Below are 55,756 nucleotides of genomic sequence, written 5' to 3' on the forward strand. Positions count from 1 at the left end.
CGATCCAAGCGGCCATCGGCAGCCGGGTCATCGCCCGGGAGACCATCCGGGCGATCCGCAAGGACGTGCTCGCCAAGTGCTACGGCGGCGACATCAGCCGTAAGCGCAAGCTGCTGGAGAAGCAGAAGGAAGGCAAGAAGCGGATGAAGATGGTCGGCCGGGTCGAGGTGCCGCAGGAGGCCTTCATCGCCGCCCTCTCCTCCGACTCCGGCGACGGCAAGGCCGCCGGCAAGAAGTAGTTCACGCCGCCGTACGCGCCCGGGTGCCACTCGCACCCGGGCGCGTACGCGTTTCCTGGCGCCTCACATTTTTCTTGCATGCCCGGGTGTCTTGCTGGCCCGGGTGTCTTGCTCGTCCGGTTGGCTTGCTCGTCCTGGTGCCTCCGGTCATCAGCGTGCGCGAACGTCTTGTGCAGCGAAGATTGGCGCGGGCTCGCCTGGCGCGACTCGGGCGCTCTGCCTCGCCCACCCTGCCCCGCCGGGTCTGTTGGGCCGAGATTGCCGGCTGAGTGCGCCGGCGCGAGGAGTGTGGCCGTTGGGTGCGGAAAACTTTTCTGTCGCTGTGGTGGGGCCGGCTGGTCGACGAGATGGGCTCCTACCTGTGTGGACGTACTCACGCGTCAACCGACGCACCTCCTAAACATCGACGAATGGCGTTGTCGATTGAGGTGAGTCGGTTTGGGCTTTCGGTGGGTCGGGCACTTAGCCGTCACGACAGGAAGCACACGCCTCGTGTGTCAGACATTCTTTTAAGGAGGGCGACCGTGGAGTTCACCGTGTGGGGCATCATCACTGCGATCGTTGTTGGTCTCATCGTCGGCGCGCTCGGCCGTCTGGTCGTCCCGGGCCGGCAGAACATGCCGATCTGGCTGCACATGCTGATCGGCATCGGCGCGGCCCTGCTGGGCACCGTCCTGGCGCGGGCCATCGGCATCGCGACCGAGACGAGCGGCATCGACTGGGGCGAGCTGCTGGTGCAGGTCGTCGTGGCTGCGATCGCCGTCGCGCTGGTGGCCGGTGTGGGTGGCCGCCGCCGGGTAACCCGGTAACACCACGGCACCAACCCTTACTACTGCGACACCTCAGATGGGCGCCCGGCCGACAGGTCGGGCGCCCATCGGCGTTCCGCCCGTCGTGGCGGGCGTCGCCGGGTTCTGTCCGTCGTGGCGGGCGTCGCTGTTGTTCCGCTCGTCGTGGCGGGCGGCGCCGCTTCCGTGCGCTGCGGCGGCGTTGCTGTGCTCCGTCCGTCGGGTGGGCCTCGCGTCCGACCTCGCTGGCATGGGACTCGAGGTTTGCCAGTCATGCGGTCGGCGCTGTGCCGTGGTGCGGTCGGCGGTTTGGCGTAGTGCGGTCTGTGGTTTGCCGTGGTGCGGTCCGAGGCCTGCCGATTGGAGCCTGAGGTCTGCGGTGGCGCCCGTCCGAGGTCTGCGGCCCCTGTTGGAGATCCCCGGCGGACTGGACCACAGTGATCGTCTCTGTTTGGTGAAGCCGAGGTGTCCTGGGTGTTGTATCGCCGCACAGCCACCGCCACTAACCCCACAAAATCCATCTCGCCTCCGCGCCTCGAGAGATCTTGGACAGTTTCCGTTGGCACGGAACGGAAACTGTCCAAGATCTCTTGTCAGCTCCGGTTGAACGACGCCATCCGCCTCCGTCGGATACGGCGCGGCGCGCAACCCGCACGGACCGACATGATCCACTCGGATTTCATGAAGTCGGGGTATCCCCGCACCTGGACACCGCAGTTTCAAGGAACCCGAGTTGATCATGGCCCGGCTGCCCGGCTGCCCGGCTGCCCGGCTGCCCGACTGCCGGCTGGCCGGGTGGGCGGGGTGGTTGGTTGGGCTGCGGTGGAACGTGTCGTTGTTGGCCAAGTCGTGATCGTTTGGTGAGTGGAGTCGGTTTGGATTTTGGGTGGGTAGGGCAATTAACGGTCACGACAGGAAGCACACGCACCGTGTGTCAGACATTCTTGAAGGAGGGTGGCCGTGGAGCTCACCGTGTGGGGCATCATCACTGCGATCGTTGTTGGTCTCATCGTCGGCGCGCTCGGCCGCCTGGTCGTTCCGGGTCGGCAGAACATGCCGATCTGGCTGCACCTACTGATCGGCATCGGCGCCGCGCTGCTGGGCACCGTCCTGGCGCGGGCCATCGGCATCGCGACCGAGACGAGCGGCATCGACTGGGGCGAGCTGCTGGTGCAGGTCGTCGTGGCGGCGATCGCTGTCGCGCTGGTGGCCGGTGTGGGTCGCCGCCGCAGCGTCACCCGATAACGACCCGGCATCATCTGACGAGACAGCACCACTGGTAGGACAGCACTACTGGAAAGAGCGCCCGGCCGAGAGCCGGGCGCTCTTTCGTGCTGGAAGGCCCGACTTTGGCCGGATGTTGGAGTGCCGGTCGTCGGGCTGCTGCGGTACGGTCGCCTCGCTTCGGCCAGCCCCGCCCACTGTCGTAAAGGAATTCTCCGTACTAGGGTGCGGCGGAGAAGGTTAGTTCCAGGCGGCGCGAGGGGAGAAGTGGCGTGAACAGGTGGAAGCGGCTGGCCCCGGTCACCGCCATGGTGGCCTCGGCCGCGATGGTGCTGACCGGCTGTGGAGGCTCCGGCGACGACGCGGCTGACGACAGCAAGCTCACGGTCTGGATGATGGGCGAGGGCGGAGACGCGCAGAACTCCTTCCTCGACGGGGTCGAGGCCGAGTTCCGCCAGAAGCACCCCGACACCGACGTGGTGGTGCAGTACATCCCCTGGCTGGAGGCGCCCAAGAAGTTCCAGGCGGCGCTCGCCGGCGGCGAGGGACCGGACATCACCGAGCTGGGCAACACCGAGACTCAGGGTTGGGCCGCCCAGGAGGCGCTCGCCGACGTGAGTGGTCGGATGGGCGGCTGGGCCGACGGCAAGGATCTGCTGCCCGACCTGGTGCGCAACGCTCAGCTCGACGGCAAGCAGTACGGCGTGCCCTGGTACGCGGGTGTGCGCGCCATCTACTACCGCACCGACTGGTTCGCCGAGGCCGGCGTGCAGCCCCCGAAGACCTGGGACGACCTGGTCACGGTGGCCAAGGCCGTGCAGGCGAAGAAGAAGGGCACCTACGGCATCGCGCTGCCCGGCAACTCCGAGCTGCCTTTCTACTCCTTCCTCTGGGGCGCGGGCGGCGAGATCGCCAGCAACCAGGGCGGCACCTGGAAGTCCGGCTACACCACGCCCGAGGCGCAGCGGGCCGTCAAGTTCTGGACCGACCTGGTGACCGTGCACAAGGTCGCCCCGCCGGCGGCGGCGGGTTGGAACGAGATCGACGCGCGTACCCAGTTCGCCACCGGCAAGGCCGCGATGGCCTTCGCCGGTAGCTGGCAGCAGGGCGCCATCAAGAAGGACAACCCCGAGATCGAGAAGGTCTGGGGCACGTTCCCGATCCCCGGCCCGGACGGCAAGGCGGCGCCCGGTTTCGCGGGCGGCTCGGACGTGGCGATCTGGAAGGACAGTGAGCGGCAGGACCTGGCCTGGGACTACCTGACAGTGCTGCTGAACAAGAAGAACGCGCAGAGCTTCGCGAGCAGCCTCGGCTTCTTCCCGGTCTACAAGGACCTGGTCTCCGGTGACGCGTACGCGAACGACAAGGTGATGGCGTCGTTCGCCACCACGATGCAGAACACCAAGCTCACGCCGCTCACCCCGAAGTGGGTGGAGGTCAGCCGGACGAAGACGGTGACCCAGGCGATGAACAGCTCGGTCATGAAGGGGCAGAAGACGGTCGAGAAGGCTACCGCCGACGCGGCCGCTGAGATGGAAAGCATCCTCAACGCCAAGTGACCACGCTGACCGAGGTGCCGGAGACGTCCGCCGCGCGGGAGACCCCCGCGCGGCGGCGTCGCCGGGTGGACCGCCTGCCCTACCTGCTGCTCCTGCCCGCCCTGCTGATCATCGGGGTGCTGCTGCTCTGGCCGCTCGGCCAGGTGGTGGTGATGTCCTTCTACCGGCTGAACAGCGTCCGGCAACTGCGCGGCGATCGGGAGTGGCCGTGGGTGGGGTTCGGCAACTACGTCGACATCCTCTCCGACCCGTTCTTCCTGACAGTGCTGCGCAACACGGTTCTGTTCGCCGCCGCCAACGTGCTGCTCACCATGGTGCTCGGCACCCTGGTGGGGCTGCTGCTCAACCGGCTCGGTCGCAAGATGGCGACGTTCGTGGCCAGCTGCGTGATGCTCGCCTGGGCCACGCCGGCGCTGACCGGCACCATCGTCTGGAAATGGATCTTCGACGACACGAGTGGCCTGGTCACGTGGCTGTTCAACGCCCTGCCGGATGGGCTGTCGAACAGCCTGTTCGGGCGCAGCGACTGGACCGGCTACGGCTGGTTCAACTCGCCACTGCTCTTCTTCGCCATCCTCACCCTGGTGGTGGTCTGGCATTCGTTCCCGTTCATCGCGGTGAGTGTGCTGGCCGGTCTCAAGAGCGTGCCGAGTGAGCTGCACGAGGCGGCCCGGGTGGACGGGGCCAGCCCGTGGCGGGTCTTCTGGAAGATCACCTTCCCGTTGCTGCGCCCGGTCTTCGGAATCCTGATCGTGCTCTCCACGATCTGGGACTTCAAGGTCTTCACCCAGCAGTTCGTGCTGGCCGGCGGCACCCAGGACCGGCCGACGTTCATGCTCGCCATCTACTCGTACGCCGAAGCCTTCTCCCCGCCGCCCAAGTACGGGCTCGGCGCGGCCATCGCGGTGATCCTCACGCTGATCCTGCTCGTGGTCACCGGCTTCTACGTACGGATGGTGCTCAGGCAGGAGGACGAGTCGTGAAGAAAATCGCCCTCAACGGCGCCGGGCTGCTGGTCGCGCTCTTCGCGGCGTTCCCGGTCTACTGGATGATCTCCACCTCGCTCAAGCCGAGCAGGGAGATCTTCTCGGCCACCCCGCAGCCGGTGCCGACCCATCCGACGTTGGCGCACTACCGGGAGATCCTGACCGGCAACCTGATCCCCGGCGTCAGCTTCCTCGACTTCTTCCTCAACAGCGCGCTGGTTGCCGTCTCCACTGTGGTGCTCAGCGGTCTGGTGGCGTTGCTCGCCGCGACGGCGGTGGCCCGGTTCCGTTTCAAGCTGCGGACCAGCTTCCTGATCATGCTGCTGGTGGTGCAGATGATCCCGCTGGAGGCGTTGGTCATCCCGCTGTTCCTGATGATCCAGCGGCTCGGGCTCTACAACACCCTGCCCAGCCTGATCCTCACGTACCTCGGTTTTTCGCTGCCGTTCGCGGTGTGGATGCTGCGCGGCTTCGTCGCCGCGGTGCCCAAGGAGCTGGAGGAGGCGGCGGCGATCGACGGGGCCAGCCGGGCCCAGATCTTCCGCCGGGTGCTCTTCCCGCTGGTAGCGCCCGGCCTGGTGGCAACCAGCATCTTCTCCTTCATCACCGCGTGGAACGAGCTGATCTTCGCGTTGACGTTCATAAACGACCAGGGCAGCTACACGCTTCCGGTGGCGATGACCTTCTTCTTCGGCCGGGACGACACCAACTGGGGGCCGGTGATGGCCGCGTCCACCCTGTTCACCCTGCCGGTCATCATCTTCTTCCTGCTGGTGCAGCGTCGAATGGTCTCCGGCCTGGTGGCCGGCGCCGTCAAGGGCTGACCCCCGCGCCCGACAGTCCGAGGCCGACGTCGGCCCACGTGCGGAATGCTGACGCCGGTGCCGATCCCCGTGCCGGGCAGCTTGGTCGGCGGTGGACCGCCACTAGGCTGGCGGTCATGACGGGCAGGGTGGCAGCGGTGAACCTCGGCATCGTGACCGAGGCTGGGTGGGCCGGCGACGCGAGCGGTCGCAGCGGCATCGACAAGCGACCGGTCGACGGCCCGGTGTCGCTGCTCACCGGCGGTGTGGCGGGCGACTTCATCGGCGAGCGGCCCCAGCACGGCGGCCCCGACCAGGCGGTCTACGCGTACGCGGAGGAGGACGCCGCCTGGTGGGTGGCCGAACTGGGCCGTGCCATACCGCCTGGCGGCTTCGGTGAGAACCTGACCACCTACGCGGTCGACGTGACAGGTGCGGTGATCGGCGAGCAGTGGCAGGTCGGCTCCGCCCTGCTCCAGGTCACCAAGCCGCGCACCCCGTGCACCACGTTCGCCGGGTTCTGGGGCGTACCGGATCTGATCAAGCGGTTCACCGTCCGGGCATCGCCCGGGGCCTACCTGCGGGTGCTGCGCGAGGGGGAGGTCGGCGCGGGCGACCCGGTCGAGGTGGTGGACCGGCCGGCGCACGGTGTCACCATCGGCGAGGTGTTCCGGGCGACCAGCCTGGAGCCGGAGTTGTTGCCTCGGCTGCTCGACGCCGAGGATCTGCCCGCGCCGATCCGGGAGAAGGTCCGACGACGCCTCGCCGCCCAGGGCTGACCGGCCGCGACGGCATCCGGCGCGACGTCGCGGCGAGCACCGACGGCATCCGGCGCGACGTCGCGGCGAGCACCGACAGGCTCGGCGGATCCGACCCGGAAGAAACTCCGATGACGGGCCCAGCGGCGGACTTGCCCGTATTGTCCCCACGGAGGGCGTGCGGCGGGGACCGGGTGGAGCGCGATGTCGATGGCGACGGACGGCGGTGCCGCGGCCGCATCACACCCCGATCCGGGCGTGGAGCGTCCGGCGTTCCTGGAACTCTTCTTCGACCTCGTCTACGTCTTCGCCCTGGTCACCCTGGCGACGGTGCTGGCCGACAACCTGACCTGGACCGGCATCGTCGAGACGCTGGTGTTGCTGCTCGCGTTCACGATGATCTGGGCGCTGACCGTCTGGACGGCGGACAGCGTCGACCTGACCCGCCCGGTCGGGCAGGGGCAGTTCATCTGGGTGGCGGCTGCCAGCCTGCTGTTGGCCGCGCTCGCCGCCGATGCGTACGGCGACCGCCGGTTGCTGTTCGCCGCCACGTACGTGGTCATCCATCTCAGTACCGCGGCCTACTACATCGTTGTCGTCTCGCACCGGAGACCGCCGCGCCGCAGCGTCCGGATCATGATCTGGGAGGCTGCCGCGGGCATCGGCTGGATCGGTGGGGCGCTCGTCGGCGGTTCGGGGCAGTTGGCGATCTGGGTGCTCGCCGTCGTCGTCGAGTACGGCGCGGCGGCGTTGGGCTGGCCGGTACCCGGGATCGGCCGCTCACGACCGCGCGACTGGCGGTTGGTCGGCGCGCGGGTGGCCGAGCGTTACCGGCAGTTCGTCATCGTCGCGCTCGGCGTCTCGATCTTCGTGACCGGTACGACCTTCAGCATGAGCGAGTACACGCTTGAGCGAGGCTGGGCTCTACTCGTGGTGTTCACCACCGTCGTGTTGATGTGGCGGATCTACATCTACCGCGCCGGTGAGCTGCTGACCGACGCGATCTCCCGGTCGTCCAACCCGGCGCTGCTCACCCAGTCCGCCGCGGTCACCCATCTGATCATGGTGGCCGGGATCGTCGGTGCGGCGGTCACCAGCCGGCTCGTGGTGGGTCGCCCGATGGGCGAGACTCCGCCCTCGTGGGCCGCGGTGATCCTCGGCGGACCCGCGGTGTACCTGGTCGGCCGGGGCGTCCTCGACTTCACGGTGTTCGGGCGGATCTCGCGGTCCCGGCTGGCCGGGTTGGTGCTGCTGGTGGGAGTGGCGCCGAGCACGCCCCTGCTGCCGCCGGTGCTGGTCGCCCTGCTCGCCATGACGGTGCTGCTCCTGATCGCCGTGGCGAACCTGGTGAGCACCCGGCGGCACGCGCGTACGCCGGCACCGCCGATGCTGGGGTGACTCCGCCCGGCGGCCGGACGGCCCTTCATCGCGATGGTGCGGCGGCCCCGACCAGCCGTCGGCGCGCGGCCAGCCCTTCCCCGACCAGGGTGACCAGCAGGACCAGGTTCGCCAGCACCAGGGCGGCCAGGGGCGGGATCAGGAGGGTGGCGGGTGCCAGCAGGGCACACAACGCGCCGATCGCCAGGACCCGGGACCAGAGGGTCCGGCCGGTCACCACGGCATCGAACAGCACGGTGCCGAGCAGGAACAGGGCCGGCCCGCCGAGGGTGGCGACCATCAGCTCGACCGGGGCGCGGCCGAACGGCCGTTCGATGACCAGCGAGGTGCTGGTCGAGACCAGCACCACCCCGGCCACCATGACCAGGTGGCCGTACGAGGTGGAGGTGCCGGAGCGGACCCGTTCCACGGTTGCGACGCTCGGTGGTGCCAGGATCCGCTGGACCCGCTGGAAGTAGAGCTGGAACAGCAGGACCGCGCTGACGAACGCGACAGCGCCGGTGGCCACCGCGCCGATGGTGAATCCGCTGCCGGCCAGCCCCGTGCCGGTGCTCAGGATCAACTCGCCGAGCGCGACGATGAAGATCGCCCGGTGCCGTTCGGAGAGGTGCACCCCGGTGAAGATCTGGCTGGCCAGCTCGGTACGTCCGAGCTTCGGCGTCGGCCAGCCGACCCGGGCCGAGCCGAGGTCGACCGCCACCGCGAGCGACCAGAGCACCAGTCGGGCGGTCTCGTCCACGAACACCCCGGCCACCCAGGGCGTCACTGTGACGCCGAACCAGAAGAACACCCTGATGCTCCTGGCCTGGATCGGCCGGTTCACCCGGGTGCCGGGGATCAGGACGGCGTCGCGGACCAGGTGGATGCCGAAGTAGGCCGCGACGAAGAGCCACCCGTACCGACCGAAGGCGTACGGGGTCGCGATCGCCATCAGCAGGGTGCCGAGCATGACCAGCAGGGTGGTCGCCTGGATGATCGGCAGTTGGGGGTTGAACAGGTCGGTGAGCCATGCGGTCAGCACCCAGACCCACCAGGCGGCCAGCAGCAGGACGGCGGTCTGCGCCGCGCCCTGGAAGGTGAGGTTCTCGGCCAGGCTGGCAGCGAGCCGGGAGAACATGAAGATGTAGACGAGATCGAAGAAGAGTTCCAGGAAGGTCGGGTATTGCGGCTCGCCGCGGCGGCGGAGGATCCGGGGGAGCGGAGCGGATGTCACTGCGCTGCCTCCTGTGCCACCCACGCCCTGGGCGGGGGCGCCGCGCCCCGACCTGCGCACCCGCCACGCTACCGACAGTGCGGTCTCCGGTGGCCGGAACGGGCTCGGCCCGAACGGTCGGGTCCGCAGACGTGGAAACGGCCCCCCGCCAACGCTGGGCGTCGGTGGGGGGCCGTCCTACGAGCAGTGGGTCAGCGGAGCCAGGGGATGTTGCGGTCGAGCAGACCGCGCTCCTTGAGCTCCTTGCGGAGCGGGATCTCGTCGTCGACGTACCCGTCCCAGTTGATGCCCCAGTAGTTGGCGGTGTGGGTGCCCTCACCGATCAGCTGGCGCTGCACGGGGGTGCGGTTGCGGTACCACTCGCCGTTCACGTCGGGGTGCAGCTCGTCCAGCGGACGGATCCACCGGTAGGTGTAGCCGACGAAGAGCATCTTGCGGGTGATGGTCGACAGGTTCGTCGACCGCGAGTGCCACTGCCGGCGGTCGAAGATGAAGGCGTCGCCCGGGTTGGCGGTGATCTCCACCGTGCCCTCCGGGTCGGGGTTCTGCACAGTGAGGTCCGCCGGCCGGGGCAGCGAGTTCTTCAGGTGGCTGCCCGGGATGACCTTGGTGGCGCCACGGCCGGTCTCGGAGAGGTCCGACAGCACGTACGCGACCTTCAGCGAGAACATCGGCCGAGGCAGGTTCGGGTCCATCGTCTCCGGGTCGGAGTTCTGCCGGTACCCGTCCTGGTGCCAACCCCAGTACGGCTTCTCCGGCTCGGCGGCCGGCGGGGTGACGTCCAGGTGGTTGTGGTGGGTGTAGATGTTCCAGCCGGCCAGCCCCCACATGTACGGGAAGGCGATCGGGTGGGTCAGCAGCTCTCCGAAGAGCTCGTCGCGCTCCAGGAAGCCCAGCAGGTGCAGGGTGCCGTCCTTCTTGGTGGTGCCCTTGGCCTGCTCCTCCGCGTAGACGCGGTCGACCGCCGCCTCCAGCGCCGCCCGGTGGTCCTCCGTCAGGACGTTGCGCAGCAGGAGGAAGCCCTGCTCGTGGAACTCCTTGCGGTCAATGTCGCTGATCGGTTCGTAACCGGTCCGGTCGCCGTAATCGAACACCGCGTCGTACCCCTCCCCATGAGGTGAAACCTTTTCTGGCACAGGCCGCCGATCGTAACGCGGTCGTCCAGGCATCGGGGAGGGTGTGGTGCGGGATTGGGCCACGGCGGGACCCCACGCAGTGAGATAAACGCACAGAGTGAGATCTGCGTGATCAATAGTGCTATTCGGTGCGCATTGCCCGATTGTGCGGTGACTGCCGGTTAAGAGATCCGGGTCGGTCAGCCCTCGTTGAACACCTCGGCGACCACCTGGCCGGCGGGGTTCTGTCGACCGTCCACCCGGCCCCACGAGCCGTCGCGGGCGGTCCACTCCAGGTCGCCGAAGCGGACCCGCTTAACGCCGTGGTCCTGGGCGTGCGAGACCAGCCAGTGCGCGTACCGCCAGCCGTCGCGCTGGTCGCCCGGAGTCACCGCCAACCCGGTCGGGTCGGTCGGATCGGTGCCCTTCAACCCCCAGTCCAGCACCAGGTTGCGGGTCAGTTGCGCGGCCGCCGCCGCGCCGTGCATCGCCGGGGTGCGCCCCACCGAGCAGGAGACCGCGCCGCTGGCGTCGCCGAGCAGGGCCCGGCTGAGCACCTCGGAGTCGTCGGCCCACTTCTGGTACGCCTCGGGGAACGCCGAGCGCTGCACCCGCTGGGCGGCGTCGGTGACCCGCATCTTCTCCCAGCCGCGCACCTTCTTGAGGGCCGCGTAGAACCGGTTGGCCGCGTAACGCGGGTCGCGGATCTGCGCCGGAGTGCCCCAACCCTGGCTTGGTCGCTGCTGGAACAGGCCGACCGAGTCGCGGTCGCCGTCGGCGAGGTTGCGCAGCCCGGACTCCTGGTACGCGGTGGCGAGCGCGACCACGACGGCCCGCTCCGGCATTCCGCGCTTCGCGCCGATCGCCGCGATGGTCGCCGCGTTGGCCATCTGGTCGGCGTCCAGCGCGACACGTCCGTCGGCCTGCACTGTGCACTTCCGTGCCACCAGCGGCAACCTGAGGTTGTCGCCCACCTGCCGTACGACGAGCCAGATCGCGATCACGGCGACGAGGATGAGCACCACTCCACCCGCCACGGTTGCCCGAGTTCGCACCCACACCCCCAGATCGACAGTTCGCCAAGCGTACGTCCCCGCAGGCCCTCTCCGGGTCGTCCGAGCGGTTCGGGCCCAGCCTGGCCGACTCCGACCAGTTCGGGGCGGCTCCGCTGTGGCGTGCCGGTTGGCGACGTTCCCGCTCCGGTCGCGATCTCACCTGCTGCGCCGTGCTGTCGCCGGCCGGGGCTGTCGTGAGCGTCACCGGGTAACCGACAACGGGAAGCGATTGATCGGTCAAGGACTTAACCGAGTTGACACATCAATCCGACCTACCACCCCAAGCCGGGCGCGTTGGTCAGCAAATGAGGAGGAGTTCCATGGGAACGCTCGATGGCAAGGTCGTCCTGATCACCGGCACCGGCGGTGGTCTGGGCCGCGTCGCGGCGCTGACCTTCGCCCGCGAGGGCGCGAAGGTCGTCGGGGCCGACCTCCAGGTCGCCGGCAACGACGAGACGGTCGAACTCGTCCGCCGCGCCGGCGGCGAGATGACCGGCGTCGCGCCGGTCGACCTCACCGACCCCGAGCAGGTACGCAAGCTCGTCGACGACGCCGCTGCCGCCTACGGCGGGCTCGACATCGTCTACAACAACGCAGCCGCTCTCCGCTTCGGCCCGATACCCGACTTCTCCGTGCAGGACTGGCGCTACACCATCACCGGCGAACTCGACATTCCGTACTTCGTGTCGAAGTTCGCCTGGCCGCACCTCATCCGCCGCGGTGGCGGTGTCATCATCAGCGCCGCCTCCATGGCCGGGTCGATCGGCGGCCACGTCCCGCCGATGGTCGGTCACACCGCCGCGAACGCCGGCATCATCGGCATGACGCGACAGCTCGCGCTCGAAGGCGCGCCCCACGGCATTCGTGCGGTGGCGGTCAGTCCCGGGCCCACCCTCACCCCGGCCAGCGAACGCGACCTCGGTGACAACCAGGAGGCCCGGGACGCCATCACCGCCAAGACGCTCCTCAAGCGCTTCGCGCGCCCCGAGGAGGTCGTCGAGCTGGTGGTCTTCCTCGCGTCCGACCGGGCGTCGTACATCACCGGGGCGAACTACCCGGTCGACGGCGGCGCGACCGCCTGGTGACCCGACAGTGGGGTGCCGCCGCTCCCGGTGGCGCCCCGGCCGTCAGCCGTCGAGAGCGGGCACCCAGCGCGCCGGTCGACGTTCGCGGAACGCCATGACTCCCTCACGTCCCTCGTCGGAGAGGAAGTAGCCGGTCGAGACGGCGGAGAGGCGAGCCAGGTCGGCGCGCAACTCGGCGGTACCCGGTCGGCGCAGCAACTCCTTCGCGCCGGCCAGCGCCCCTGGCGCGCCGCGCACCAGCGAGTCGCAGTAGGCCCGTACCGCGTCGTCCAACCCGTCCGCCGGGACCGAGGCCGTCACCAGGCCGATCTCGGCGGCCCGGCGGCCGTCGAAGGTGTCGCCGGTCAGGTACAGCGCGGCGGCGGCGCGGGGGTGCAGTCGGGGCAGCACGGTCGCCGAGATGACCGCCGGGATCACCCCGATGCGCACCTCGGTGAACGCGAAGGTCGCCTCGTCGGTGCAGACCGCCAGGTCGGCGGCGGCGATCAGGCCCAGCCCACCGGCCCGCGCCGGCCCGCCGACCCGGGCCAGCACCGGCTTCGGGCACTCCCAGAGCGCCGCGAGCACGTCACCCAGCATGCCGGCCGGCACCGTCCCGCTGGCGTACGCCGCCGCGGTCTCCTTCAGGTCCGCGCCCGAGCAGAAGACCGGGCCGGTGTGGTCGAGCACGATCACTCGAACCGCCTCGTCGGCGACCGCGTCCGCCAGCCCGGCCAGCAGTTGAGTCATCAGGCCGGTGGAGAGCGCGTTGCGGTTGTGCGGGCTGTCCAGGGTGAGGGTGGTCACCCCACGGGCCGTGGCGACCCGCACGAGGACGTCGGGAGAGGTCATGCCGGGCACACTAGTGGCCATGCCCGGCGTCCTTCCAGATGGTGAGACCGTCCCCGTCGACGGATCGTTGCCCGCCACCGCCACCACTGCGGTCGGCGCGCGCGGCTTCGGCGTGTACGTGCACGTGCCGTTCTGCGCCAGCCGCTGCGGATACTGCGACTTCAACACCTACACCGCCGCCGAACTGGGTGGCGGTGCCAGCCGTGAGGGGTACGCCGACACGGTGCTGGCCGAGCTGACGCTCGCCGCCCGGGTGCTCGGCGACAACCCGCCGCCCCGGGTCGACACCGTCTTCGTCGGCGGCGGCACGCCCACCCTGCTCCCCGCCGACGACCTGGCCCGCATCCTCGACGGCATCGACCGCACCTGGGGGCTGGCCGCCGACGCCGAGGTGACCACCGAGGCCAACCCCGAGTCGGTCACCCCGGAATCGTTGAAGCTGCTGCGGGCGGCCGGCTACACCCGGATCTCGCTGGGCATGCAGTCCGCCTCCCCGGGGGTGCTGGCGATCCTGGACCGCAAACACAGCGCCGGCCGGGCCACCGCCGCCGCTCTGGAGGCGCGCGACGCCGGGTTCGAGCACGTCAACCTGGACCTGATCTACGGCACCCCGGGGGAGCGGGCCGAGGACTTCGCCGCCTCGCTGGAGCAGGTCGTCGCCGCCGGGGTGGACCACGTCAGCGCGTACGCCCTGATCGTCGAGGACGGCACCCGGCTCGCCGCCCGGATGCGGCGCGGCGAGCTGGCGTACCCCAGTGACGACGTGGCAGCGGACCGCTACCTGGCCGCGGAGGCCGCCCTCGACGCGGCCGGGCTCTCCTGGTACGAGGTCTCCAACTGGGCCCGCACCGAACAGGCCCGCTGCCGGCATAACCTGCTCTACTGGACCGGCGCGGACTGGTGGGGGCTGGGGCCGGGGGCGCACAGCCACGTCGGCGGGGTGCGCTGGTGGAACGTCAAGCACCCCTCGGCGTACGCGAAGCGGTTGGCCGCCGGCGAGTCTCCCGGCCTGGCCCGGGAGGTGCTCACCGTCGACGAGGCGCACATGGAGGACGTGATGCTGCGGCTGCGGCTGGCCAGCGGCCTCCCGCTGGCGGTGCTCGACGCCACCGGCCGGGCCGGCGCCGAGCGGGCCCTGGCCGGTGGCCTGCTGGCCGCCGACGAGTACGCCGCCGGCCGGGCGGTGCTCACACTGCGCGGGCGGCTGCTCGCCGACGCTGTCGTCCGCGACCTGCTGCCCTGAGTGGCGACCGCTCGGCCGGACCGGAACAGCGGTGAACCGGGCCGGCCGGGGGAGCGGCCGGACCGGTTCACTTGATGAAGTTGGCAGTCATCGGGTAGCGGTACGGGGTGCCCTCGTTGGCCTTCATGCCGGCGATGATCCCGAACAGGATCTGGATCACCACGACGGCGATGCTGGGCAGGAAGAGCAGGCACCAGCTCACGAAGAGCAGCACGAACGCGATGATCGACCAGAGGATCTGGAAGTTCAGGGCGGCGAGGGCGTGCGCCCGGACGGTCGGCGACTGCTGACCCCGGGCCAGGTAGGCGATGAGCGGGGCGACGAAGCCCAGCGGACCGAAGCTGACCAGTGCGCCGAGGGCGCCGCCGAAGTGAGCGACCAGCGCCCAGGTCTTGTCCTCGTTGTTGGCGTAGCCGCCGCCGGGGCCGCCGTAGGCCCCACCGGCCGGATAGCCGCCGGGTGGTGGGTAGCCCCCGGGTGGGGGGTAGCCGCCTGCCGGAGGGTAGCCGCCTGACGGCGGTTGGTCACCGGTGGGCGGCGGATAGCCACCGGCCGGGGGATAGCCGGCCGGGCCGGGTGCCCCGGACAGTGGTGCGGTGGGTGGCTCGGCCGACGGAGACGGGCCTGGGGAGGTGGGCTCCGGCGGGAAGTTGCCGGGGTCGCCCGACCCGGGAGGGCGAGGAGGTTCAGTCATGGATGTCACGGTAGGTGCCCGTGGCAACGCCGCACCAGAGCGACATCGCCCGGCAGTGCGGGCCGATCGGCTCAACGCCGGTGGCGTGGGCCGCACCGACGGGTGGCCGTTGATCATCGCGTCGGCGGGCCCGCCGACGTAGACTGGCACTCGTTACAGTCGAGTGCCAGGACGGCCCGGCCGGCCCAGAGCGTCGGCGGCCGACGTGCGACAGGAGGTGCGGAGGATGGGTCTCGACGACCGCAAACTCGCAGTGCTCCGCGCCATCGTCGAAGACTACGTCTCCACCCAGGAGCCGGTCGGCAGCAAGGCGCTGGTCGAGCGGCACCAGCTCGGGGTCTCCCCGGCCACGGTCCGCAACGACATGGCCGTGCTGGAGGAGGAGGGCTACATCCGGCAGCCGCACACCAGTGCCGGCCGGGTGCCCACCGACCGCGGCTACCGCCTCTTCGTCGACAGGCTCTCCCGGGTCAAGCCGCTCAGCCCGGCCGAGCGCCGGGCCATCGAGCGGTTCCTGGTCGGCGCTGTCGACCTCGACGACGTGGTGCACCGCACGGTGCGGCTGCTCGCCCAACTGACCCGGCAGGTCGCCGTCGTTCAGTACCCGAGCCTGGCCCGCTCCTCGGTGCGTCACCTGGAGCTGGTGCCGATCTCCACCACCCGGCTGATGCTCGTCATGATCGCCGACACCGGGCGGGTGGAACAGCGACTCGTGGAACTGCCCGGGCCGGTGCCCGCCGACGACGTCACCGACCTGCGTCGACTGATCAACGAGAAGCTCGCCAACGCCCGGCTGTCCGAGACGCCGCCGCTGGTGCAGGCGCTTGTCGAGGAAGCGCCGACCGGGCTGCGTCCGACCATGACCACGCTCGCCACCGTCCTGCTGGAGACGCTCGTCGAACGGCACGAGGAACGGATCGCGCTCGCCGGCACCGCGAACCTCACCCGCGGCGGCCTGCTCGACTTCCAGGGCTCCCTGCGGCCGATCCTCGAAGCTCTGGAGGAGGAGGTCGTGCTACTCAAGCTCATCGGTGAGACCGAGCCGAGCACGACCCGGGTGCTGATCGGCGACGAGAACGAGTTCGACAACCTGCGCGCCGCCTCGGTGGTCAGCACCGGGTACGGCCCGGGCACCACCATCGTGGGTGGCCTGGGGGTGCTGGGGCCCACCCGGATGGACTACCCCGGCAACATCGCCACGGTGCGCGCCGTGGCACGCTACGTGGGCGAGTTGCTGGCCCAGAACTGATTGGTCAGGGCCGATGCGGCCGGCTGCGGCCGCCGACCGGCGCAACGCGAGACGAACATGAGGACACGGAACGCAGTGGCCAGGGACTACTACGGCATTCTCGGTGTGAGCCGGGAAGCCTCCGATGACGAGATCAAGCGCGCCTACCGCAAGCTGGCACGCCAGTTCCACCCGGACGTCAATCCGGACCCGGAGGCTCAGGAGAAGTTCAAGGACATCAACGCCGCGTACGAGGTGCTCTCGGACGACCGGAAGCGGCAGATCGTCGACCTGGGTGGCGACCCACTCGCCCCGGGTGGCGGCGGCGCTGGCGGCCCGGGTGGCCCCGGAGGCGCCGGCCCGTTCGTCGGTTTCCAGGACATCATGGACGCGTTCTTCGGCGGTGCCGGAGGTGGCGCCCGTGGCCCACGGCCGCGTACCCGCCCGGGGGCCGACGCGATCCTGCGGCTCGAACTCGACCTGCACGAGACGGCCTTCGGTGTGGAGGCCCCGATCACCGTCGACACCGCTGTGCTCTGCACCACCTGCTCCGGTGCCGGCACGGCCGCCGGCACGCACCTGGCGACCTGCGAGGCGTGTGCCGGCCGGGGCGAGGTGCAGTCGGTGCAGCGCACCTTCCTCGGCCAGGTGGTCTCCGCCCGGCCGTGCACCGTGTGCCAGGGCTACGGCACCACCATCCCGCACCCCTGCCCCACCTGCGCCGGCGACGGCCGGGTGCGGACCCGCCGTTCGCTGACCGTCAAGATCCCGGCCGGCGTCGAGGACGGCATGCGGATCCGGCTGGCCCAGCAGGGCGAGGTGGGCCCCGGCGGCGGCACCGCCGGCGACCTCTACGTGGAGATCCACGAGCGGCCGCACGATGTGTACTCCCGCAAGGGCGACGACCTGCACTGCCGGGTCACAGTGCCGATGACGGCGGCGGCGTTGGGCACCCGGCTGACCATCAAGACGCTGGACAGCGAGGAGACCGTCGACGTCAAGGCCGGCACCCAGCCGGCCAGCACGCTGCGACTGCGCGCCCGGGGCGTGCCGCACCTGCGCGGCACCGGCCGAGGCGACCTCTACGTCCACCTGGACGTGCGGACGCCGACCAAGCTCGACCCGGACCAGGAGAAGATGCTGCGCGACTTCGCCAAGACCCGTGGCGAGGAGGTCGCTGAGCTGTCCAAGCAGGGCGGCTTCTTCTCCCGGATGCGCGACGCGTTCAACGGGCACGCCTGAGGTGTCCGCACCGCTGTTCCTGGTGGAGGCGCTGCCCACCGGCGACGCGTTCACCCTGGACGGCCCGGAGGGGCACCACGCCGCGACAGTGCAGCGGCTGCGCGTCGGCGAGGAGCTGCTGCTCGCCGACGGCCGGGGTGGCACGGCCGCCGCCGTGGTCACTGCCGTCGGCCGGGGCAGCCTGGAGGTCACCATCACCTCCCGGGGGTACGCGGACGCGCCGGTACCCCGGCTGGTGACAGTGCAGGGCATCGCCAAGGGCGACCGGGGTGAGCTGGCCGTGCAGGCGATGACCGAGGTCGGGGTGGACGAGATCGTGCCCTGGGCGGCGTCGCGCTCGGTGACGCAGTGGCGCGGCGACCGGGGCGTACGCGCCCGGGAGAAGTGGGTGGCCACCGCCCGGGAGGCGGCCAAGCAGGCCCGCCGGCCGTGGCTGCCGGTGGTGGCCGGCGCGCCGGACGAGTCCACCGCCACTGTGGCCCGTCGGATCGCCGGTGCCGCCGCCGGGTTCGTCCTGCACGAGGAGGCCGAAGAACGGCTCACCACCGCAGAGCTGCCCACCACCGGCGAGATCGTGCTGGTGATCGGCCCGGAGGGCGGCATCGCCCCGGCCGAGTTGACCGCCTTCGCGGAGGCCGGCGGGCGACCCGTACGCCTCGGGCCGGCAGTGCTGCGCACCTCCACCGCCGGCGTGGCGGCCCTCAGCGTGCTCGCCGCCCGCCTCGGCCGCTGGTGACAGTGCGCTCCGGTTGGTTCAGGGCCGGGGAAACACCGGCACCACCTCTTCCTCCGGCCCGAGGTCCAGCCCGGCCGGCCCGATGATCTGCGGGTCCGGCGTGCCGACCACAGCGAGGTCCTTGCCCTCGTAGTCGAAGCGGTGCAGCACGTGCCGCATCGCCTCCAGCCGGGCCCGCTTCTTGTCGTTGCTCTTCACCACAGTCCACGGCGCGTCGGCCGTGTCGGTCCAGAAGAACATCGCCTCCTTGGCCTCGGTGTACTCGTCCCACCGGTCGAGTGAGGCGATGTCCATCGGAGACAGCTTCCACTGCCGGACCGGGTCGACCTGGCGGATCGCGAACCGGGTGCGCTGCTCGTTCTGGGAGACGGAGAACCAGAACTTGACCAGCCGGATGCCCGAGCGCACCAGCATCCGTTCCAGCTCCGGGGCCTGCCGCAGGAACTCCAGGTACTCCTTGCGGCTACAGAACCCCATCACCCGCTCCACCCCGGCCCGGTTGTACCAGGAACGGTCGAACAGCACGATCTCACCGGCCGCCGGCAGGTGCGCCAGCCACCGCTGGAAGTACCACTGGGCGGCTTCCCGCTCGTCCGGCTTGGCGAGCGCCACCACCGACGCGCCACGCGGGTTGAGGTGCTCCATGAAGCGTTTGATGGTGCCGCCCTTGCCGGCCGCGTCCCGACCCTCGAAGAGAATCACCAGACGTTCGCCGGACTCCTTTATCCAGTCCTGGAGTTTCAGCAGCTCGATCTGGAGCAGCCGCTTGTCGCGGTCGTACTCGTCGCGGTCCAGCCGCTCGTCGTACGGGTAGTCCTCGCGCCAGGTCTCGACGGGGGTGCCGTCGGGGCGGAGCAGGACAGGGTCGTCGTCGTGGCCATCGGCCACCCGGTAGTCGGCGGTGAGGTCCAGCAGCGCGGAGTCGGCCATGTCGGTGGGACTTACCCTCCCGCGCGCCGCCAACCACCCCCCGGCCGGGTGATCCGCCGGCGGCGTCGACCTCAGCTGCGCAGGTAGGAGGCGCCGTTGACGTCGACGATCGTGCCGGAGGCCCACTCGGCCTGCGGCGACGCCAGCCAGTACACGGCGGCGGCGATCTCCTCCGGTCTGCCCACCCGGTCGAACGGGCTCTGCGCCCGGATCGCCGCGCCCTCCGCGCCGCGCAGGTACTCGGTGACCATGTCGGTCGCCACGAAGCCCGGCGCGACGGTGGCGACAGTGATGCCGTACGGCGCGAGCGCCACGGCGAGGGACTGGCCCAGCGCGTTCAGCCCCGCCTTGCTGGCGCCGTACGCCGGCTGGTGCGGCTCGCCGCGGAACGCGCCACGGGACGAGACGTTGACGATCCGCCCGCCGCGTTCGCGCATGTGCTGGGCGGCGCACCAGGTGACGTTGCCGGCGCCGGTCAGGTTGGTCTCCAGCACCTGCCGCCAGCGCTGCTGCCACTGCTCGTACGAGGCGCCGAAGATGGGGTGCGGGTCGTCGCGGTCGCCGTACGTCCCGGCGTTGTTGACCAGCACGTCCAGTCCACCGAGCAGCTCGGCGGCCCGGTCGACCATGACCCGGACCGCGTCCGGATCAGTGAGGTCGGCGCGGACCACCACGTGCCCGGTGCCCGGCAGTTGCCCGCGCAGTTCCTCGGCCGCGTCGGCGGAGTCGCGGTGGTGGATGGCCACCCGGTCGCCACCGGCTGCGAACGCCTCCGCCACCGCGCGGCCGATCCCGCGCGAGGCACCGGTCACGAGTACCGCCCGATCCGTCATGCCGGCCATCCTGCCTCAGCCGGGCCGCCCCCTGCGAACGGGCTGCGCCGCGGCGCCCCCGGCCGGGTTAGTCCTTACACTGCCCCGATGGGATCCGACTGCCTGTTCTGCCGCATCGTCGCCGGGGAGATCCCGGCCACAGTGGTCCGGGAGACCGACACCACGCTCGCCTTCCGCGACATCGACCCGAAGGCGCCGGTGCACGTCCTGGTCATTCCGAAGGAGCACTACGTCGACGTCGCCACGCTCGCCCAGGGTGACCCGGCGCTGGCCGCCGACGTGCTGGCGACGTCCGCCGCGGTGGCCGAGGACGAGGGGCTGCTCGGCGACGGGTTCCGGCTGATGTTCAACACCGGCGCGTACGGCGGGCAGGAGGTGTTCCACGTGCACGCGCACCTGCTCGGTGGTGCGCCGCTCGGCCCGATGCTCGCCCGGGACCTGGCGTGACCCCAGGTGCGGCGCCTGGCTCTCCGGCGGTCGAGCACCTGGACCGGCTGGTCCGGCGGGTGCAGGCCGAAGCCCGGGTTCCGGCGGTGTCCGCGGCGCTGCACCGGGCCGACCGGCCGCTCTGGAGCTGCACCGTCGGCGAGACCGGCACCGACAGCCCTCTGGGCGCGGGCACCCAGTTCCGGATCGGCTCGATCACCAAGACGTTCACCGCGGCGCTGGTGCTGCAGTGCCGCGACGACGGGCTGCTGGACCTGGACGACCCGGTGGGCCGGCACCTGGACCTCCCGGCGCACGGCGACCTGACCGTACGTCGGTTGCTGTCGCACACCGGTGGCCTGCAACGCGAGCCGTTCGGCGATGTGTGGGACAGCCTGCGCGCACCGGACGACTACCAACTGGTCGCCGAGTTGGACCGGGCCGAGCGGGTGCTGCCGACCGGCCGGCGGTTCCACTACTCCAACCTGGGCGTGGCCGTACTCGGCCAACTCGTGGCCCGGCTCCGGGGCGGCAGCTGGGCGCAGGCGCTCACCGAGCGGATCCTGACGCCGCTGGGGCTGACCGACACCACTGTGACCCCACTGCCGACGGCGGCCACCGGGTTCCTGGTCGACGCGTACTCCGACGAGGCGCACCCGGAACCGCCTACCGACTTCGGCGCGGTCGGCCCGGCCGCCCAGCTCTGGAGCACCGCTACCGACATGGCCCGCTGGGCGGCGTTCCTGGCCGACCCGGCGGCGCTGGACCCGGCCGGCGCGGTCCTCACCCCGGCCACCCTGGACGAGATGCGCTGGCCGCTGACCACCACCGACGAGACGCTCTGGGGCGCGGGCTTCGGGCTCGGGCTGATCCTGGTCCCGCAGGGGGAGCGGGTGATGCACGTGGGGCACGACGGGGCGATGCCCGGGTTCCTCGCCGGGGCGTACGGCCGCCGCGGCGGCGACGGCACGCCGGGGGCGCTGGGCGCCGCGGTGCTCGGCTCGTCCGGCACGGCCACCGAACTGTTCGACCTGTCGCACCGGCTGCTCGCCGCTGCTGTCGAGCACGACCCGGCCGAGATCGAACCCTGGCGACCCGGCTCACCCGCGCCGGCGGCCCTGCGGGGTGCGCTCGGCCGCTGGTGGGGCGAGGGCTCCGAGTACGTCTTCTCGTGGCACGACGGCACCCTGCGGGCACGTGGGGTCGGTGACCCGACCGGACGTCCGCCGGCGATCTTCACCCCGCTGCCGGACCAGCCTGACGTGTTCCGGGTGGTCTCCGGTCGGGAGGTCGGTGAGCTGCTGCGGCTGACCCGGGACGAGGCCGGCGCGGTGGTCCGGATGCACTGGGCGACGTACCGGTTCACCCGCCACCAGGAGACCTTCGACCGGTACGACTTCCGGGCCGGGAGTTGATCGCGGCCAGCGGAAATGGGCGCGATGCGGCCCGCGTTTAACCGATACGATGGGTGTAACGTCCGCACGCCAGGCCCAGCAGGCCGGCGCCGAGATCGAGAGCAGGTGGCGCAGGGCCCTTCGGCCCAACCTATGACCGGCACCCCACCTCCCGGCCCGCCCCGGGTGCAGACCAGGATCACCGTGCCCGACCCGAAGATCATGGTCAATCTGCTCGGCGCAGGCGACGAGATCCTCAGACTCGTCGAACGCTCGGTCACCAGTGACGTGCACGTCCGCGGCAACGAGATCACCATCACCGGTGACCCTGCGGACAACGCCCTCGCCGAGCGGGTCTTCAGCGAGCTCCTCGAACTCATCGAGAAAGGCGAGACCCTGACCACTGACGCCGTCCGGCGTACCGTCGGCATGCTCGAGCAGGGCAGCGCCGAGCGGCCCGCCGAGGTCCTGACACTCAACATCCTCTCCCGGCGCGGGCGCACCATCCGCCCCAAGACGCTCGGGCAGAAGAAGTACGTCGACGCTATCGACACGCACACCATCGTCTTCGGCATCGGCCCGGCCGGCACCGGAAAGACCTACCTGGCGATGGCGAAGGCCGTCCAGGCGTTGCAGGCCAAGCAGGTCAACCGGATCATCCTCACCCGGCCGGCGGTCGAGGCGGGCGAGCGGCTGGGCTTCCTGCCCGGGACGCTCAACGAGAAGATCGATCCGTACCTGCGCCCGCTCTACGACGCGCTGCACGAGATGCTCGACCCGGAGACGATCCCGAAGCTGATGGCCCAGGGGACGATCGAGGTCGCCCCGCTGGCCTACATGCGGGGCCGTACGCTCTCTGATGCGTTCATCATCCTGGACGAGGCGCAGAACACGACGCCCGAGCAGATGAAGATGTTCCTCACCCGACTCGGCTTCAACTCCAAGATCGTCGTGACCGGTGACATCACCCAGGTGGACCTTCCCGGTGGGACGAGCAGCGGCCTGCGGGTGGTTCGGGAGATCCTGGAAAACGTCGACGACGTGCACTTCTCCCAGTTGTCCAGCTCCGACGTGGTCCGCCACCAGCTGGTCGGGGAGATCGTCGACGCGTACGCCCGCTGGGACGCCGAGCGGGAGAACCAGCAGGCGCAGGGCGTTCACGCCGTTCCTGGGCGACCCGCCCAGGGCGGCCGGGCCGGCCGCCGCCGCTAAAGCAGAGGAAAGCAGTTGTCCATCGAGATCGCCAACGAGTCCGGTGTCGACGTCGACACCGATGCCGTGCTCGCCGTCGCCCGGCACGCCCTCGACGAGATGGGGGTCAACCCCCTCGCCGAGCTGTCCGTGCTGCTCGTCGACATCGACTACATGACCGAGCTGAACCACCGCTGGATGGGTGGCGACGGCCCGACCGACGTGCTCGCCTTCCCCATGGACGAGGGCAGCGTCGACCACGGCCCGGGTGAGTCCGCACCGGCCGGCGGCGAGCCCGCCCTGCTCGGCGACATCGTGCTCTGTCCGGAGGTGGCGGCCAAGCAGGCGGCGACCGCAGGGCACGCGCCCGCCGACGAGCTGCACCTGCTCACCGTGCACGGGGTGCTGCACCTGCTCGGCTACGACCACGCCGAGCCGGAGGAGGAGCGGGAGATGTTCGCACTCCAGGCTCGGCTGCTGGCGAGCTGGCGGTCGACCCGCACCCAGTGATGTCCACTCCTCCGTTACTCGCGGCCGGCGCCACCGCTGGCCTTCCCGACTTTCAGCTGATCGTCTTCGCGGCCGGTCTGGTGGTGCTGGCCGGCCTGATCGCGATGACCGAGGCGGCCCTCGCCGCGGTCTCACCGGCCCGAGCCGCCGAGCTGGCCCGCGACGGCGTGCGCGGCGCCCGTACCCTCCAGGTAGTGGCCGGCGACGTCGTTCGGCACCTCAACCTGCTCCTACTGTTGCGGCTGCTCGCCGAGCTGACCGCCACCACACTGGTGGCGCTCGTGGCGGTGGACAGCTTCGGCGCCGGCTGGCGGGCCGCGCTGGTGACCGCCGGCGCGATGACAGTGGTCAGCTTCGTGGTGGTGGGCGTCGCCCCGCGCACCATCGGCCGGCAGCACGCCTACGCCGTGGGTCGTGCGGTGGCGCCGCTGGTCCGCTGGCTGGGCCGGGCGCTCAACCCGCTCGCGTCGCTGCTGATCCTGATCGGCAACGCGGTCACCCCCGGGCGCGGCTTCCGGGAAGGCCCGTTCGCCACCCAGGTGGAGCTGCGGGAGCTTGTCGACCTGGCCGAGCAGCGTGGCGTGGTCGAGCACGGCGAACGCCAGATGATCCACTCCGTCTTCGCGCTCGGCGACACCATCGCCCGTGAGGTGATGGTGCCGCGTACCGAGATGGTGTGGATCGAGGAGGGCAAGACGCTCGAGCAGGCGCTGGCGCTCTTCCTACGCTCCGGTTTCTCCCGCATCCCGGTGATCGGCGAGAGCGTCGACGACGTGCTGGGGGTGCTCTACCTCAAGGACCTGATCCGGCGCTCCCGTGGCGGGGACCCGGGGGCCGAACAGTTGCCGGTGGCCGAGCTGATGCGCCCGGCGACCTTCGTACCGGAGTCCAAGCCGGTCGACGACCTGCTGTCCGAGATGCAGGCGGCCCGCAACCACCTGGTCATCGTTGTCGACGAGTACGGCGGCACCGGCGGTCTGGTCACCATCGAGGACATCCTGGAGGAGATCGTCGGCGAGATCACCGACGAGTACGATGTCGAACGCCCGCCCGTCGAACGTCTGGCGGACTCCTCGGTGCGGGTGACCGCCCGCCTGCCGGTGGAGAATCTCGGCGAGATGTTCGACACCGACCTGCCCACCGACGAGGTGGAGACGGTCGGCGGTCTGCTCGCCCAGTCGCTGGGGCGGGTGCCGATCCCGGGCGCCGAGGCCGAGGTCGCCGGTCTCCGTCTGGTCGCCGAGGGCACCACCGGCCGGCGCAACCGGATCGACACCGTTCTGGTCAGCCGGGTGGAGCCCGGCCATGAGCAGGACATCGCGGGGCGCGGCGAGCACGCCGACCCCGGTGACGACACTGACAACTACCGAGACGATGAGAGGCAATCCGCCGATGCCTGACACACCCGCCGCGCCTGCCGCCCGGTCCACCCCCACCGCGTCGGGAGCGCTGAGCGCCGAGGACGGCAAGCTCGTCGTCCTGGCCCGGGGAGCCCGCGCGCGGGTCGGGGCCGTGGAGGGCGCCGCGGTCCGCGACCAGGACGGCCGGACGTACGCGGCGGCCAGTGTCGCGCTGCCGTCGCTGACGCTCACCGCGTTGCAGTTGGCGGTGGCGTCGGCCGTGGCGGCCGGGGCGAGTCGGTTGGAGGCGGCGGTGGTGGTGACCGAGGCGTCGACCCTGGATGGTGCCGGTCACGCGGCGGTACGGGACCTCGCGGCGGACGCGCCGGTCCACCTGGCCGCTCCGGACGGCACCGTCCTCGGCACGGTGACCCAGTGAGCCCGGTGCAGGATCCGCAGGCGCGACCGTACCGGGCCGGGTTCGGCTGCTTCGTCGGTCGCCCCAACGCCGGCAAGTCGACGTTGACCAACGCCATCGTCGGCACCAAGATCGCCATCACCTCGAACAAACCGCAGACGACCCGGCACGTCATCCGGGCGGTCCTGCACCGGCCCGAGTCGCAGCTGGTCCTGGTCGACACGCCGGGCCTGCACCGCCCCCGTACGCTGCTCGGCGAACGTCTCAACGACCTGGTCCGGTCCACCTGGACCGAGGTCGACGTGATCGGCCTGTGCATCCCCGCCGACGAGCCGGTCGGGCGCGGTGACCGGTTCATCACCGGCGAGTTGGCCGAGTTGAAGGCGACAGTGCTGGCGGTGGTCACCAAGACCGACCTGGTGGACAAGCGTCGCCTGGCGGAGCAGTTGCTCGCGGTCAGCAAGATGGGGGAGTTCGCCGAGATCGTGCCGGTGAGCGCGGTGTCCGGGCACCAGGTGGACACCCTCGTCGACGTGATGACCAAGTATCTGCCGCCGTCGCCGCAGCTCTACCCGGACGACATGCTCACCGACGACCCCGAGCAGGTGCTGGTCGCCGAACTGATCCGGGAGGCCGCCCTGGAGGGGGTCCGCGACGAGTTGCCACACTCCATCGCCGTGGTGGTGGAGGAGATGATCCCCGAGGGCCAGGTCATGAAGATCTACGCCGACCTGTACGTGGAGCGGCCCAGCCAGAAGGCCATCGTGCTCGGGCACAAGGCGAGTCGGCTCAAGGAGGTCGGCACCACCGCCCGCAAGCAGATCGAGGAGCTGCTCGGCAGCCGGGTCTACCTCGACCTGCACGTGCGGGTGGCGAAGGACTGGCAGCGCGACCCGAGGCAACTGCGCAAGCTGGGCTTCTGATCCACCTCGTCGGCGGTGCCCGAAACGGACGGCCGGGGCGACGACCAGCGTCGAGATCAACGCTCGCTGATCGTGAGGTTGCCGCTCTTCGCCGAACCGTCGAGGACCAACGACGCCGCCGGGTTGTCGGCGACGGTGATGGTCTCGTCGCCGGAGTCGGCGTTGGACCGGACCCGGTAGCTGCCCTGCGGCACCAGCAGCGTGACGTCACCACTGGAGGCGTGGACCCGGGCCGAGGCGGGTTTGTCCAGCTCCACGTCGACATTGCCCGAGCTGGCCTCGGCGTCGACAGCGCCGCCCAGCCGGCGTGCCGTGATGTCCCCCGACGAGGCGCGCAGCCGTACGGCCGCGGCGGCCTCGTTCACCTCGATGTTGCCCGAGCGGGCCTCCACCCCGACGGCGCCCGACGCACCGGAGATCCGTACGTCGCCCGAGCGCACCTGTAGGTCCACGGTGCCGACCCGGCTCAGCTCGACGTTGCCGGAGCTGGTCTCGCCCTGCACCGCCACACCCGCTGGCACCGTCACCTCGTAGGAGATGCTGCACCGCGAGCCGCAGTCGGTGTCCAGCACCAGTTCGCTGCCCTTGATCTCGTAGCGGGTGTTGTCCGGTTCGCCGCCCTGGTAGCGAACCACTCGCTTGATCCGCACCTCGGACGCGGGGCCGGTGCCGCGGACCACCACGTCGCCAGAACCCCCGGAGACCCGGACCGTGGTGATCCGGACCGCCTCGGTGTTGTCGTAGTCGAGCCGACGAAACGACAGGTTGTCGCACCCGGCGAGCACGATGAGGGTGGTGGCGAGCCCTAGCGCGACGGGAGCGGCGACGCGACGACGGCGGGGGGTGGTGGTCAGGTGCAGTGCCATGACCAGCACGCTACGGCCGAGCACGAGGCGGCCGCATCGGGGTTCATCCGCGCTTGCACCCCGAACCAACCCTGATTTCACACCCCGAGGGAGAATGGCCCGATGGCCGGGTATCGCCGACAGCTCTACCGCGACGACGCGGTGGTGCTGCGTGTGCAGAAGCTCGGCGAGTCCGACCGGATCATCACCCTGCTCACCCGCCGGCACGGCCGACTGCGCGCGGTGGCCCGAGGGATCCGCCGCACCACCAGCAAGTTCGGCGCCCGGCTGGAGCCGTTCGGCCACGTCGACCTCCAGCTCGCCGGTGACCCGAAGGGCAACCACGGCAGCTCTCTGCACACGGTGAGCCAGGTCGAGGGCATCGACCTGTACGGCAAACGGTTCCTCGGCGACTATCCGCGCTACACGGCGGCCAGCGCGATCGCCGAGACCGCCGAGCGGCTGACCCCGGTGGAACGGGAGCCGTCGCTGCGGCTGTTCCAGCTCACCATCGGCGCGCTGAAGGCACTGTCCCGGGGCGAGCACGCCACCACCCTGGTGCTCGACGCGTACCTGCTGCGGGGGATGTCCCTGGCCGGCTGGGCGCCGGCGCTGGTCGCCTGCGCGGTCTGCGGCACGCCCGGGCGGCACCGGGCGTTCTCGGTGCCGGCTGGCGGCGCGGTCTGTCCGGATTGTCGGCCACCCGGGGCGGCTCATCCCGCACCGGCCACCATCGATCTGATGTCCGCGCTGACCTCCGGTGACTGGGTGATCGCCGACGCCACCGACGCCGCGGTACGCCGGGAGTGCAGTGGGCTGGTCGCGGCTCACCTGCAGTGGCACCTGGAACGCGCGCTACGCTCGCTGCCGCTGGTCGACCGGGGTTCCTCGGCGGCCGGCACGGCCCCGCCGCCGGAGGGCACCGGGGCCGTGGTGCTCCGGCCACGCGGCGACGTCGAGGCCGGGGGCGGACGGCGCGAACAGGGAGTGACCGAGTGATCCGATCGAAGAAGGCTGGCCGGCGCGAGCCGACGCCGCCGGTGCCACACCCGTCCGGGGCCCGACCCCCGGCGCTGCCCGCCGAGGCGGTGCCGAAGCACGTGGCGGTGGTGATGGACGGCAACGGCCGCTGGGCCAAGGACCGCGGGCTGCCCCGCACCAAGGGGCACGAGGCGGGGGAGCACAGCCTCTTCGACACCATCGAGGGCGCCATCGAGATGGGCATCCCGTACCTGTCGGCGTACGCGTTCTCCACCGAGAACTGGCGACGCTCGCCCGACGAGGTCCGGTTCCTGATGGGGTTCAACCGGGACGTGATCCGTCGCCGCCGTGACCAGTTGGTCGACCTGGGCGTACGGGTGGTGTGGTCGGGCCGGCCTGGTCGGCTGTGGAAGAGCGTCATCTCCGAGTTGCAGACCGCCGAGGAGATGTCCCGCGACAACTCGACGCTGACCCTGCAGTTCTGCGTCAACTACGGCGGGCAGGCCGAGATCGGTGACGCCGCCGCCGCTATCGCGCGGGACGTGGCGGCCGGCCGGCTGGATCCGGCGAAGGTCACCGAGAAGACCGTCGCGAAGTACCTCTACCACCCGGAGATCCCGGAGGTGGACCTGTTCCTGCGCCCTTCCGGGGAGGAGCGGATCTCCAACTTCCTGCTGTGGCAGGCCGCGTACGCCGAGTTGGTCTTCCTGGACACGCTCTGGCCCGACTTCGACCGCCGCCACCTCTGGTACGCGTGCGAGTTGTACGCCCAGCGGGACCGACGCTTCGGCGGCGCGCTGCCCAACCCCGTCGCCCCGGTTGTCTGAGCCGACGCTTACCCGCACGTCACTCTGGGTATCAGAGACGTCAGAAGCCACTGACGGAGGTGAACCCACATGATCCAGAAGCGCATTGCCCAGTGGGCGGTGATGGCGATCGCGGTGCCGCTTGCCGCGGCCGGCGCCCGCCGGCTCAGCCACACCCTGGAGGCCCGGCGTGGTCCCTCCGGGGCGACCCGGTTGCTGACGAAGGGTGCGGACCTGATCCGTCCGCAGAAGGCCAAGCGCCGCCGCTTCTTCTGACCGACCCCCAGTTGTCCCAACGCCGCCCGCACACCCGTGCGGGCGGCGTTGTCGCATCCCCTCCGTGTCGAGGTGCCTGGGCAAGCGCCACGGCGACCATCAGGCTTGGCGCCGAGCGGGGGTGGTGTGCCCGTTTCGGGGTCCTGCGCAGGGGTGGCGGGTAGGGTCCGGAGGTGGTGGGACGACGGCGGTTGGGGGGCAGATGCGTGATCTCCGCTTTAAGATGATCATGGCGTTGAACGCCGCCGACCTGGGCGACCCGATGTGCGAGCAGGTGGCCGAGATCTGTGCCGAGATCGCCGAGCAGCACTGCGCCGAGTTCGGCCACACACCCCAGCTGCGTACCGGTGAGATCGCCGAACTGGCCACCGGCGAGCCGGCTCTGACCTGGGCGCCGTCGACCCCCGACGCCGGGCAGCGTGCCTGGTGACCGCGCCCGCGCCCGCTGTCGACATCCGTCGCGCCGATGACCGCTTCGCCACCCGGATCTCCTGGCTCGACTCCAAGCACTCCTTCTCGTTCTCCCGGCACTACGACCCGGCCAACACCCACCACGGCCTGCTGCTTGTCAACAACGACGACGTGGTCCGACCGGGCGCGGGCTTCGAGACCCACCCGCACCAGGACATGGAGATCGTGACCTGGGTGCTGCGCGGCTCCCTGGTGCACCAGGACTCCACCGGGCACTCCGGGGTGATCTACCCGGGTCTGGCCCAACGGATGAGCGCCGGCACCGGGATCCTGCACTCGGAGAAGAACGACGCCTGGCGGCTCAACAACCAGGAGCCGCACACCGACCCGGTGCACTTCGTGCAGATGTGGGTGCTCCCCGACGAGCAGGGCGTCGACCCCGGCTACGAGCAGTTGGAGATCGAGGACGAGCTGCTCCGCGGGGGCCTCGTGCCGATCGCGTCCGGGATGGACCGCTACGACGGCGCGTCAGCGATCCGGATCCGCAACCGGTACGCGACCCTGCACGCCGCCCGTCTCGCTCCCGGCGACAAGGTCACCATCCCGGACGCGCCCTACGTGCACCTCTACGTGCCCAACGGCACCGTGACCCTGGAGGGCAGCGGTCCGCTCGGCAGCGGCGACGCCGCCCGGCTCACCATGACCGGTGGTCGGCGGGTGACCGCCGACGAACCGGCCGAGATCCTCGTCTGGGAGATGCACGCCACGGTCGGCTGACCGTCACCCCCGCGGCCCGCTCCCCTGATCTCGCCTCAACACGGATGTAGTGGCCTCCCCGCCGGGGGAGACCACCACATCGAGGATCGAGCGCGATCACGCCGGCGCGCAGGGCGCCGCGCCGGCTACGCCGGGGACTCGGTGCGGTCGGCGGCCCAGGTGGTGTGGAACGAACCCTCGCGGTCCACGCGCTGGTAGGTGTGCGCGCCGAAGTTGTCCCGCAGACCCTGGATCAGCGCGGCCGGCAGCCGCTCCGCGCGCAACGCGTCGAAGTACGCAAGCGACGACGAGAACGCGGGCGTCGGCACGCCGGCCCGGGTCGCGTCGGCGACCACCCGCCGCCAGCTCGGCACGCCAGCGCTGACCGCCTCGGCGAAGTACGGCGCCACCAGCAGCGTCGGCAGGTCGGGCTGCTCGTCGTACGCCTCACGGATCCGGTTGAGGAAGCGGGCCCGGATGATGCAGCCGCCCCGCCAGATCGTCGCGGTGCCGCCAAGGTCGATGTCCCAGTTGTATTCCTCGCTGCCCGCGCGGATGTGGTCGAAGCCCTGCGCGTACGCGACGATCTTGGAGGCGAGCAGCGCCCGGCGGACATCCTCGACGAAGGTCTCCCGGTCGGCCACCTGCCACTTCTCACCCGCGTCGGGGAACGCCCGGCGGGCCGCCTCGCGCTGGTCGACGTGCCCGGAAAGCGAACGGGCGAAGGTCGCCTCGGCGATCCCGGTGATCGGGATGCCCAGGTCCAGGGCGCTCTGCACGGTCCACCGACCGGTGCCCTTCTGCTCGGCCCGGTCCTGCACGATGTCCACGAACGACCGGCCGGTCGCCGCATCGGTGTGCGCGAGCACGTCGGCGGTGATCTCGATGAGGAACGACTCCAGCTCGCCGTTGTTCCACTCCCGGAAGATCTCCGCGATCTCGGCCGGCGTCGCGTCCAGGCCGGCCCGAAGCAGGTCGTACGCCTCCGCGATGAGCTGCATGTCGGCGTACTCGATGCCGTTGTGCACCATCTTGACGAAGTGCCCGGCCCCGTCCGGCCCGACGTGCGTGCAGCACGGCACGCCGTCCACCTGGGCGGCGATCTTCTCGAACATCGGCCCGAGCTTCGCGTACGACTCGGCGGAGCCGCCCGGCATGATGCTCGGCCCGCGCAGCGCGCCCTCCTCGCCGCCGGAGACGCCGGTGCCGCTGAAGTGCAGGCCCTGCGCCCGCAGCGCCTCCTCGCGCCGACGGGTGTCGGCGAAGTGGGCGTTGCCGCAGTCGACGATGATGTCGCCCTCGTCGAGCAGCGGCACCAACTCGTCGATCACCGCGTCGGTGGGCGCACCGGCCTTCACCATGACGATGACCGCGCGGGGTCGTTCCAGTGACGCCACGAAATCGGCCATCGTCTCGCCCGGCAGGAACGTGCCCTCGTCGCCGTGCTCGGCGACCAGGCTGCGGGTGCGCTCCGGCGAGCGGTTGTGCACTGCCACCGTGAAGCCGTTGCGGGCCAGGTTGCGGGCCACATTGCGACCCATCACCGCCAACCCGGTCACACCGATCTGTGCCCTCGCCTGATCAGCCATTCGTGCCGCCACCTCTCGTCACACCACTATCAGCGCTTGGAAACTTACCGTGATGTGAGCCGATACGGACCAGTGACCGACGTCGCGTTACTGCACGTAATGTGGACGTTGCCCCTGACGGCTCGGGCCCTCGGCGACGGTCGGTGAGCCCCGCGCAGGGAAACATGTCGTCATTTCCGGCCGCGGGCGTCAGCCTTCGGCGAGACGGGCTTCGATTCGGGCGATCTTCCCGGTCAGCGCGTCGGTGACCCCGGGCCGGACGTCGGCTTTGAGCACCACACTCACCCGGGGCGCTCGCGCGGCGACCACGTCGACCGCCCGCTTCACCACCGCCATCACCTCGTCCCACTCACCCTCGACAGTGGTGAACATGGCATCGGTCCGGTTGGGCAGGCCGGACGCACGGACCACCCGCACCGCCTCGGCGACCAGGTCACCCACTGAGTCGTCACCGCCGAGCGGGGTGATCGAGAACGCGATCAGCATGTGCCGATCGTGCCAGTAAAAACGGGTGCGCGTCGGTCGGGCGGTGGCTACGGTACGAACATGCGTAACTGACGCCCAACTTCCGAGCCGGCCCGCCGTCCCGCGTCGCGGTCCGTGCGCTCCCGGGCGTCCCGCACTCCTTCCCCGCCGTTCGGCGGCGATGGCCCTGCCTGGCCCCGGTGAGCAGTCCCTTCCCCACTCGACCGTCGCGCAACGGCGGTCACCAGCCGATCCGACCGACCGCCGCAGCGCGGGACCGGCCGGCCGGTCGGCGTTGAAGGAGGCCCGGATGCCTGCCAGGCGTAACCCGAAGAAGACCCGTACCCCGAGAGCGACGCCGCCCGGCGTCAACCCGGCGGCCGGCCACGGACCGCTCGCAACCACCCTCCCGGCCCTCGACCTAGCGGTCGAACCACCCCTGCCGGCGGCACTGGTGGAGCCGGCGCTGCCTGCGCTGTTTGTGGAGCCTGCGCTGCGGGCCGAGCCGGCGCTGCCGGCGGCGCTCGTGGACCCGGCGCTGCGGGCCGAGCCGGCGCTGCCGGCGGCGCTCGTGGATCCGGCGCTGCCGGCGGCCGCCCCGGACGAGGTGGCGCTGCCCGACGAAGTGGCGCTGCCGGCGGCGGTCGATGTGCCGGCGGTTGCCGACGCGCCTTCAATGGGCGATCTGCCGAAGCCGACAGGCCGACCGAAGGCACCGACGGCCGGGCCACCGCAGGGCGGCGGCAACCGCTCCGGCGGCGGCCGCAGCCAGCAGGCCGGCCAGACCCGCCGCTACGCCTTCCGCCGCAGCTAACCGAGCACCCCCACCCCACCCCGCCCACCCCCCCGTCGATCTTGCACTTTCTGCCCTCGCATCACCGGCATATCGGGATGAATGAGCGACAGAAACCGCAAGATCGACGGGGGGTGGCGCTTGGGCGCTGGGCGTGACAGCAACATCAGGGATGTAGTGGCATCAGCTTTCAGCGAGACCACTACATCCCTGATGTTGTGCGGATCTTGGCGGCGGGCCGGGTGCGGCGGGCGTGGGCGGGGCGCAGGGTGCGGCGGGCGTGGGCGGGGCGCAAGGCGCGGGGTGCGGCGGCGGGGCGGGCGTGGGCGGGGTCAGCCGATGAGGGGGCGGAAGGTGCCCAGGGCGAGGCTCGTGGTCAGGGCGGCCGCGGCGAGTACGGCGGCCCCGGCGATGAGGAGAGCGTCGGCGCGGGTGAAGTGCTGCTGGCGGGCGACGGTACGGGGTGTTCCGGCGTCGAAGCCACGCGCGTCCATCGCCACCGCCAGCCGGGTGCCTCGGCGGATCGCCCCCACCAGCAGCGTGAACGCGGTGGAGGCGAAGAGCCGCAGCTTCGCCGCCGGATTGCGTCCTGCGTCGACGCCCCGCGCCCGTCGAGCCATGCTGATCATCTGCCACTCCTGACCGAGCAGCGGCACCAGCCGGAACGCGGCCAGCGCCCCGATGGCGAACCGGGCCGGCGCCTTCGCGTTCTGGATCAACGCGTCGGCCAGGTCGGTGGGGTCGGTGGTGGCGAAGACGATCACACCGGGCAGGGCCACCGCGAACACCCGCAGCACCAGGCCGAGCGCGGTGAGCAGGACGCCGGTGGTCACCAGCACCGGTCCCGCGTCCAGCAGGACCCGACCGGACCGGTCGGCGGCGAACAGCACCAGGGTGACCAGGATGCCGGCGGCACTGAGCAGCAGTGGCCAGGCCCGCCGGGCCAGCACCCGGTAGCGGATGCCGAACAGCGGCAGGACGGCCAGCTCAAGGGCGATGGCGATGGCCGGGGCCACCGGGTCCAGGGTCGCCAGCAGGGTGAACGAGAAGACGAGTGCGGCGGCGACCTTCGCCACCGGGTTGCGGCGGGCCAACGGCGCGTCCGGCGCGGCGACCGGCTCGATGCTGATCATCGGTGGTCGTCCGGGGCGCGGTGCAGGGTGACGGTGCGGTCGGCGAGCGCGGCGACGAAGTCCGCGTCGTGGGTGACAGTGACCACGCCGTGCCCGGCGTCGCGCAGGTCGGCGAAGAGGTCGACCAGTTCCCGCCAGGTCCGCCGGTCCTGGCCGAAGGTGGGTTCGTCGCAGATCAGCAGGCGTGGCGCGGTGGCCAGGGCCGTCGCCACGCTCAGCCGCCGCGCTTCGCCACCGGAGAGGGTGTACGGGTTGGCGGCGGCGAGTTGGGCCAGCCGCAGCCGGTCCAGCAGCCCGGCCACTGTCTCCTTGACGGCCGCCTCGGGTTGACCGGTGCGGCGCGGGCCGAGCGCCAGCTCGTCGAAGACGGTGCTGGTGACGAACTGGTGCTCCGGATCCTGAAAGACCGACCCGATGCGTCGGGTCAGCGCGGGCGCCCGCCACCGGTGCGGGGGAGTGCGATGGTCCGCGCCGGCCAACTCGGCGGACGCGGTGACCCGCCCGTTGCCCGGCCGGAGCAGACCGCCGAGCAGCAACGCCAGGGTGGACTTGCCGGCACCGTTCGGTCCGCGTACGGCGAGTGCCTCACCGGCGCGTACCGCCAGGTCGGTGGAGCCCAGCCGGGGCGGCAGGCCGAGCCGGTCGGCGGTGAGCAACAACTCCCCGGGGCCGGCGGTGGCCGCCCGGGGCGCGATGGGGTGACCGGGCACCCAGACCCCCTCGGCGGCCAGGGCGGCGCCGTGGGCGGCGAAGACCGCCTCGGGCGGGCCGTCCGCGCGCACGCCGCCACCCGGTTCGAGGACGACCACCCGGTCGACCAGCGGCAGCGCCTCGGCGACCCGGTGCTCGACCAGGATCAGCGTGGTGTCGGCGTCCAGCGCGCCGGCCACCGCGTGCCGGACCAGTTCGGCCCCGGCCGGGTCGAGGTTGGCGGTCGGCTCGTCGAGCAGCAGCAGGGCGGGGCGCAGGGCCAGCGCGCCGGCCAGGGCGAGGCGTTGCTGCTCGCCGCCGGAGAGCGCCGCCGTGTGGCGGTCCCGGGGGTACGGGAAGCCGACCCGGTGCAGCGCCTCGTCCACCCGCGGCCAGATCTCGTCGGCCGGCACTCCCCGGTTCTCCAGCCCGAACGCTACGTCGTCGCCGCAGCGCGCCATCACCAGTTGGGTCTCCGGGTCCTGGAAGACGATGCCGACCCGTTCCCGCCCCTTGCGTGGGTCGAGCCCGTCGATCTCGACGGTGCCCTCCTGCTCGCCGGAGTCCTCGGGGAGCAGCCCGGCCAACGCGCTGAGCACCGTGCTCTTGCCGGCCCCCGACGGCCCGAGAAGCAGAACGCGCTCCCCGGCCTCAACCCGCAGATCAACCCCGCGTACGGCCCAGGCGCGCCGCCCAGCGTGCCGCCACCCGAACCCCCGCAGCAGTACCCCGCCCACCAGACCCACCCCCTCCCTGCCGCGCGCCCCGCCCACCCCGGTCGATCAAGAGGTTCGCGTCAGGAAATCGCCGTCCGTTGACGCAAACCTCTTGATCAACGCGAGTTGGTGGGGGTTAGATCAGGGCCCGGTTCCGGCCTGCGGGGAAGCGGTCCAGGACGCCGGTGTTGGCCAGGGCGTTCGTCAGCAGCCAGCCGCCCAGGCCGGCGATCACCGTGGCGCTGACGATGGTGAGCAGCGCGTACGGGATGCGGTAGTCGGTCAGCGCGTAGTCGACGTTCCAGACGAAGAAGTCGAACAACGCGGCGCTGAGCCCGGTCAGCGCGCCCGCGAACACCGCGGTCGGCAGCCGGAACGACCGGTACCGGAAGGCGGCGAAGGCCAGTTCGGCGCCGATGCCCTGCACGATGCCCTGCGGGATCACCGTGCCGGCCCACTGGCTGCCCAGCAGCGCGGACAGGACAGCGGCCACGGTTTCGCAGTAGAGCGCGGCACCGGGCTTGCGGATCACCAGCCCGCCGATCACCGCCGGCATCAGCCAGACCCCGTAGAGCAGCGTCTGCGCCGGCGGGAAGAAGGCGAACGCACCCTCGGTCGCGCTCCAGACCAGACCCCAGGCCCAGAAGATGACGCCGAAGGCGACAGCGATCACCGAGGCGACCACGATGTCGATGGTGCGCCAACGGTGTGTGTCGGTGGTGGATGTCATGTGTTGCTCCCAGTTCGTGAGTGCGAACCAGGAGAAGACGCACGCCGCGTCCGGTGGCACCGGACTGCGGCGCGGCTGGAGGTCGACCGAACTCCCTGCGCTGGCATTACCCAGATCAGGTTCGAGGGTCTGCGGGCGTGCCCGCACTCTCAGCGCTGTGCGCTCCCCTGTCGGATATGAAGTTGTCTCGCTGACGCTAACACCGACCACCGTCGCGAGCCCAGCAGGGCATCCGCCTGACCTGCGGGAGCGATCCGCCGACCGCCGGCTGGGTACGCTTCCGATCATGCGGGTTGACGCGCGAGGCTTCACGTTCGAGGTGACCGTCGGCGGTCCGACGGACGGCGTACCCGTCCTGCTGCTGCACGGTTTCCCTCAGCACAGCGGCGAGTGGGACGACGTGGTGCCGGCGCTGCACGCGGGTGGGCTGCGCACGTACGCGCTGGACCAGCGCGGTTACTCACCCGGCGCCCGGCCCACGGCGGTGGCCGACTACCGGATCCCCGAACTGGTCACCGACGCGGTGGCGGTGCTCGACGCGCTCGGACTGGACGCTGTGCACCTGGTCGGCCACGACTGGGGCGCGGTAGTGGCCTGGGCGGTTGCCGCCCGGCACCCCGAGCGGGTCAACACGCTGACCGCGGTGTCCGTACCGCATCCGGCGGCCATGGCGCACGCCCTGAGCACCGACGCCCAGCAGAAGGCCCGCTCGTCGTACATCGCGCTGTTCCGCAAGCCCGACAAGGCGGAGAAGGTGCTGCTGGCGTGGCATGCCACCGCGCTGCGCAAGCTGCTCGGCGGGGTGGGCGACACGTCCCGGGTGAACCGGTACGCCGACCCGATGCGTGAGCCGGGCGCGCTCACGGCAGCGCTGAACTGGTACCGGGCGATGTCCCGCGCCGACCTGGCCGGCGTCGGCCCGGTCGCGGTGCCCACCACGTACGTCTGGAGTGACCGGGACGTCGCCATCGGCCGGACCGCCGCCGAGGCGTGCGCGCAGAACGTCACCGGCGACTACCGGTTCGTGCAGCTGCCCGGGGTGAGTCACTGGATCCCGGACGCGGCGCCGGCCCCGCTCGCCGAGGCGATCCTGGCCCGAGCGGGCGGGACGGCCTGAGCCGTGCGGGTCGGCGAGGGAGCGCAGTCGTGACGACGGACGCCAGCGGGCCGGGTAGCCGTCGCTCGATCGCCGCGCAGCTACGCGTGCTTGGCGTACGCCCCGGCGCGACGCTGCTGGTGCACGCCTCGCTGCGTTCGCTGGGCTTCGTCAGCGGCGGCCCGCACGCGGTGGTGCTCGCCCTGCGCGACGCGCTCGGCCCGGACGGCACGATCGTCGTGCCCACCCACACGCCCGACAACAGCGACCCCGCGCAGTGGCGCAACCCGCCGGTGCCGGCGGGCTGGTGGCCGCTGATCCGCTCGGAGATGCCGGGCTTCGACCCGGCGGTCACCCCGAGCCGGTTCATGGGCGCGCTCGCCGAGACGGTCCGCGGCTGGCCCGGCGCGCTGCGCAGCTCCCATCCGCACGTGTCGTTCGCCGCGCTCGGCCCGGCCGCCGAGCAGGTGGTCGCCGGGCACACCCTGGCCGACATGCTCGGTGAGGGCTCCCCGTTGGCCCGCCTCTACGACCTCGACGCCGACGTGTTGCTGCTCGGCGTGGACCACTCGGTGAGCACCTCACTGCACCTTGCCGAGTACCGCCGCCCCGGCGCGCCCCGGCAGCGGATCGGTGCCGCGGTGCGCACCGCCGACGGTGGTCGGGACTGGGCGTGGTGGCAGGACGTACGACTCGACGCGGACGACTTCGCCGCGTTGGGCGGGGACCTGGAGGCCACCGGAGCGGTACGCACCGCACCGGTCGGCACCGGGACCGGCAGGTTGATGCGCCAGCGGGCGGCTGTCGACTTCGCGGTTCGCTGGCTGGCCCGTAATCGAACGACGGAGGACGTATGACGGTGAGTGCCGAGGACTACCTGGCCGTGGTGACCGAGACGATCGGCCGGGTGGCCGCCAGTCAGCGGGAGGCGGTGGGGCGGGCCGCCGACCTGATCGCCGAGGCCGTCCGAGCCGACGGCGTGGTGCACGCGTTCGGCACCGGGCACTCGGAGGCCCTCGCCATGGAGATCGCCGGACGAGCGGGTGGTCTGGTGCCGACCAACCGGATCGCGCTACGCGACCTGGTGCTGCTGGGTGGCGAGCCGGCCGACCGACTCGGTCCGCTGCTGGAACGGGACCCGGCCGTCGCGCACCGCCTCTACGAGCTGGCCCCGGTGCGTCCCACGGATGTCTTCGTGCTCGCCTCGAACTCCGGGGTCAACGGCGCGATGGTGGAGTTCGCCACGCTGGTGAAGGAACACGGCCACGGGTTGGTGGCGATCACCTCGGCGCAGCACTCCGGCCGGATGACCTCCCGGCACCCGTCCGGGCGAAAGCTGAGCGACCTCGCCGACGTGGTGCTCGACAACGGGGCTCCGTACGGCGACGCGACGTTGCCCCTGCCCGGCGGCGGCGCGGTCGGCGCGGTCTCCTCGATCACCGCGGCGCTGCTGGCGCAGCAGGTGACGGTGGAGGTGGTGGCGCGGTTGCTGGCGGCGGGGGAGCGGCCCCCGGTCTACCTGTCGGCGAACATCCCGGATGGCGACGCGCACAACAACGAGCTGGAAGCGCGGTACGCGGGCCGGATCCGACGCGGGTCCTGACGCGGCGCTGGCGGTCGATCTGCGTCGCCGAGATGAACGGCAGATGTCGTGAACCTGTTTCGCGCTCGGTCGGGTGGGGCATTGGCGTTGCTGCCGGCGGCCGGGACCGCCGGCAGTAGCGTCTCACCGGAGGTAGCGCGTGTCCAAGGAGACCGACAAGCAGCGCTGGCAGCGCAACTTCGCCGACCTGCTGCAGGAGTTGCGGGTCGCCCAGACCGGCGTGCAGATCCTCTTCGCCTTTCTGCTCACCCTGCCGTTCAGTAACGGGTTCACCGAGACCACCGAGTTTCAGCGCGACGTCTACATAGTGGCGTTGCTCGCGGCGGCCGCCGCCACCGCGCTGATCATCTCGCCGGTGGCGTTCCACAGGGCGCTGTTCCGGCAGGGGCGCAAACCGGAACTGGTCCGCTTCGCGCACCGCATGGCCACCGGCGGCCTCGCCTTCATGCTGATCGCGATGGTCAGCGCGGTGCTGCTGATCACCGACTTCGTGCTGGACCGGCCGATCGCCTTCGTGCTCAGCGCCCTGGCTGGAATCTGGTTCCTCACGTTCTGGGTGGCCCTGCCGTTCGCCCGACGCAACTGGGGTGAGGACGACATCGACGACGATGACGACGACCCGGACACCACCATCGGTCGCTGACCGCTCCGATCTTCACGCAACGCTACCCCTGGGTAACAACCGGGGGTAGCGTGGCGGTAGTCGCGCACGTCGACGCAGCCGCACCGAGCTTCGAGGGGGCAGCCGTGACCACGACGCAGGATGGCCGACCGGCACCGGACGGCCCCGACTCCGAAACCACTGCCGGTGCCGCCGCGCCGCTGCCCGCGGAAGCCGGGCAGGTCACCGAGAAGGAGGCCCGGCAGGTCGCCGAGGCCGCCCGCGAGTCCACCTGGGACCGGCCCAGCTTCGGCAAGGAGCTGTTCCTCGGTCGGTTCCGGCTCGACCTGATCGACCCGTGGCCCCGATCCGACCCGGACGACGTGGCCCGCGCGGAGGAGTTCCTTGGTCGGTTCCGCGCCTTCCTGACCTCCGAGGTGGACGGCGCGGCCATCGAGCGGGACGCGTCGATACCCGACTCGGTGTTCCACGGCCTGGCCGACCTCGGCGCGTTCGGCATGAAGATCGACCGGAAGTACGGCGGGCTCGGGCTGAGCAACCTGCACTACTGCCGGGCGCTCATGCTGGCCGGCTCGGTCAGCCCGGCCATCGGCGCGCTGCTCTCGGCGCACCAGTCGATCGGGGTGCCGCAGCCGCTGAAGATGTTCGGCACCGCCGAGCAGAAGCAACGCTTCCTGCCCCGGCTCGCCGCCGGCGAGGTGTCCGCGTTCCTGCTCACCGAACCGGACGTCGGCTCCGACCCGGCCCGGCTGGGCACCATCGCCGAGCCGACCGAGGACGGCACCGGTTACCGGCTCAACGGGGTGAAGCTCTGGGCCACCAACGGCATCGTGGCCACCCTGCTGGTGGTGATGGCCCGGGTGCCGGCCACCGAGGGACGTCGGGGTGGCATCACCGCGTTCGTGGTGGACGGCGACAGCCCCGGCATCACCGTCGAGCGGCGCAACGAGTTCATCGGCCTGCGCGGCCTGGAGAACAGCCTGACCCGGTTCCACGACGTGATCGTCCCCGCCGAGAACGTCATCGGCGGCGAGGGCAAGGGGCTGAAGATCGCCCTGACCACCCTGAACACCGGCCGGCTCTCGCTGCCCGCCATGTGCGTGGGCGCCGGCAAGTGGGCGTTGAACGTGGCCCGAGGGTGGGCCGCCGACCGGGTCCAGTGGGGACGCCCGGTGGGCGAGCACGAGGCGGTCGCGCAGAAACTCTCCTTCATCGCCGCCACCACGTACGGCATGGAGACGATGCTCGACCTCTGCTGCCTGCTCGCCGACGACGACCGCAACGACATCCGGATCGAGGCGGCACTGGTCAAGCTGTACGCCAGCGAGATGGCCTGGAAGATCGCCGACGAGCTGATCCAGATCCGGGGCGGGCGCGGCTACGAGACCGCCGACTCGTTGGCCGCCCGCGGCGAACGCCCGGCCGCCGTCGAGCAGATGCTCCGCGACCTGCGGATCAACCGGATCTTCGAGGGTTCCACCGAGATCATGCACCTGCTGATCGCGCGGGAGGCGGTCGACGCCCACCTGTCGGTGGCCGGCGACATCATCGACCCGGACGCGGGGCTCGGCCGCAAGGCCCGAGCCGGCGCGCGAGCCGGTGCCTTCTACGCGAAGTGGCTGCCCACCCTCGCCGTCGGCCGGGGGCAGAGCCCTTCGGCGTACGCCGAGTTCGGCCCGCTCGCCGCGCACCTGCGCCAGGTGGAGCGTTCGTCGCGCAAGCTGGCCCGGTCGACGTTCTACGCGATGTCCCGCTGGCAGGGAAAGATGGAGCGCAAGCAGGCGTTCCTCGGCCGGGTGGTGGACATCGGCGCCGAGTTGTTCGCGATGTCCGCGGTCTGCGTCCGGGCCTCCGCCGAACGGGACAGCCGCCCGGAGAACATCGAGCTGGCCGACCTGTTCTGCCGGCAGGCGCGGGTGCGGGTGGATGCCCTGTTCACCGCACTCTGGGACAACACCGACTCGGTCGACACGGCCGCCGCGAAGCGCATCCTCGCCGGCCGTTACGCGGGCCTGGAGGAGGGCGTGCTCACCCCGTCCGAGGAGCTGCCCTGGGTGGCCCGCTGGTCGCCTGGCCCGTCAACCTCCGAGGACGTCCGCCGCCGCATCCCGCCAAAGCCGTGAAACCGCGCCGGCTGGCCTGAGTGCGGCTCGGGCCGACCTGCGTGCGTGCGGGCTGGCGTATGGGTCGGGCTGGGGTGCGGGCTGACCTGCGTGCGGGTCGGCTGCCGTGCGGGTCGGCTGCCGTGCGGGTCGGCCGCCGTGCGGGCCGGCGGCGAGGGTCAGCGGGACACCGCCCAGGCCAACACCCCGGCCAGGATCAGGCCATTGAGCCCGGCCAGCGCCAGGTAGGCCGCGGGTGGGATCTTCTTGCCCCGGCGTACGAAGGAGACCAGGACGGCGGCGTAGCCGAGCAGCAGGACGGCGATGACGACGAGGAAGTAGAACACCCGACGACCTTAACGACATCGCGGTCAGGCTGGACCTGCGCCCGGCGGAGCGGCCGTCCGTCAACCCACCCTGCTCCGTCGATCATGGAGTTGTGGTGGGTGACAAAGCACTCGTTGAACGTCAAACCAGGCACCACAACTCCTTGATCGACGGGGCCGGACGGTCTCTGCTCCGCGATCTTGCGCTTGCTGTCCTGACACAAGGGGTATCCCACTCATACCGGCAACCGAAACTGCAAGATCGGCGGGGGCCGGGGGGCACGAGGTCTTAGCGGTTCCGGTTGCGTAGGCCGAGTTGGCGCAGCTCCAAGGCGGCCAGGGCGTCGACTGTGGCGTCGTCGCCGCGCCGCCACGACTCGGCCACGTCCGGGCCGATCCGGGTCAGCTTGCCCAGTGGTTGGGTGGCCAGTGCGCGCAGGGCGAGCAGATCCCGGCCGGCTGGGCCGGCGGCCAGTTTCGTCGCCGATCCGGCCCGGCGCATCCAACGGACCCGCAGCGGCAGCCAACCGAACAGCACGATGCCGAGCGGGAAGATCAGCACCGCGATGGCGAGGGCGAGCGCGAGCTGGTCGACCAGGTGTTGCTGGTCCCGGCCGGCGTCGGCGAGCCCTCGGGCGGCGTCGGCGGCCTGCCGGAACGGCGCGGTCAGCTCGTCACCGACCAACGGGACCCGACGGACCTTGCCGCCGGCGTCGGCGAGGTTGTCCGCGAGGCCACTGCCGGCGCCCTCCAGCTTCTGCCCCGGTACGGCGAGCTTCTGCACCAGGTCGTGCAGCCACAGCGCGCCGCGGATCGCCGCGTACACCCAGGCGACGACGAGCAGGTCGGTGAGCAACTGACGGGCGGCGGTCGGAAACCGATCGGCATAGATTTTCACGCCGGTCAGCGTGCCACGAACGACGACGCCCCGGCACCCGTCGATCGGCGGCCCGGTGGCGGCGCCAGCGGGCGATCGCCGGCGGTGTAATGGGCGAGCAGGACCGTGCGAGGGCCGCGCCGGCCGGGGCACCGACTACGCCGCGACGATCGACGTGGTGGTGGCCGTGGCGCACGAGTCGTGGATCAGGCGAGCCGCAGGTCCACGAACGCGATGGTGTCGCCCGGCAGGACGTACCGGTCGATCTCGACGAAGCCCTGGTGGCGGGCGAAGCGCAGGCCGTCGTCGTTGGACGCCAGGACGACGGTGTGGACGACCTGCGCGCCCAGCTCCCGGGCCTGGGCCAGCCCGCGCTGGTAGATCTGCGCCCCGAAGCCCCGGCGACGCCTCTCGGGCAACACTCGCGCGATAACTGTCGCCGGCTCGGACGTCGGGGGTCGCACCGTCGAGCAGCCCACCGGCGCCCCGCCGACGTACGCGACCTCCAGGATGTTCCGCTGAGCGCGCACGGCGATCTCGTCTGCCGACAGCGGATCGGTGGGGATGATCAGATTGTGGATGTGTTGCCAGTCGAGCGCTGTCGCTTCGCTGCCCACCGGGTGGACCCGCACGAACTGAAGATCTGTCACGCGGACAGGTTAGTCAGCGGACGCAGGTCGGGCAGGTGCCGAAGATCTCCAGGGTGTGGCTGACGTCGGCGTAGCCGTGCTGCGCGGCGACCCGATCGGCCCAGCTCTCCACGGCCGGGCCAGCCACCTCGACCGTACGCCCGCACACCCGGCAGACCAGGTGGTGGTGGTGCCCCTCGCTGCACCGACGGTAGAGGTGCTCGCCGCCCGGCGGACGCATCACGTCGATCTCACCGGCGTCGGCGAGGCCCTGCAGGGTGCGGTAGACGGTGGTCAGGCCGACCCGCTCGCCTCGCTGCCGCAGCATCGCGTGCAGGTCCTGGGCGCTGTGGAAGCCCTCCATCTCGCCCAGCAGCGCGCTCACCGCCGAACGCTGCCGGGTGTTGCGCACCGCGGCGCTGCTCTCGGTCATGATCCCTCCCCGGCGTGGCTGACCGCGTCCGCCACGATGTGCGCGACGTGCTCGTCGACCAGGCTGTAGGCGATTTCCCGGCCTCGGCGGGAGCCGCGCACCACGCCTGCTCCGCGCAACACCCGCAGGTGCTGGGAGACCAGTGGTTGCGCCGCGCCGAGCTTCTCCACCAACTCGTGCACGCACCGCTCGCCGCCGGCCAGCTCGCTGACGATGGCCAGCCGGATGGGAGCGGACAGGGCGCGGAGCAACTCGCTGGCCCCGTCGAACCCGTCGTAGCCCGTCGCGCTGGTCATCCTGCAACGGTAACCAATACCACCGACGTCGCGCTGACCAGGCTCAGCTCAGCACGACCTCGTGAGGTTCCGGCGTCGGTGCCGCGGTCGGCGTCGTCCGGCGGCGCACGGCCCGCCAGACAGCGCCGGCCACCGCCACCACCAGGAACGAGGCGATCGCCACCAGCACCACCGAGGCGCCCGGTGCGGTGTCCGCCGTGGCCGCGACCCAGACACCCGAGCCGGCGGCGAAGAGCCCGAGCGCCATCGCGGCGGCCATCGTGCTGCGGAAACCCCGGGTGACCTGCTGGGCGGTGGCGACCGGCACCACCATCAACGCGCTGATCAGCAACACCCCGACGGCCCGCATGGCGATGGTCACTGTGACCGCTGTGGCGACAGCTATCAGCAGGTTCAGCGTGCGGACCGGCAGGCCGGAGACCCGGGCGTACTCCTCGTCGTGGCTGACCGCGAAGAGCGCCGGCCGCAACGCGATCATCGTGACCAGGATCGCCGCGCCGAGCACCGCGATGGTGGTCAGGTCGGCGGGCGAGATGGTGGTGAGCGAGCCGAACAGGTAGGCGTTGAGGTTCGCGCTGGTCGCGTCGGAGAGGCCGACCAGGAGTACGCCGCCGGCGATGCCGCCGTAGAAGAGCAGGGCCAGAGCCAGGTCACCGGAGGTACGCCCACGGGCCCGCACGATCTCGATGGCGATCGCGCCGATGGTGGCGGCGATCACCGCGACCAGCACCGGCGAGCGGTTGAGCAGCAACCCCGCGCCAACGCCGGTCAGCGCCACGTGCCCCACACCATCGCCGATCAACGCCAGTCGGCGCTGCACCAGGTAGATGCCGAGCGCCGGCGCGGCCAGGCCGATCACCAGCGCGCCGATCAGGGCACGCTGCATGTAGGGGTACTGGAAGAGTTCCATGGGTCAGTTGCTCCACAGCCCGGCGGGCTCGTCGTAGCAGTGCGGGTGCACGTGGTCGTGGTCGGGCTCCGCGTGATGACCGGCCGGGTCCGGCACCGCGCCGTCGTGGGCGATGCGACCCTCGTGGACGACGACGGCCCGGCTGATCACCGGTCGCAGCGGGCCCAGCTCGTGGGCGACGAGCAGCACCGTTCCGCCGTCGCCGACGAAGTCGCGCAACGCGCCGGCGAACGCCTCCTGGCTGGCCGCGTCCACCCCGGCGGTGGGCTCGTCGAGAACCAGCAGCTCCGGCTGGCCGGCCAGGGCGCGGGCGATCAGGGTGCGTTGCTGCTGGCCGCCGGAGAGCGTGGACACCGGGTCACCGGCCCGGTCGGCGAGCCCGACCGCGCCCAGCGCGGCGTCGACGGCGGACCGGTCGGCGCGGCCCGGCGGACGCAGCACCCCCCGACGGGCCAGCCGGCCGGAGGCCACCACCTCCCGGACGGTCGCCGGTACGCCGCCGCCGGCGCCCAGGCGTTGCGGGACGTACCCGATGCGCGCCCATTGCCGGAAGCGGCGCAACGGCCTGTCGAAGAGGGTGACCGAGCCGGCGCTGATCGGCACCAGCCCGAGCACGGCGCGGATCAGGGTGGACTTGCCCGAGCCGTTGGCGCCGAGGATCGCGACCACCTCGCCGGCGGTCACGGTGAGCGAGATGTCCCGGAGCACGGGGCGGCCGTCGTAGCCGACCACCCCGTGCTCGACGGTGATGACAGGTGAGGTCACGAGCAGCTCAAGGCCGACTGCAGGGTCCGCAGGTTGGTGCGCATCACCGAAAGGTAGTCCCCGTTGCTGCCGGCGGCGAGCCCTTCGATCGGGTCGAGCACGGCGGTCTTCGCGCCGACCTGACCGGCGATGGTCTCGGCCACCTTCGGGCTGACCAGGGTCTCGAAGAAGATCGTGGTGGCCTGGTGCTCCTTGGCCTCCTCGATCACGTGCGCGAGGCGCTGCGGCGACGGCTCGACGTCCGGGCTCAGCCCGGTGATGCCGACCTGGTCCAGCTGGTAGCGGTCGGCGAGGTAGCCGAACGCGGCGTGGCTGGTCACGATCTCCCGCCGCTGGCAGGTCGCCAGACCGTGCTTGAACTCGCCGTCCAGTGTCGTCAGGTCGGCGCGCAGGGCGGCCGCCCTGGCGGTGTAGTCGGCGGCGTGGTCCGGGTCGGCAGTGCCGAGTCGCTGGGCGAGCTGGTCGCCGATGCCGGCCAGCCGGTTCGGGTCGAGCCAGACGTGCGGGTCCTTGCCGCCGCTCTCCTCGGCATGCCCCTCCTCGCCCTCGTGGTCGTGCCCGCCGGCGGACGCGTCCAACAGCGGCTGCACGCTGGTCACGTCGAACGCCCGGTCGCCGCCGTTCTGGGCCACTGCGTCGTCCACCGCCGGCTGGAACCCCTTGAGGTAGACAATCAGCTCAGCGTCGCTGACCTCACCGACCTGGCTCGGGTTGAGTTCCAGGTCGTGCGGCTCGGCGCCGGGCTTGGCCAGGTTCGTGACCCGGACCGCGTCGCCGCCGATCCGTTCGGCCAGGAACTGGAGGGGGTAGAACGCGGCCACCACGTCGACGCGCTGGGGGTCGGCGCCGGCGGCGCCGCCGGTGGAGCAGCCGGCCCCGGCGCCCAGGGCGAGGAGGGCGGTCGCGGCGGCCAGGACACGGTACGTGGAGCGGTTGGTCATGTCGTCAACTGTCCGTGGCAACGATAATGATTGTCAAAAACGCATGATTGCATGTCAGAGGAGCTTCGCGAGGCCCACAGTCACCAGCAGGGTGAGCATCACCAGTCGGATCAGCCGGGTCTGCGGCGCCTGAACCGCCCACGTCGTCGCCAACAGGGCGATCAGGACCCCGGCGAGCGCGAGCGTGAGCAGCCCGCCGATCACCCCGGGCGTGAAGAACGCCACCAGCACCACCACCAGGGTGAGCAGGAACACCGACGTCGGGTTCGCCCCGGCCAACCGGGCGAGCAGAGGGCGCTGCGTACGCTGCATCCCACAGACTCTACGAGGAGGAACCCCCGGTGCTGGTGACCAACCGGTTCGTGGTCGACGTCGATGCCGCCGACGGCTTCACCGAACGGGCGCATGCCGCCCTCACCGCGCTGGCCGCCCGGCCCGGCTACCTGCGCGGCCAACTGGTCCGGGCGCTGGACGACCCCCGGCACTGGTCACTGGTCACCGAATGGGAGTCGGTCGGCACGTACCGGCGCGCGCTGGGCGCCTTCGAGGTCAAGGTCAGCGCCGTGCCGTTGCTCGCCGAGTCCGTCGACGAGCCCTCCGCCTACGAGGCGCTGGCCACCGCCGCTCCCGGCGGGGCCGTGGTCGTCGCCGAGAGTGATCGGGCTGCGGGTCCTTACCGCTGAGCCGCCGGACACTACGCTGCTCCTATGACCGCACCCGCCCCGCCACCCGGTCCCGGGGTGGCTCCGCCGTTCGCCGCGCCGCCCACCGAGGGCCGCCGGACTCGGCTCTGGATCGGCCTCGGCGTCGGCGCGCTCGCCGTGGTGCTCTGCTGCGGCGGGGGTGGCACGGCCGTCGTCGGCCTGGCCGTCAGCGGAGTCCAGGCGATCCGGGAACAGGCCCGCACCGTGACCGGCGACTACTACCAGGCGCTGGTCGAACGGAACTACGGGCGGGCGTACGACCAGCTCTGCGACGACGCGCAGCGGCGTGAGTCCCGGCCGGAGTTCGAGCGGCGCGCCGCCGCCGAACCGCAGGTGACGGCGTTCCGGGTGGGTGAGGTGGACACCACCTACCTGACCGTGCCGGTCGATGTGACCCTCGACGGCGGCGACCGGGAGCGGCAACAGGTCAGCCTCGGCCAGGACGGGCAGACCGGCGGCGTGGAGGTCTGCGAGGTCAGCTGACCCGTCCCCGGTATTCTGCTGGGCTCGGGGCGACGGTGGTCGTACCGTTGTCCCGAACCGACCGTTCCATCCACATCTCGCCCCCGCCGACCGCCAGCCGGCGTAGGAGGAAACATGCCAGCCGACCGTATCGACGCCGTCGTCAGCCTCGCCAAGCGCCGAGGCTTCGTCTTCCCCTCCAGCGAGATCTACGGAGGCACCCGATCGGCGTGGGACTACGGTCCGCTCGGCGTGGAGCTCAAGGAGAACGTCCGCCGGCAGTGGTGGAAGACCATGGTCCAGCAGCGCGACGACGTCGTCGGCCTGGACTCCGCGGTGATCCTGTCCCGCAAGGTGTGGGAGGCGTCCGGCCACATCGCCGAGTTCGTCGACCCGCTCACCGAGTGCCAGTTCTGTCACAAGCGGTTCCGCGCTGACCACCTGGAAGAGGCGTACGCCGAGAAGCACGGCAAGCCGCTCACCTCACTGGCCGAGCTGAACTGCCCCAACTGCGGCAACAAGGGCACCTTCACCGAGCCGAAGATGTTCAACGGCCTGATGAAGACCTACCTGGGCCCGGTGGAGAGCGACGAGGGGCTGCACTACCTGCGCCCGGAGACCGCACAGGGCATCTTCGTCAACTACAAGAACGTCGAGACGGTCGCCCGCAAGAAGCCCCCGTTCGGCATCGCGCAGACCGGCAAGTCGTTCCGCAACGAGATCACCCCGGGCAACTTCATCTTCCGGACCCGCGAGTTCGAGCAGATGGAGATGGAGTTCTTCGTTGAGCCGGGCACCGACGAGCAGTGGCACGAGTACTGGCTCCAGGAGCGCTGGAACTGGTACCTCGACCTCGGCCTCTCGGCGGACAATCTGCGCCTGTTCGAGCACCCCAAGGAGAAGCTGTCGCACTACTCGAAGCGGACTGTGGACATCGAGTACCGCTTCCAGTTCGGTGGCACCGAGTTCGCCGAGCTTGAGGGTGTCGCCAACCGCACCGACTTCGACCTCTCCACGCACAGCAAGCACTCCGGTGTCGACCTGTCGTACTTCGACCAGGGCAAGAGTGAGCGCTGGATGCCGTACGTCATCGAGCCGGCCGCGGGTCTGACCCGCGCGGTGCTCGCCTTCCTGTTGGAGGCGTACGACGAGGACGAGGCGCCGAACACCAAGGGCGGCGTGGACAAGCGCACAGTGATGCGGTTCGACCCGAGGCTCGCCCCGGTCAAGGTGGCGGTGCTGCCGCTGTCCCGCAACGAGGCGCTGTCGCCCAAGGCCAAGGACCTCGCAACGCTGCTGCGCAAGCGCTGGGTGGTGGAGTTCGACGACTCGCAGGCGATCGGGCGTCGCTACCGCCGGCAGGACGAGATCGGCACCCCGTTCTGCGTCACTGTCGACTTCGACACCCTGGACGACAACGCGGTGACGGTGCGCAACCGGGACACCATGGCCCAGGAGCGCGTCTCCCTGGACCAGGTCGAGCGCTACCTGATCGAGCGGCTCCCCGGCTGCTGAGACTCCGCGCACGGGGCCTCGGCCGACGCGATGAGCGCCGGTCGGGGCCCCGTACACTTGTCCGGTGACTGCCTCGACCGTGCCCGCGCTGCGCCCGCTGACTCTCGGCCAGCACCAGGTGTGGCCGCCGGTCGTGCTCGCGCCGATGGCCGGGATCACCAACGTCGGGTTCCGTCGGCTCTGCCGCGAGCAGGGTGGCGGCATCTACGTCTGCGAGATGATCACCACTCGGGCGCTGGTTGAGCGCAACCCGAAGACGCTGCGCATGATCGCGTTCGGCGACGACGAGAAGCCCCGCAGTCTCCAGCTCTACGGCACCGATCCGGAGATCACCGCCGCCGCCGTGCGGATCGTCGTCGAGCGCGACCTGGCCGATCACATCGACCTCAACTTCGGCTGCCCGGTCCCCAAGGTCACCCGGCGTGGTGGCGGCGCGGCGCTGCCGTGGCGGCGTCGGCTCTTCGCGCGACTCGTGCGGGCCGCGGTGGCCGCCGCGTCACCGTCCGGCGTGCCGGTCACCGTCAAGATGCGCAAGGGCATCGACGACGACCACCTGACGTACGTCGAAGCAGGGCTCGCCGCCCAGGACGCCGGCGTGGCAGCGGTGGCCCTGCACGGGCGGACGGCGTCGCAGCGCTACTCGGGCACCGCCGACTGGGACGCGATCGCCACCCTGAAGCAGGCCCTCGACGTGCCGGTGCTCGGCAACGGCGACATCTGGGAGGCCGACGACGCGCTGCGCATGGTGGCCCACACCGGCGTCGACGGTGTGGTCATCGGGCGCGGCTGCCTGGGCCGACCGTGGCTCTTCGCCGACCTGGAGGCCGCCTTCAACGGTAGGCCGGAGCGGCGGCTGCCCACCCTCGGCGAGGTGGCGGTGACCATGCGCCGGCACGCCGAGCTGCTGGTCGACCAGTTCACTGCCGGTGCCCGCAACCCGGCCCGCGGCGAACGGGACGGCTGCACCGACTTCCGCAAGCACGTCGCCTGGTACCTCAAGGGCTTCCCGGTCGGCGGCGAGCTGCGCCGCTCGCTGGCGATGATCGAAAGCCTGGCTCAGCTCGACGACCTGCTCGGCAAGCTCGACCCGGCGGAGCCGTTCCCGTTGACCGCCCTCGGGCAACCGCGCGGGCGTACCAACTCGCCCGGCAAGGTCTTCCTGCCCGAGGGCTGGCTGGCCAGCCGGGACGACGACACGGTCCCCGAGGGTGCCGAGATGGACGACTCCGGAGGCTGACCCCCGGGGCTGGCTGAGTTGCCCGGTCCTGGCGGTTGGCTGAGCCCCTGGCCGGTCGGGCAGAGCGGTCAGCGAGCGTCCCTCCGGAACGCGGGCTCGAACCAAAGTCGGTGCCGGCGCGCCGGTCGCCCCCGCGCCATCGGTAGTGGCTGGCCCTCGGTCTTTCCTCGACACTCCCTGCGGAGGCTGGGCAGATGAGTGTGGCGCCCTATCGAGCTGATGTCGTGAACGAATCACCAGCTCGGCTCGGTCGAGCCATGGACTCTGATTCGTCTACGACATCAGCTCCAAAGGACCCGTGACGCGGTCCGTGGGGGCCCGCTGTGATCGGGTGGTTGGTCCGGTGGGTGGCTTACCGGAGGTGGGTGGCCTGGTCAGCTCGGTTGACCCCCCGACTCCGTTCGAGCCTGCCGAGGGCGCGTGGACGGTGACCCGGTCATGCCGAAGGGCCGGGCCCCGTGGTGGGGTCCGGCCCTTCGGTGTATGTGGGCGGTGTGGGGTCAGCTGGTGGCGTAGCCGCGGGTGGCGATCCAGTCGGCGAGGTGCTCGACGGTGACTTCGTAGGAGGCGGTGTTCGCATCAGCGGAGTCGGCGATCTTCACCACGTTGCCGCCGTCGCGGTAGCCCACGACGCTGATGTAGTGCCCGCCCTCGAAGGAGTGCGTCCCGCCGTCGGTGTCGACGCTGGTGCCGGCGATGTTGGCGACCACGGCCCGGCCGTCGTCCACGGTCTTGACGATGTCGGCGCGCAGCCGGTCGGTCTGCTTGGCGTCAGCGTCGGGGCTGGAGATCTCCACGCTGTGGTAGGCGTCCTTCTTGCCGGTTTCCTTGTTGAGCACTGGGGTGATGTCGTTGATGGAGTTGGTGCCGGCCTCGGTGGTGCCCATCTCCTTGGCCATGGCGTCCACGCTGATCTCCTTGCCCTGCACGGACAGGGCGTTACGCGTGGCGGCCGGGCCGCAGTAGTAGAAGTTGGGCTGGGCCTCGTAGCGCACACCGAGCTGACGCTCCCCGGCGGGCTTACGGTCGCTCTGCGTCTGGGTGGCCGGCTTGGTATCCGACGCGGCGTAGGCGGCGGTCACCGGTCCGGCGATAGCCCCGCCGGTGAACGCGAGGCCGGCGGCGGTCAGGGCGGTCCTACGGATCAGATCGGTACGCATGATGGCGTGCTCCTCTGCATCGGGGGTGCCCGCACGGCAGTCGACGGGGGTCGGTGCGACCGTGCGGGAAAGTTCGAGGGGTTCTGCCCGGTGACCCGCGAGAGGGGGTCGGCGTCGGGACAGGGTGTAACCGTTCGCGGTGGCAGGTCATTCCGCCTACCCGCGGGGGTCGGCCGGTGGTGCTGCTCGACCGTGCCGGGGGATGTAACCGGGGCCGCGTGGCGGGTGTTCCCGGCGGGGGCCGGGCGCACCATGACCCGGGCTGTTGCGGTGGTCTGCCAGGTATAACGACCCGGCCCGGCCGCCGATTCCGCCCCCAGGGTGGCCCCGGCCACCGGACATACCGGTCAAAACCGACAAACGCCACGAGGCCACCACATCCAGGATCGAGCACGATCATGGGGGCGCGACCGCCGCCCATCAACGGGCGAGCGAGGCAGCTGAGCCGGGGATCAGGACGCGGCGGTGTCGGGTTGAGGCATGGTGCGCTGTGTCGGGATGGTCGGTGCGGTCGGCCAGGGGATCTCGGGCGCGTGGTGGAAGGTGATCCCGGCCGCCGTCCAACGCGGCCCCTGGCCCGCCAGACGGTCGCGGAAGTCGGCCCAGTCGTGGGTCGCCCGGGTGGACCAGCCCAACTCGGCGACGGCCGGGAGGCGGGGCAGGAGCAGGAGTTCGATGTCGGCCAGCGAGGTTACCGACTCGGTCCAGAGCGGGGCCTCCACACCGAGAACCGCCTCGGCAGGTACGTCGGCGACGTGTGTGCCCGGGTCCCAGTCGTACGCCTTTCGTACGTCGATGAGGCCGGCCCAGTCGTGCCCGATCGGGGTGTCCGGGGCGTACTTCATGTCCAGGTAGGCGTGGTTGCCGGGGGAGACGACCAGTCGGGCGCCCCGGCGTACGGCCTCGACTGTGGTGGGGTCTTCGCCGTTCGTGCCCCACCACTGCAGGACCCGCCCGTCGAGGTGGGCGGCCGGCGCGAGCTGGTGCCAGCCGACGACGGTCTTGCCGAGGTCGGCCACGATGCGCTGGACCCGCTCCACGAAACCGGTGTAGACCTCGCCCTTGACCTTGAACGCCTCGTCACCGCCGATGTGCAGCCAGGGGCCGGGAGTGAGCGCGGCCACCTCGCGCAGCACGTCGGCGACGAAGTCGTACGTGCGCTCGTCGGCCGGGTCGACGTAGCTGAAGCCGACCTCGGTGCCGGTGTACGGCGGCGGTGCGATCTTGTCCGGCGCCAGCTCCGGGTACGCGACCAGCGCCGAGTTGGTGTGCCCCGGGAGGTCGATCTCCGGGACGACGGTGATGTGGCGGGCGGCCGCGTAGGAGACGATCCGCGCGTAGTCGGCCTTCGTGTAGTGCCCGCCGGGGCCGCCGCCGACCTCGGTCGTTCCGCCGACGGTGGTCAGCTTCGGCCAGGAGTCGACGGCGATCCGCCAGCCCTGGTCGTCGGTGAGGTGCAGATGCAGGTGGTTGAGCTTGTAGCGGGCCAGGTGGTCGACCACCCGCAGCACGTCCTCGACGGCGAAGAAGTGCCGCGCGACGTCGAGCATCGCGCCCCGGTAGGGGAACCGGGGTGCGTCGGTGATGGTCCCGCCGGGCAGCGCCCAGCGGTCGGTGACCGGGGTCGGGCTCTCGATCGCCGCTGGCAACAGTTGGCGCAGCGTCTGTACGCCGTAGAAGAGGCCGGCGGCGGTAGCGGCGGTGACGCGTACCCCGTCGGTGGCGATGTCGAGGCGGTAGCCCTCCGCGCCGAGGTCGGCGCTGTCGTCGAGCACCAGCGCGATGCCGCCGGCGGGCTCCGGCGCGGTGGCGTCGGTGACCGGCAGCGGGTAGCCGGTGGCCGGGCGCAGGAGCTGGGCGAGCTGCTCGGCGACCGCCAACGCGGCGGGGTCGGCGCTGGACACGATTACCGCTTCTGCCGGGAGCACCCAGTCGCCGGTCGGGTCCGGCTGGACGCGCTGCGGGGCGGGAACGACGTCGGCCAGCCGGTGCGGGGCCGCCGGGGCGAGCAACGTGCCAGCGGTCTGCTCGGCGGTGCGGGCCAGCGTGGCCGCGTCGGGTTCCCCCGCCGACAGCGGCGCGGGGACGACGGTGGGGCCGGGGGTGGGGGTGGTCGACACGGCGGCGACTCCGGGGGTGTATTCGCGTCGGTTATGGCAAAAGTGAGGTTCACCGGCTGGCGTGTCGTCAAGCGTACGACGCTCGGCCGGGATGCGTGATGGTGCGCATGGAAGCGTTCCCAAAACCCGGTAAGAACACGGATAGTCGTGATGGCTGTGCCAATTGTCACCGAACGGTCCCAGGTCACTCGATGTTCGCTTAACCTTCGCCCACCGATCGACGTTGACCCCGGGATTACCGGTGGTCCGTCCCGGGGAAGAAGGAAACTGAACCTTCGTTAAGTGTCAATCCGGCGCGTGTGTTGTGGAGGCTCTGGTGGCAGCGCAAGAGACCGTCGATCACAAGTACGTCTACGACTTCTCCGAAGGCAACAAGGAGCTCAAGGAACTGCTCGGCGGCAAGGGGGCAAACCTCGCCGAGATGACCAACCTGGGCCTGCCCGTTCCGCCCGGCTTCACCATCACCACCGAGGCGTGTCAGGCGTACCTCGCGACGGGGCGGGAGCCGGACGGGCTCGCCGGTCAGATCGAGGCGCACCTGGAATCGCTGGAGCGCGCGATGGGCAAGCGCCTCGGTGACCCGCAGGACCCGCTGCTGGTCTCCGTCCGCTCCGGCGCCAAGTTCTCCATGCCCGGCATGATGGAGACCGTCCTCAACGTCGGTCTCAACGACCAGAGCGTGGAAGGACTCGCACGACAGGCGGGCGGCGCGGCCGGACAGGCCGCCTCCGGCGGCGCCGACAGGTTCGCCTGGGACTCCTACCGGCGACTCATCCAGATGTTCGGCAAGACCGTCTGCGAGGTGCCGGGCGAGGAGTTCGAACACGCGCTCGACGACGCCAAACACGCCAAGGGCACCCACAACGACCTGGATCTGGACGCCGACGACCTGCGTGGGCTGGTCGACGCGTACAAGAAGATCTTCCTGAAGCACACCGGTCGGGAGTTCCCGCAGCAGCCACGCGAACAGCTCGACCTGGCCATCCGGGCGGTCTTCGAGTCGTGGAACGCCGAGCGCGCGGTGCTCTACCGCCGCCAGGAGCGCATCCCGGCCGACCTGGGCACCGCTGTCAACGTGGTGACAATGGTCTTCGGCAACCTCGGCCCGGATTCCGGCACCGGGGTCGCCTTCACCCGTGACCCGGCCAGCGGCGCGCAGGGCATCTACGGCGACTACCTTGCCAACGCCCAGGGCGAGGACGTGGTCGCCGGCATCCGCAACACAGTGCCGTTGCAGGAGTTGGAGCAGCTCGACAAGGCCTCCTACGACGAGCTGCTCGGCATCATGGCCCGGCTGGAGGAGCACTACAAGGACCTCTGCGACATCGAGTTCACCATCGAACGCGGCAAGCTGTGGATGTTGCAGACCCGGGTCGGCAAGCGCACCGCCGCCGCGGCGTTCGTCATCGCCGGGCAACTCGTCGACGAGGGTCTGATCGACCTGGACGAGGCGCTGCACCGGGTCAACGGCGCGCAACTGGCCCAGCTGATGTTCCCGCGCTTCCAGCTCGACCACGAGTTCCAACCGGTAGCCAAGGGCATCGGCGCATCACCCGGCGCAGCGTCCGGCACTGTCGTCTTCACCTCCGCCCGAGCCGTCGAGCT

The 55,756-nt window shown here is 71.0% G+C and carries 61 protein-coding genes and 1 riboswitch (2 of these 62 only partly in view); of the genes, 37 read left to right on the forward strand and 24 right to left on the reverse strand.

What is annotated here, in order from left to right:
* The 8 genes from lepA to AB0B94_RS17695 all read left to right on the forward strand — a co-directional run.
* Positions 1-239, forward strand: the 3' end of a protein-coding gene (lepA, locus tag AB0B94_RS17660) for a translation elongation factor 4 (RefSeq protein WP_357280438.1). It extends 1,639 nt beyond the left edge of the window; 239 of the gene's 1,878 nt are visible here — the last part of the coding sequence; its start codon lies off the left edge, out of view; its stop codon occupies positions 237-239.
* 524 nt (positions 240-763) lie between these two features.
* On the forward strand, positions 764-1,048 hold the full coding sequence (locus tag AB0B94_RS17665; RefSeq protein WP_091409827.1) for a GlsB/YeaQ/YmgE family stress response membrane protein: 285 nt from the start codon (positions 764-766) through the stop codon (positions 1,046-1,048).
* Between the two features lie 939 nt (positions 1,049-1,987).
* Positions 1,988-2,272, forward strand: coding sequence for a GlsB/YeaQ/YmgE family stress response membrane protein (locus AB0B94_RS17670; protein ID WP_357280443.1), 285 nt, complete (start codon positions 1,988-1,990; stop codon positions 2,270-2,272).
* Positions 2,273-2,523: 251 nt separating this feature from the next.
* Positions 2,524-3,810, forward strand: coding sequence for a sugar ABC transporter substrate-binding protein (locus AB0B94_RS17675; RefSeq protein ID WP_357280446.1), 1,287 nt, complete (start codon positions 2,524-2,526; stop codon positions 3,808-3,810).
* Positions 3,807-4,793: a sugar ABC transporter permease gene (locus AB0B94_RS17680; RefSeq protein WP_357280449.1), complete on the forward strand. Its 987-nt coding sequence runs from the start codon at positions 3,807-3,809 to the stop codon at positions 4,791-4,793. The genes AB0B94_RS17675 and AB0B94_RS17680 overlap by 4 nt, the downstream gene beginning before the upstream one ends.
* On the forward strand, positions 4,790-5,620 hold the full coding sequence (locus tag AB0B94_RS17685) for a carbohydrate ABC transporter permease (RefSeq protein WP_357280454.1): 831 nt from the start codon (positions 4,790-4,792) through the stop codon (positions 5,618-5,620). The genes AB0B94_RS17680 and AB0B94_RS17685 overlap by 4 nt, the downstream gene beginning before the upstream one ends.
* 116 nt (positions 5,621-5,736) lie before the next feature.
* A complete protein-coding gene (locus tag AB0B94_RS17690) occupies positions 5,737-6,378 on the forward strand; it encodes an MOSC domain-containing protein (RefSeq protein WP_357280458.1) in 642 nt (213 codons plus the stop codon).
* Positions 6,379-6,561: 183 nt separating this feature from the next.
* Entirely contained in the window at positions 6,562-7,755 is a 1,194-nt protein-coding gene (locus AB0B94_RS17695) for a low temperature requirement protein A (RefSeq protein WP_357280461.1), read from the forward strand.
* A 25-nt stretch (positions 7,756-7,780) separates the two neighbouring features.
* On the opposite strand, the gene AB0B94_RS17700 is transcribed toward AB0B94_RS17695, so the two are convergent.
* The 3 genes from AB0B94_RS17700 to AB0B94_RS17710 all read right to left on the reverse strand — a co-directional run bounded on the left by AB0B94_RS17700 (position 7,781) and on the right by AB0B94_RS17710 (position 11,144).
* Entirely contained in the window at positions 7,781-8,968 is a 1,188-nt protein-coding gene (locus AB0B94_RS17700) for a low temperature requirement protein A (protein WP_357280465.1), read from the reverse strand.
* A 191-nt stretch (positions 8,969-9,159) separates the two neighbouring features.
* The gene (locus tag AB0B94_RS17705) at positions 9,160-10,062 is read right to left on the reverse strand and encodes a phytanoyl-CoA dioxygenase family protein (protein WP_112604298.1); all 903 of its coding nucleotides are present in this window, start codon (positions 10,060-10,062) and stop codon (positions 9,160-9,162) included.
* A 221-nt stretch (positions 10,063-10,283) separates the two neighbouring features.
* Positions 10,284-11,144, reverse strand: a complete 861-nt coding sequence (locus AB0B94_RS17710; RefSeq protein WP_238670394.1) for a hypothetical protein — start codon at positions 11,142-11,144, stop codon at positions 10,284-10,286.
* 314 nt (positions 11,145-11,458) lie between these two features.
* On the opposite strand from AB0B94_RS17710, the gene AB0B94_RS17715 reads away from it, so the two are divergent.
* Positions 11,459-12,223 (forward strand): SDR family NAD(P)-dependent oxidoreductase, encoded by a 765-nt coding sequence (locus AB0B94_RS17715; RefSeq protein ID WP_357280474.1) that lies wholly within the window; start codon positions 11,459-11,461, stop codon positions 12,221-12,223.
* Positions 12,224-12,265: 42 nt separating this feature from the next.
* Here the strand turns inward: AB0B94_RS17715 and AB0B94_RS17720 are convergent, their stop codons facing one another.
* Positions 12,266-13,054, reverse strand: a complete 789-nt coding sequence (locus AB0B94_RS17720) for an enoyl-CoA hydratase-related protein (RefSeq protein WP_238670392.1) — start codon at positions 13,052-13,054, stop codon at positions 12,266-12,268.
* A 19-nt stretch (positions 13,055-13,073) separates the two neighbouring features.
* On the opposite strand from AB0B94_RS17720, the gene hemW reads away from it, so the two are divergent.
* Entirely contained in the window at positions 13,074-14,297 is a 1,224-nt protein-coding gene (gene hemW / locus AB0B94_RS17725) for a radical SAM family heme chaperone HemW (protein ID WP_357281391.1), read from the forward strand.
* 67 nt (positions 14,298-14,364) lie between these two features.
* Here hemW and AB0B94_RS17730 read toward each other — a convergent pair whose 3' ends face one another.
* Positions 14,365-14,991: a DUF4870 domain-containing protein gene (locus AB0B94_RS17730; RefSeq protein ID WP_357280478.1), complete on the reverse strand. Its 627-nt coding sequence runs from the start codon at positions 14,989-14,991 to the stop codon at positions 14,365-14,367.
* Between AB0B94_RS17730 and AB0B94_RS17735 the strand changes: the two genes are divergently transcribed.
* From AB0B94_RS17735 to AB0B94_RS17750, 4 genes are all read left to right on the forward strand, one after another.
* Positions 14,990-15,133 (forward strand): hypothetical protein, encoded by a 144-nt coding sequence (locus AB0B94_RS17735; protein WP_357280482.1) that lies wholly within the window; start codon positions 14,990-14,992, stop codon positions 15,131-15,133. The genes AB0B94_RS17730 and AB0B94_RS17735 overlap by 2 nt on opposite strands.
* A gap of 84 nt (positions 15,134-15,217) precedes the next feature.
* Positions 15,218-16,240 carry a heat-inducible transcriptional repressor HrcA gene (gene hrcA / locus AB0B94_RS17740; protein WP_091409786.1) on the forward strand — a complete coding sequence of 341 codons (1,023 nt, stop codon included), beginning with the start codon at positions 15,218-15,220 and terminating at the stop codon, positions 16,238-16,240.
* Between the two features lie 75 nt (positions 16,241-16,315).
* On the forward strand, positions 16,316-17,461 hold the full coding sequence (gene dnaJ, locus AB0B94_RS17745) for a molecular chaperone DnaJ (protein WP_208758636.1): 1,146 nt from the start codon (positions 16,316-16,318) through the stop codon (positions 17,459-17,461).
* A 1-nt stretch (position 17,462) separates the two neighbouring features.
* Entirely contained in the window at positions 17,463-18,197 is a 735-nt protein-coding gene (locus tag AB0B94_RS17750) for a 16S rRNA (uracil(1498)-N(3))-methyltransferase (protein ID WP_357280486.1), read from the forward strand.
* A gap of 18 nt (positions 18,198-18,215) precedes the next feature.
* On the opposite strand, the gene ppk2 is transcribed toward AB0B94_RS17750, so the two are convergent.
* Entirely contained in the window at positions 18,216-19,127 is a 912-nt protein-coding gene (gene ppk2 / locus AB0B94_RS17755) for a polyphosphate kinase 2 (RefSeq protein WP_357280489.1), read from the reverse strand.
* Positions 19,128-19,198: 71 nt separating this feature from the next.
* Positions 19,199-19,960, reverse strand: a complete 762-nt coding sequence (locus tag AB0B94_RS17760; RefSeq protein WP_357280494.1) for an SDR family oxidoreductase — start codon at positions 19,958-19,960, stop codon at positions 19,199-19,201.
* An 87-nt stretch (positions 19,961-20,047) separates the two neighbouring features.
* Between AB0B94_RS17760 and AB0B94_RS17765 the strand changes: the two genes are divergently transcribed.
* The 7 genes from AB0B94_RS17765 (at position 20,048) to era (ending at position 26,162) form a co-directional block, all read left to right on the forward strand.
* The gene (locus tag AB0B94_RS17765; RefSeq protein WP_357280498.1) at positions 20,048-20,407 is read left to right on the forward strand and encodes a histidine triad nucleotide-binding protein; all 360 of its coding nucleotides are present in this window, start codon (positions 20,048-20,050) and stop codon (positions 20,405-20,407) included.
* Positions 20,404-21,801 (forward strand): serine hydrolase domain-containing protein, encoded by a 1,398-nt coding sequence (locus tag AB0B94_RS17770; protein WP_357280501.1) that lies wholly within the window; start codon positions 20,404-20,406, stop codon positions 21,799-21,801. Before AB0B94_RS17765 ends, AB0B94_RS17770 begins: the two co-directional genes overlap by 4 nt.
* Before the next feature lie 132 nt (positions 21,802-21,933).
* Complete coding sequence (locus AB0B94_RS17775; protein ID WP_210786087.1) at positions 21,934-22,992, forward strand: PhoH family protein; 1,059 nt, start codon at positions 21,934-21,936, stop codon at positions 22,990-22,992.
* Between the two features lie 15 nt (positions 22,993-23,007).
* Positions 23,008-23,481: an rRNA maturation RNase YbeY gene (gene ybeY, locus AB0B94_RS17780; protein ID WP_030491788.1), complete on the forward strand. Its 474-nt coding sequence runs from the start codon at positions 23,008-23,010 to the stop codon at positions 23,479-23,481.
* Entirely contained in the window at positions 23,457-24,881 is a 1,425-nt protein-coding gene (locus tag AB0B94_RS17785) for a hemolysin family protein (RefSeq protein ID WP_357281398.1), read from the forward strand. The genes ybeY and AB0B94_RS17785 overlap by 25 nt, the downstream gene beginning before the upstream one ends.
* On the forward strand, positions 24,874-25,260 hold the full coding sequence (locus AB0B94_RS17790) for a cytidine deaminase (RefSeq protein WP_357280513.1): 387 nt from the start codon (positions 24,874-24,876) through the stop codon (positions 25,258-25,260). Before AB0B94_RS17785 ends, AB0B94_RS17790 begins: the two co-directional genes overlap by 8 nt.
* Entirely contained in the window at positions 25,257-26,162 is a 906-nt protein-coding gene (gene era / locus AB0B94_RS17795; protein WP_357280518.1) for a GTPase Era, read from the forward strand. Before AB0B94_RS17790 ends, era begins: the two co-directional genes overlap by 4 nt.
* 56 nt (positions 26,163-26,218) lie before the next feature.
* Here the strand turns inward: era and AB0B94_RS17800 are convergent, their stop codons facing one another.
* A complete protein-coding gene (locus AB0B94_RS17800; protein WP_357280522.1) occupies positions 26,219-27,028 on the reverse strand; it encodes a DUF4097 family beta strand repeat-containing protein in 810 nt (269 codons plus the stop codon).
* A 102-nt stretch (positions 27,029-27,130) separates the two neighbouring features.
* Between AB0B94_RS17800 and recO the strand changes: the two genes are divergently transcribed.
* From recO to AB0B94_RS17825, 5 genes are all read left to right on the forward strand, one after another.
* On the forward strand, positions 27,131-28,006 hold the full coding sequence (recO, locus tag AB0B94_RS17805; RefSeq protein WP_357280527.1) for a DNA repair protein RecO: 876 nt from the start codon (positions 27,131-27,133) through the stop codon (positions 28,004-28,006).
* Positions 28,003-28,815, forward strand: coding sequence for an isoprenyl transferase (locus AB0B94_RS17810; protein WP_357280531.1), 813 nt, complete (start codon positions 28,003-28,005; stop codon positions 28,813-28,815). The genes recO and AB0B94_RS17810 overlap by 4 nt, the downstream gene beginning before the upstream one ends.
* A gap of 69 nt (positions 28,816-28,884) precedes the next feature.
* Entirely contained in the window at positions 28,885-29,070 is a 186-nt protein-coding gene (locus AB0B94_RS17815; RefSeq protein WP_030336441.1) for a hypothetical protein, read from the forward strand.
* A 229-nt stretch (positions 29,071-29,299) separates the two neighbouring features.
* Positions 29,300-29,500, forward strand: coding sequence for a thioredoxin reductase (locus tag AB0B94_RS17820; protein WP_238670381.1), 201 nt, complete (start codon positions 29,300-29,302; stop codon positions 29,498-29,500).
* Positions 29,497-30,258: a pirin family protein gene (locus AB0B94_RS17825; protein WP_357280542.1), complete on the forward strand. Its 762-nt coding sequence runs from the start codon at positions 29,497-29,499 to the stop codon at positions 30,256-30,258. Before AB0B94_RS17820 ends, AB0B94_RS17825 begins: the two co-directional genes overlap by 4 nt.
* Before the next feature lie 125 nt (positions 30,259-30,383).
* On the opposite strand, the gene gndA is transcribed toward AB0B94_RS17825, so the two are convergent.
* Positions 30,384-31,826, reverse strand: a complete 1,443-nt coding sequence (gene gndA / locus AB0B94_RS17830; RefSeq protein ID WP_357280546.1) for an NADP-dependent phosphogluconate dehydrogenase — start codon at positions 31,824-31,826, stop codon at positions 30,384-30,386.
* Between the two features lie 189 nt (positions 31,827-32,015).
* A complete protein-coding gene (locus AB0B94_RS17835) occupies positions 32,016-32,312 on the reverse strand; it encodes a thiamine-binding protein (protein WP_030336432.1) in 297 nt (98 codons plus the stop codon).
* 289 nt (positions 32,313-32,601) lie between these two features.
* On the opposite strand from AB0B94_RS17835, the gene AB0B94_RS17840 reads away from it, so the two are divergent.
* Positions 32,602-33,105, forward strand: a complete 504-nt coding sequence (locus tag AB0B94_RS17840) for a hypothetical protein (RefSeq protein ID WP_357280551.1) — start codon at positions 32,602-32,604, stop codon at positions 33,103-33,105.
* A gap of 311 nt (positions 33,106-33,416) precedes the next feature.
* Here the strand turns inward: AB0B94_RS17840 and AB0B94_RS17845 are convergent, their stop codons facing one another.
* From AB0B94_RS17845 to AB0B94_RS17855, 3 genes are all read right to left on the reverse strand, one after another.
* Positions 33,417-34,217: an energy-coupling factor transporter transmembrane component T gene (locus AB0B94_RS17845; protein WP_357280554.1), complete on the reverse strand. Its 801-nt coding sequence runs from the start codon at positions 34,215-34,217 to the stop codon at positions 33,417-33,419.
* Positions 34,214-35,644 (reverse strand): ABC transporter ATP-binding protein, encoded by a 1,431-nt coding sequence (locus AB0B94_RS17850; protein ID WP_357280557.1) that lies wholly within the window; start codon positions 35,642-35,644, stop codon positions 34,214-34,216. The genes AB0B94_RS17845 and AB0B94_RS17850 overlap by 4 nt, the downstream gene beginning before the upstream one ends.
* Positions 35,645-35,759: 115 nt before the next feature.
* Positions 35,760-36,353: an ECF transporter S component gene (locus tag AB0B94_RS17855; RefSeq protein WP_210786970.1), complete on the reverse strand. Its 594-nt coding sequence runs from the start codon at positions 36,351-36,353 to the stop codon at positions 35,760-35,762.
* Positions 36,354-36,427: 74 nt separating this feature from the next.
* A riboswitch (TPP riboswitch) is annotated at positions 36,428-36,532 on the reverse strand.
* Between the two features lie 107 nt (positions 36,533-36,639).
* On the opposite strand from AB0B94_RS17855, the gene AB0B94_RS17860 reads away from it, so the two are divergent.
* The 5 genes from AB0B94_RS17860 to AB0B94_RS17880 all read left to right on the forward strand — a co-directional run bounded on the left by AB0B94_RS17860 (position 36,640) and on the right by AB0B94_RS17880 (position 41,797).
* On the forward strand, positions 36,640-37,470 hold the full coding sequence (locus tag AB0B94_RS17860; protein WP_357280562.1) for an alpha/beta fold hydrolase: 831 nt from the start codon (positions 36,640-36,642) through the stop codon (positions 37,468-37,470).
* 29 nt (positions 37,471-37,499) lie between these two features.
* Complete coding sequence (locus AB0B94_RS17865; RefSeq protein ID WP_357280566.1) at positions 37,500-38,306, forward strand: AAC(3) family N-acetyltransferase; 807 nt, start codon at positions 37,500-37,502, stop codon at positions 38,304-38,306.
* Entirely contained in the window at positions 38,303-39,052 is a 750-nt protein-coding gene (locus AB0B94_RS17870; RefSeq protein ID WP_112584644.1) for an SIS domain-containing protein, read from the forward strand. The genes AB0B94_RS17865 and AB0B94_RS17870 overlap by 4 nt, the downstream gene beginning before the upstream one ends.
* 139 nt (positions 39,053-39,191) lie before the next feature.
* Positions 39,192-39,695: a DUF6328 family protein gene (locus AB0B94_RS17875; protein ID WP_124778172.1), complete on the forward strand. Its 504-nt coding sequence runs from the start codon at positions 39,192-39,194 to the stop codon at positions 39,693-39,695.
* A gap of 104 nt (positions 39,696-39,799) precedes the next feature.
* The gene (locus tag AB0B94_RS17880; RefSeq protein ID WP_357280574.1) at positions 39,800-41,797 is read left to right on the forward strand and encodes an acyl-CoA dehydrogenase family protein; all 1,998 of its coding nucleotides are present in this window, start codon (positions 39,800-39,802) and stop codon (positions 41,795-41,797) included.
* A 158-nt stretch (positions 41,798-41,955) separates the two neighbouring features.
* On the opposite strand, the gene AB0B94_RS17885 is transcribed toward AB0B94_RS17880, so the two are convergent.
* The 9 genes from AB0B94_RS17885 to AB0B94_RS17925 form a co-directional block, all read right to left on the reverse strand.
* A complete protein-coding gene (locus AB0B94_RS17885; RefSeq protein WP_167337361.1) occupies positions 41,956-42,123 on the reverse strand; it encodes a hypothetical protein in 168 nt (55 codons plus the stop codon).
* A 268-nt stretch (positions 42,124-42,391) separates the two neighbouring features.
* Positions 42,392-43,000 (reverse strand): hypothetical protein, encoded by a 609-nt coding sequence (locus tag AB0B94_RS17890; protein WP_357280577.1) that lies wholly within the window; start codon positions 42,998-43,000, stop codon positions 42,392-42,394.
* 185 nt (positions 43,001-43,185) lie between these two features.
* Complete coding sequence (locus AB0B94_RS17895) at positions 43,186-43,629, reverse strand: GNAT family N-acetyltransferase (RefSeq protein WP_357280581.1); 444 nt, start codon at positions 43,627-43,629, stop codon at positions 43,186-43,188.
* 13 nt (positions 43,630-43,642) lie between these two features.
* Positions 43,643-44,041 (reverse strand): Fur family transcriptional regulator, encoded by a 399-nt coding sequence (locus AB0B94_RS17900; RefSeq protein ID WP_210820118.1) that lies wholly within the window; start codon positions 44,039-44,041, stop codon positions 43,643-43,645.
* On the reverse strand, positions 44,038-44,337 hold the full coding sequence (locus tag AB0B94_RS17905; RefSeq protein ID WP_030338189.1) for a metalloregulator ArsR/SmtB family transcription factor: 300 nt from the start codon (positions 44,335-44,337) through the stop codon (positions 44,038-44,040). The genes AB0B94_RS17900 and AB0B94_RS17905 overlap by 4 nt, the downstream gene beginning before the upstream one ends.
* A gap of 43 nt (positions 44,338-44,380) precedes the next feature.
* A complete protein-coding gene (locus tag AB0B94_RS17910; protein WP_266304697.1) occupies positions 44,381-45,247 on the reverse strand; it encodes a metal ABC transporter permease in 867 nt (288 codons plus the stop codon).
* Positions 45,248-45,250: 3 nt separating this feature from the next.
* Positions 45,251-46,012 (reverse strand): ABC transporter ATP-binding protein, encoded by a 762-nt coding sequence (locus tag AB0B94_RS17915; protein ID WP_091409689.1) that lies wholly within the window; start codon positions 46,010-46,012, stop codon positions 45,251-45,253.
* A complete protein-coding gene (locus AB0B94_RS17920; RefSeq protein WP_357280591.1) occupies positions 46,009-46,953 on the reverse strand; it encodes a metal ABC transporter substrate-binding protein in 945 nt (314 codons plus the stop codon). Before AB0B94_RS17920 ends, AB0B94_RS17915 begins: the two co-directional genes overlap by 4 nt.
* A gap of 54 nt (positions 46,954-47,007) precedes the next feature.
* Complete coding sequence (locus tag AB0B94_RS17925) at positions 47,008-47,265, reverse strand: hypothetical protein (protein WP_030338196.1); 258 nt, start codon at positions 47,263-47,265, stop codon at positions 47,008-47,010.
* A 29-nt stretch (positions 47,266-47,294) separates the two neighbouring features.
* Between AB0B94_RS17925 and AB0B94_RS17930 the strand changes: the two genes are divergently transcribed.
* The 4 genes from AB0B94_RS17930 (at position 47,295) to dusB (ending at position 50,871) form a co-directional block, all read left to right on the forward strand.
* Positions 47,295-47,636, forward strand: a complete 342-nt coding sequence (locus AB0B94_RS17930) for an antibiotic biosynthesis monooxygenase (RefSeq protein ID WP_112589142.1) — start codon at positions 47,295-47,297, stop codon at positions 47,634-47,636.
* A gap of 24 nt (positions 47,637-47,660) precedes the next feature.
* Positions 47,661-48,140, forward strand: a complete 480-nt coding sequence (locus tag AB0B94_RS17935; protein WP_112589144.1) for a hypothetical protein — start codon at positions 47,661-47,663, stop codon at positions 48,138-48,140.
* Between the two features lie 114 nt (positions 48,141-48,254).
* Positions 48,255-49,634 (forward strand): glycine--tRNA ligase, encoded by a 1,380-nt coding sequence (locus AB0B94_RS17940; RefSeq protein ID WP_203124314.1) that lies wholly within the window; start codon positions 48,255-48,257, stop codon positions 49,632-49,634.
* Between the two features lie 64 nt (positions 49,635-49,698).
* Positions 49,699-50,871 carry a tRNA dihydrouridine synthase DusB gene (dusB, locus tag AB0B94_RS17945; protein WP_357280599.1) on the forward strand — a complete coding sequence of 391 codons (1,173 nt, stop codon included), beginning with the start codon at positions 49,699-49,701 and terminating at the stop codon, positions 50,869-50,871.
* A 500-nt stretch (positions 50,872-51,371) separates the two neighbouring features.
* Here dusB and AB0B94_RS17950 read toward each other — a convergent pair whose 3' ends face one another.
* Both AB0B94_RS17950 and AB0B94_RS17955 read right to left on the reverse strand, forming a co-directional pair.
* Entirely contained in the window at positions 51,372-52,031 is a 660-nt protein-coding gene (locus tag AB0B94_RS17950) for a C39 family peptidase (RefSeq protein WP_357280602.1), read from the reverse strand.
* A gap of 452 nt (positions 52,032-52,483) precedes the next feature.
* Positions 52,484-54,151: a beta-N-acetylhexosaminidase gene (locus tag AB0B94_RS17955; protein WP_357280605.1), complete on the reverse strand. Its 1,668-nt coding sequence runs from the start codon at positions 54,149-54,151 to the stop codon at positions 52,484-52,486.
* A gap of 316 nt (positions 54,152-54,467) precedes the next feature.
* Between AB0B94_RS17955 and ppdK the strand changes: the two genes are divergently transcribed.
* Positions 54,468-55,756, forward strand: the 5' portion of a protein-coding gene (gene ppdK, locus AB0B94_RS17960; protein ID WP_357280608.1) for a pyruvate, phosphate dikinase. It continues 1,447 nt past the right edge of the window; only the first 1,289 of its 2,736 coding nucleotides appear in the window; it begins with the start codon at positions 54,468-54,470; its stop codon lies beyond the right edge, outside the window.

It is taken from the genome of Micromonospora sp. NPDC048986, assembly GCF_040649335.1.
Classification (GTDB): domain Bacteria; phylum Actinomycetota; class Actinomycetes; order Mycobacteriales; family Micromonosporaceae; genus Micromonospora; species Micromonospora alfalfae.

Coding starts and splice junctions, on each gene's coding strand:
- AB0B94_RS17910 (WP_266304697.1), bottom strand. CDS start 45,247: ATGGAACTCTTCCAGTACCCCTACATGCAGCGTGCCCTGATCGGCGCG.
- hrcA (WP_091409786.1), top strand. CDS start 15,218: ATGGGTCTCGACGACCGCAAACTCGCAGTGCTCCGCGCCATCGTCGAA.
- recO (WP_357280527.1), top strand. CDS start 27,131: ATGGCCGGGTATCGCCGACAGCTCTACCGCGACGACGCGGTGGTGCTG.
- AB0B94_RS17790 (WP_357280513.1), top strand. CDS start 24,874: ATGCCTGACACACCCGCCGCGCCTGCCGCCCGGTCCACCCCCACCGCG.
- AB0B94_RS17935 (WP_112589144.1), top strand. CDS start 47,661: ATGACCGCACCCGCCCCGCCACCCGGTCCCGGGGTGGCTCCGCCGTTC.
- hemW (WP_357281391.1), top strand. CDS start 13,074: ATGCCCGGCGTCCTTCCAGATGGTGAGACCGTCCCCGTCGACGGATCG.
- AB0B94_RS17815 (WP_030336441.1), top strand. CDS start 28,885: ATGATCCAGAAGCGCATTGCCCAGTGGGCGGTGATGGCGATCGCGGTG.
- ppk2 (WP_357280489.1), bottom strand. CDS start 19,127: ATGGCCGACTCCGCGCTGCTGGACCTCACCGCCGACTACCGGGTGGCC.
- AB0B94_RS17920 (WP_357280591.1), bottom strand. CDS start 46,953: ATGACCAACCGCTCCACGTACCGTGTCCTGGCCGCCGCGACCGCCCTC.
- AB0B94_RS17695 (WP_357280461.1), top strand. CDS start 6,562: ATGTCGATGGCGACGGACGGCGGTGCCGCGGCCGCATCACACCCCGAT.
- AB0B94_RS17950 (WP_357280602.1), bottom strand. CDS start 52,031: ATGCGTACCGATCTGATCCGTAGGACCGCCCTGACCGCCGCCGGCCTC.
- AB0B94_RS17765 (WP_357280498.1), top strand. CDS start 20,048: ATGGGATCCGACTGCCTGTTCTGCCGCATCGTCGCCGGGGAGATCCCG.
- AB0B94_RS17870 (WP_112584644.1), top strand. CDS start 38,303: ATGACGGTGAGTGCCGAGGACTACCTGGCCGTGGTGACCGAGACGATC.
- AB0B94_RS17720 (WP_238670392.1), bottom strand. CDS start 13,054: ATGACCTCTCCCGACGTCCTCGTGCGGGTCGCCACGGCCCGTGGGGTG.
- gndA (WP_357280546.1), bottom strand. CDS start 31,826: ATGGCTGATCAGGCGAGGGCACAGATCGGTGTGACCGGGTTGGCGGTG.
- AB0B94_RS17760 (WP_357280494.1), bottom strand. CDS start 19,960: ATGACGGATCGGGCGGTACTCGTGACCGGTGCCTCGCGCGGGATCGGC.
- AB0B94_RS17940 (WP_203124314.1), top strand. CDS start 48,255: ATGCCAGCCGACCGTATCGACGCCGTCGTCAGCCTCGCCAAGCGCCGA.
- AB0B94_RS17800 (WP_357280522.1), bottom strand. CDS start 27,028: ATGGCACTGCACCTGACCACCACCCCCCGCCGTCGTCGCGTCGCCGCT.
- AB0B94_RS17835 (WP_030336432.1), bottom strand. CDS start 32,312: ATGCTGATCGCGTTCTCGATCACCCCGCTCGGCGGTGACGACTCAGTG.
- AB0B94_RS17690 (WP_357280458.1), top strand. CDS start 5,737: ATGACGGGCAGGGTGGCAGCGGTGAACCTCGGCATCGTGACCGAGGCT.
- AB0B94_RS17730 (WP_357280478.1), bottom strand. CDS start 14,991: ATGACTGAACCTCCTCGCCCTCCCGGGTCGGGCGACCCCGGCAACTTC.
- AB0B94_RS17840 (WP_357280551.1), top strand. CDS start 32,602: ATGCCTGCCAGGCGTAACCCGAAGAAGACCCGTACCCCGAGAGCGACG.
- AB0B94_RS17820 (WP_238670381.1), top strand. CDS start 29,300: ATGGCGTTGAACGCCGCCGACCTGGGCGACCCGATGTGCGAGCAGGTG.
- AB0B94_RS17775 (WP_210786087.1), top strand. CDS start 21,934: ATGACCGGCACCCCACCTCCCGGCCCGCCCCGGGTGCAGACCAGGATC.
- AB0B94_RS17845 (WP_357280554.1), bottom strand. CDS start 34,217: ATGATCAGCATCGAGCCGGTCGCCGCGCCGGACGCGCCGTTGGCCCGC.
- AB0B94_RS17925 (WP_030338196.1), bottom strand. CDS start 47,265: ATGCAGCGTACGCAGCGCCCTCTGCTCGCCCGGTTGGCCGGGGCGAAC.
- AB0B94_RS17900 (WP_210820118.1), bottom strand. CDS start 44,041: ATGACCGAGAGCAGCGCCGCGGTGCGCAACACCCGGCAGCGTTCGGCG.
- AB0B94_RS17860 (WP_357280562.1), top strand. CDS start 36,640: ATGCGGGTTGACGCGCGAGGCTTCACGTTCGAGGTGACCGTCGGCGGT.
- AB0B94_RS17735 (WP_357280482.1), top strand. CDS start 14,990: ATGGATGTCACGGTAGGTGCCCGTGGCAACGCCGCACCAGAGCGACAT.
- AB0B94_RS17855 (WP_210786970.1), bottom strand. CDS start 36,353: ATGACATCCACCACCGACACACACCGTTGGCGCACCATCGACATCGTG.
- AB0B94_RS17715 (WP_357280474.1), top strand. CDS start 11,459: ATGGGAACGCTCGATGGCAAGGTCGTCCTGATCACCGGCACCGGCGGT.
- AB0B94_RS17905 (WP_030338189.1), bottom strand. CDS start 44,337: ATGACCAGCGCGACGGGCTACGACGGGTTCGACGGGGCCAGCGAGTTG.